Here is a 57,671-nt window from a genome sequence, read left to right on the forward strand (position 1 = left end):
GGTATCTTCGACCGGCATGGGCTTACGGAGCAAGTCCTTCACCCTCACCGGCGCACCTTCTCCCGAAGTTACGGTGCCATTTTGCCTAGTTCCTTCACCCGAGTTCTCTCAAGCGCCTTGGTATTCTCTACCCAACCACCTGTGTCGGTTTGGGGTACGGTTCCTAGTTATCTGAAGCTTAGAAGCTTTTCTTGGAAGCATGGCATCAACCACTTCGTCACCTAAAAGGTAACTCGTCATCAGCTCTCGGCCTTAGAACCCCGGATTTACCTAAGATTCCAGCCTACCACCTTAAACTTGGACAACCAACGCCAAGCTGGCCTAGCCTTCTCCGTCCCTCCATCGCAATAACTAGAAGTACAGGAATATTAACCTGTTTTCCATCGACTACGCTTTTCAGCCTCGCCTTAGGGACCGACTAACCCTGCGTCGATTAACGTTGCGCAGGAAACCTTGGTCTTTCGGCGTGGGTGTTTTTCACACCCATTGTCGTTACTCATGTCAGCATTCGCACTTCTGATACCTCCAGCAAGCTTCTCAACTCACCTTCACAGGCTTACAGAACGCTCCTCTACCGCATCACTTACGTGATACCCGTAGCTTCGGTGTATGGTTTGAGCCCCGTTACATCTTCCGCGCAGGCCGACTCGACTAGTGAGCTATTACGCTTTCTTTAAAGGGTGGCTGCTTCTAAGCCAACCTCCTAGCTGTCTAAGCCTTCCCACATCGTTTCCCACTTAACCATAACTTTGGGACCTTAGCTGACGGTCTGGGTTGTTTCCCTTTTCACGACGGACGTTAGCACCCGCCGTGTGTCTCCCATGCTCGGCACTTGTAGGTATTCGGAGTTTGCATCGGTTTGGTAAGTCGGGATGACCCCCTAGCCGAAACAGTGCTCTACCCCCTACAGTGATACATGAGGCGCTACCTAAATAGCTTTCGAGGAGAACCAGCTATCTCCGAGCTTGATTAGCCTTTCACTCCGATCCACAGGTCATCCGCTAACTTTTCAACGGTAGTCGGTTCGGTCCTCCAGTTAGTGTTACCCAACCTTCAACCTGCCCATGGATAGATCGCCCGGTTTCGGGTCTATACCCAGCGACTAAACGCGCTATTAACACTCGCTTTCGCTACGCCTCCCCTATTCGGTTAAGCTCGCCACTGAATATAAGTCGCTGACCCATTATACAAAAGGTACGCAGTCACAGAACAAAGTCTGCTCCCACTGCTTGTACGCATACGGTTTCAGGATCTATTTCACTCCCCTCTCCGGGGTTCTTTTCGCCTTTCCCTCACGGTACTAGTTCACTATCGGTCAGTCAGTAGTATTTAGCCTTGGAGGATGGTCCCCCCATATTCAGACAAAGTTTCTCGTGCTCCGTCCTACTCGATTTCATGACTAAGAGACTTTCGCGTACAGGGCTATCACCCACTATGGCCGCACTTTCCAGAGCGTTCCGCTAATCTCAAAGCCACTTAAGGGCTAGTCCCCGTTCGCTCGCCACTACTAAGGGAATCTCGGTTGATTTCTTTTCCTCAGGGTACTTAGATGTTTCAGTTCCCCTGGTTCGCCTCTTGCACCTATGTATTCAGTACAAGATAACCATCTTATGATGGCTGGGTTCCCCCATTCAGAGATCTCCGGATCAAAGTCTGTTTGCCGACTCCCCGAAGCTTATCGCAGGCTACCACGTCTTTCATCGCCTCTGACTGCCAAGGCATCCACCGTATGCGCTTCTTCACTTGACCATATAACCCCAAGCAATCTGGTTATACTATGAAGACGACATTCGCCGAAAATTTGCATTCTTAATTAAAAGAGAACTCACAAATTTTACCTTAGCCTGATCCGTTACCAGTGAAAGTAACGTTCAGTCTATCTTTCTATCACATACCCAAATTTTTAAAGAACGATCTAATCAAAAGACTAGAAATCAACATTCAATTTGAATGCTCATTTCTAAGCTTTCCGAAGCAGTTTATGGTGGAGCCAAGCGGGATCGAACCGCTGACCTCCTGCGTGCAAGGCAGGCGCTCTCCCAGCTGAGCTATGGCCCCATAACAAAATTGGTGGGTCTGGGCAGATTCGAACTGCCGACCTCACCCTTATCAGGGGTGCGCTCTAACCAACTGAGCTACAGACCCAATTTCGAGCTTGTAACTGTTAGCTTGGAGCTATCAGCTTGGAGCTTAAAGCTGCTTCTATCGTCTTCTTCAATGAATCAAGCAATTCGTGTGGGAGCTTATGAAGCAGCTGATGTCGTCGATTAAGGAGGTGATCCAGCCGCAGGTTCCCCTACGGCTACCTTGTTACGACTTCACCCCAGTCATGAATCACACCGTGGTAACCGTCCTCCCGAAGGTTAGACTAGCTACTTCTGGTGCAACCCACTCCCATGGTGTGACGGGCGGTGTGTACAAGGCCCGGGAACGTATTCACCGCGACATTCTGATTCGCGATTACTAGCGATTCCGACTTCACGCAGTCGAGTTGCAGACTGCGATCCGGACTACGATCGGTTTTATGGGATTAGCTCCACCTCGCGGCTTGGCAACCCTTTGTACCGACCATTGTAGCACGTGTGTAGCCCAGGCCGTAAGGGCCATGATGACTTGACGTCATCCCCACCTTCCTCCGGTTTGTCACCGGCAGTCTCCTTAGAGTGCCCACCATTACGTGCTGGTAACTAAGGACAAGGGTTGCGCTCGTTACGGGACTTAACCCAACATCTCACGACACGAGCTGACGACAGCCATGCAGCACCTGTCTCAATGTTCCCGAAGGCACCAATCTATCTCTAGAAAGTTCATTGGATGTCAAGGCCTGGTAAGGTTCTTCGCGTTGCTTCGAATTAAACCACATGCTCCACCGCTTGTGCGGGCCCCCGTCAATTCATTTGAGTTTTAACCTTGCGGCCGTACTCCCCAGGCGGTCAACTTAATGCGTTAGCTGCGCCACTAAGAGCTCAAGGCTCCCAACGGCTAGTTGACATCGTTTACGGCGTGGACTACCAGGGTATCTAATCCTGTTTGCTCCCCACGCTTTCGCACCTCAGTGTCAGTATCAGTCCAGGTGGTCGCCTTCGCCACTGGTGTTCCTTCCTATATCTACGCATTTCACCGCTACACAGGAAATTCCACCACCCTCTACCATACTCTAGCTCGCCAGTTTTGGATGCAGTTCCCAGGTTGAGCCCGGGGATTTCACATCCAACTTAACGAACCACCTACGCGCGCTTTACGCCCAGTAATTCCGATTAACGCTTGCACCCTCTGTATTACCGCGGCTGCTGGCACAGAGTTAGCCGGTGCTTATTCTGTCGGTAACGTCAAAATACTCACGTATTAGGTAAGTACCCTTCCTCCCAACTTAAAGTGCTTTACAATCCGAAGACCTTCTTCACACACGCGGCATGGCTGGATCAGGCTTTCGCCCATTGTCCAATATTCCCCACTGCTGCCTCCCGTAGGAGTCTGGACCGTGTCTCAGTTCCAGTGTGACTGATCATCCTCTCAGACCAGTTACGGATCGTCGCCTTGGTGAGCCATTACCTCACCAACTAGCTAATCCGACCTAGGCTCATCTGATAGCGCAAGGCCCGAAGGTCCCCTGCTTTCTCCCGTAGGACGTATGCGGTATTAGCGTCCGTTTCCGAACGTTATCCCCCACTACCAGGCAGATTCCTAGGCATTACTCACCCGTCCGCCGCTCTCAAGAGAAGCAAGCTTCTCTCTACCGCTCGACTTGCATGTGTTAGGCCTGCCGCCAGCGTTCAATCTGAGCCATGATCAAACTCTTCAGTTCAAACATCTTTGGGTTTTGAGAAAACCCTAAACTTGGCTCAGCAATCGTTGGTTACATCTTTGATTTCTCGCGGAGTAACTTGTGATGCTGATAATCTTTCTGACTATCAGTCTGACTCCACAAGCACCCACACGAATTGCTTGATTCAGTTGTTAAAGAGCGGTTGGTTAAGTCTTTCGTCTCAACCGAGGCGCGCATTCTACAGCAGCCTCATTTGCTGTCAAGTGATTATTTTCAGAAGTTTTTGAAGATTTCCTCAACAACTTCAACCACTTGCGCTTCCGATCTCTCGTCAGCGGGAGGCGAATTCTACAGCGTTACACACTGTTGTCAACACCTCTTTTTCTCCGCTTTCGACCGAGACGATCGAATCGTTAACAAGGCGAAAACTGACTGCCTTATCAACTCCTTCGGGCTTCGATGAACTGAAGCGCAACCGTTGTCGAAAACTGCGTAACTCGTTGAATCTCAAGGAGTTTTCCGTTTCGACTGCGCCGGAAGTGGGGCGAATTATAGACCTCTGGAATCTGCCGTCAACACTTAATTTGTCTTTTCTATCAATAACCTGCAAAACCAGATAAATCCGCTCCTATATATAGAAGCAAGGAAACGCCTTGAGCAATATATTGCTCAAGCGGTATTAGTTGAGCATCATGTCGGCGCACCGAACCTACCGCCCCCCCCTGATCCGGATGATGCCTTGCCATGAATGACCAGCCCCGCAGCCTTGCCTCGACCTTGTTCCCGGTTGGACTGCTGCTTATTGCCATGGCGTCGATCCAGTCCGGCGCATCCTTGGCCAAAAGCATGTTCCCCATCGTCGGGGCACAAGGCACCACCACACTGCGCCTGATCTTCGCCAGCATCATCATGCTGCTTCTACTGCGCCCCTGGCGCGCCAAGCTCACCGCAAAGTCCCTGCGTACCGTCATCGTCTACGGGATGGCGCTAGGCGGGATGAACTTCCTCTTCTATATGTCGCTGCGCAGCGTTCCCCTCGGAATCGCCGTAGCCCTGGAGTTCACCGGCCCACTGGCCGTGGCCATCTATGCTTCGCGCAAGGCCATCGACTTTCTCTGGATCGCCCTGGCAATCGTCGGCCTGCTGCTATTGATTCCAACCAGCGACACCAGCGCCGGCATCGATCTGATCGGTGCCGGCTACGCCCTAGGCGCGGGTGCCTGCTGGGCGCTGTACATTCTGTTCGGACAAAAGGCCGGAGCCGACAACGGCATCCAGACCGCAGCGCTGGGCGTCATGATCGCGGCCTTGTTCGTTGCGCCTATCGGTATCGTGCACGCAGGCGCGGCCTTGCTGACGCCGTCACTGATTCCCATCGCCCTTGGTGTGGCCGTTCTCTCCACCGCCCTTCCCTACAGCTTGGAAATGGTCGCCCTGACTCGAATGCCGGCGAGAACCTTCGGCACGCTGATGAGTATCGAACCGGCCTTCGGCGCCTTGTCCGGCCTGCTGTTCCTGCATGAATATCTGTCCCTTGCCCAGTGGTCGGCCATCGGCTGCATTATCTTGGCGTCGGTAGGCGCAACCATGACCATGCGCAGCGAATCAAAACCTCTGGTAGCAGCTGATTGATTCTCGGTTGTACATAGCTCTGGTATTTGCTGCTCAATTAGGCCATGTTTAGGCGCTGTAACTCAGCGCCAATCAAGGACTTTTCGGACAGGGACCGTACAGACGCTAACTAGTGACAGCCAACGCAGTCGAACTCGGGCAGCAGATCCGGGATCAGCAATAGGGACGGGAATGAAACGTTTTTTGATTCTGTTAGCCGTACTTGCCCTCGCAGGTTGCGCTGCGACTTCGAAAACCGAGGTCAAGCGCGGAAAGAAGGGCCTGCACATCAACTGCTCCGGCCTGTCCTCTTCCTGGGACAAATGCTACGCCAGCGCTGCTTCATCCTGTGGTCCCAAAGGCTACAAAGTGATCGCCAAGTCTGGCGATACGGTGGAAGACCCGGGTGATTACCCCTTTGGCCTTAACCCCGCCGGCTATACCAGCCGTAGCATGATCGTCATCTGCAAGTAGGCAGTGGCTGCCTACTGCACATCCTGCATCGGCAGTTGGCGGGCGATTTCGTCATGGTTCGACTTCAGCACCTGGCGCTGAATGTCCTGACTGACCAGCATCCGCGCCACCACCAACGCGCCGATACATTGCGACAGAATCGACCAGGCCAGGCTATCGCTGCCCAGGGTCTGCGCCCAACTCTGCTGCAAGCGGCAAATCCAGTATTCCGCCTGCTGCCGAATCGCTTCATCCGCTCGCGAAATCTCCGCCCCCAGGGTCGGCAGCACGCAACCTGTTTCAGGGCTCTCGACGTGGGCCATGCTCAAATAGCGCTTGAGACAGCGCTCCAGTCGCAGCCGACTTTGCTCGCCATCAGCCCCCAGGCGCTCAAGGCTCTGCCTCAACTCTCGCTCGACAATCGAACCAAACAGCTCATCCTTGGATGAGAAATGACTGTAGAACGCCCCTCCGCTGAGCCCGATCGCCTTCATCAAGCCATCGACCCCCACAGTCGAAAACCCTTCTTTCTTGGCCGACACCGCGCTGCTCTGCAGCAATCGCTCCCGAGTTTCCTGCTTGTGGTTGGCTGAATAACGCATGGCTTTCCTCTTCTTTACTTAGCTTGACGCTCGGCGAATCGTAGCATAACGTTCGTTTAGTTAACGATCGTTTACCCATAGAGCGAATCCAGCATGACTACAGCCATAGATAACAAGAAAGTCGTTTTGGTCGTCGGCGCCGGCGATGCCACAGGCAGCGCAATCGCCAAGCGTTTTGCCCAAGAAGGTTTCGTCGCCTGCGTTACCCGGCGCAGTGCAGAGAAGCTGCAACCACTGGTAGAGACGATCCAGCAATCGGGAGGCGAAGCCCACGGCTTTGCCTGCGACGCTCGAAAAGAGGAAGAAGTGATTGCCTTGATCGAACAGATCGAGAACGAGATCGGACCGATCGAAGCCCTGGTGTTCAACATCGGTGCCAACGTGCCGTGCAGCATCCTCGAAGAAACCGCGCGTAAGTATTTCAAGATCTGGGAAATGGCCTGTTTCTCAGGCTTCCTCAATGCACGAGAAGTGGCCAAACGCATGGTCACCCGTAAACGCGGGACCATTCTGTTTACCGGAGCCACCGCTGGCTTGCGTGGCGCTGCCGGGTTTGCCGCCTTCGCCGGGGCCAAGCATGGCATTCGCGCCCTCGCCCAGAGCATGGCGCGGGAGTTGGGGCCAATGAATATTCACGTGGCTCACGTGGTGGTCGACGGCGCCATCGACACCGACTTCATCCGCAGCAACTTCCCAGAAAAATACGCGCTCAAAGCTGAGGACGGCATCCTCAATCCCGAGCATATCGCCGACAACTATTGGCACCTGTACAGCCAGCCACGGGACGCCTGGACCTTCGAACTCGATCTGCGGCCCTGGAACGAACGCTGGTAAGCCCCTCCTCCTCTCCTTTCATAACAACAAAAAGGGAGCATCACCGATGAGTAAAACCGTCGAGTTCTTTTTCGACCTGGGCAGCCCGACCTCTTACCTGGCCTATACCCAACTGCCGAAGATCTGCGCCCAGACGGGCAGCCAACTGGTTTATCAACCCATGTTGCTCGGTGGGGTGTTCAAGGTTACTGGTAACGCCTCGCCGATCAGCATCCCCGCCAAGGGGCGCTACATGCTTCAAGACCTGGCACGTTATGCGAGACGTTATGAGGTGCCGCTGGCATTCAACCCGCACTTCCCGATCAACACCCTGTTGCTGATGCGTGCGGTGACCGGCATGCAGCTACGGCATCCACAGCGGTTTGTCGCCTTTATCGACTGCCTGTTCCGTGCGCTCTGGGTCGACAAACGCAACCTGAACGATCAAGCCACCGTTGCGGCGGTACTCAGTGAGGGGGGATTCGATCCGCTGGAGGTGTTGGCACTGACCAACGATGAAGAGGTCAAGAACACCCTCAAGGACAAAACCGAACAAGCCTTGCAACGCGGCGTATTCGGCGCGCCAAGCATGTTCGTCGATAACCAGTTGTTCTTCGGCCAGGATCGCCTGGACTTTGTCCTTGAAGCCTTGAGCTGAACCCAAGCGCAAGGCACGACAAGCAACGGCTCGCACCGCCAACACTGAGTTGGCGGCGCGAGTCGTGTTCAGAGGGCGGCAGTACGGGTGTTCAACCACTCCAGCGCCGCACCCTGCAACAGCGGCCCCAGGCGCCGACGCACTTCGGCGTGATAGGCGTTAAGCCACTCACGCTCCTCCTGAGTCAACAGCGACGGTTCCAGGCAACGGCTATCGATCGGGCACAGGGTCAGGGTTTCGAACTTGAGGAACTCGCCGAACTCGGTAGTGCCCGCTTCACGGTTCATGGCCAGGTTCTCAATACGCACGCCCCAACGCCCTGGACGATAGGTACCCGGCTCGATCGAAGTGATCATCCCTGGCTGCATGGCGGTTTGCGGCGCCGGCGCGGCCTGATAGGCGATGACTTGCGGACCTTCGTGGACATTGAGGAAATACCCCACGCCGTGGCCGGTGCCATGCCCATAGTCGACGCCGTCGCCCCAGATCGGCGCCCGGGCGATAGCGTCCAGCAGCGGCGACAGGATGCCCCGCGGGAACTGCGCCCGGGACAAGGCGATCACGCCCTTGAGCACCCGCGTGCAATCGCGCTTCTGTTCAGCGCTCGGAGTGCCGACCGGGACCATCCGGGTGATGTCCGTGGTGCCGCCCAGGTATTGGCCGCCAGAGTCGATCAGCAGCAGGCCGTCGCCCTCGATCACCGCGTGCTCTTCTTCGGTGGCGTGGTAATGCGGCATCGCGCCGTTGGCGTTGAACGCGGCGATGGTGTTGAAGCTCAGGGAGACATAACCAGGGCGCCGGGTCCGCGCCGCGGTCAGATGCTCGTCGATGGTCAACTCGGTAATGCGCTGCCGCCCCCAGGCCGACTCCAGCCAGGCAAAGAACTCGCAGAGCGCCGCACCGTCCTGCTCCATGGCCTGACGGATATGCTCGGCGTCGGCCAGGCTTTTCTGCGACTTGGCCAGGGTGGTCGGGTTCAGCCCTTCGAGCAGCTTCACGCCGCTGCCGAGGTTGTCCAGCAAACCGGCGGTGACCCGCGCCGGATCGACCAGCAGGCTGCTGCCGTCGGCGATTGCGCTCAGGGCCGTGGCCACTTCGCTGTAGTCGCGCAGGGTGACGCCGTCCTGTTCCAGTACCGCGCGCAATGCCGCATCGACCTTGCTCAGGGCCACGAACAGCGTCGCCTGTTGCTGGCTGATCAGGGCGAAGGAGACGAATACCGGATTGAACGAGACGTCGCCGCCACGCAGGTTGAACAGCCAGGCGATGTCGTCAAGGGTGGCGATGAAATGCCAGTCCGCGCCTCGCGCCTTCAGGGTTTCGCGCAGCGTGCCGAGTTTCTCGACCCGACTGACCGTGGCCTGGGGCGGCAAGTGCTGATAGATCGGCTGGTTCGGCAGGCTCGGGCGATCGCTCCAGACTTCGTTCAACAGATCGATATCGGTACGCAGGCGCGCGCCACGCTCCTGCAGCTTGTTGCCCAGGGTCCGTGCCGAAGCCACCGCCATCACCGCGCCGTCGACCGCGACCACGCCACCTTCCGGGGTCTGCTCGGCCAGCCAGTCCAGCGGTCCGGGCTGCCCCGGCAGCAGTTTGACCAACTCGATGCCGCTGCCGTGGAGTTCCTTCGTCGCCTGTTCCCAGTACCGGCTATCGGCCCAGACCCCGGCGAAATCCGCTGTGACGATCAGGGTACCGACCGAACCGTGAAAGCCCGACAGCCACTGCCGGCCTTGCCAGTAACCGGGCAAGTATTCCGATAAGTGCGGGTCGGCCGACGGCACCAGCAAGGCATGAATGCCCTCGCGGCTCATCCGTTCACGGGTGCGCGCCAGGCGCTGGGGGACCACTCCATTGGTCAAGGGCTGCATACTCATTGTGTCTCCTGCTAACCAGGTCAATCATTGTTATTGGATACCGAGGGCATCGGCCCTCAGGGTTGGGCAACCGCCCAGAACGCCGGTGCACTGGCGGATGAAGCCTTGATCAGCCGTACGGCTTGATCGATGTCCTGCTCGGTGGTGAAACGCCCCAGGCTCAGGCGAATGGTCCGGCCGGCCGCTCGGGCGTCCAGCCCCAGCGCCAGCAGCACATGGGACGGCGCGTTGCTCGCCGAGTTGCAGGCCGAGGTCTCGGAAAACGCGATGGAGGCGCTCAAGGCCGCCGGATTGAACTCACCCTCGGCGAACGTCAGGCTCAAGGTGTGAGGGATGCGCTGGGCCGGGCTGCCATTGAGGCGCAACCCCGGCACATCGGCCAATTGTTCGAGCAGGCGCTCGCGCAGACGCGCGATGGTCGCGGCCTCTTCATCGAAATGTTCGGCAGCCAGGGCAAAGGCGGCGCCCATGGCGGCGATCTGATGGGTCGCGAGCGTCCCGGAACGCAAGCCACCTTCATGGCCACCGCCGTGGATCTGCGCCAGCAGGCGTTGCTGCGCGCGCGGACCGACATACAGCGCACCGATACCCTTGGGGCCGTAGATCTTGTGGGCGGAAAAGGACATCAGGTCCACCGGCCAGTGCGCCAGGTCGATCGCTACCTTGCCCGCGCCCTGGGCCGCATCGACATGCAGCAACGCACCGCGCTCGCGCACCACGCGTCCGATGCCCGGAATGTCGTTGAGCGTACCCAGTTCGTTATTGACCAGCATCAGAGACACCAGGAAAGTATCGTCGCGCAGGGCTTCGCTAACCGCTTCGGGCGTGATCAGCCCAGCGCTGTCCGGCACCAGGTAAGTCACTGCCACGCCGGCCGCCTGCAGCTGGCTGGCGGTATCGAGAATGGCCTTGTGTTCGATCTGGCTGGTGATGATGTGTCCACCGGACACGCCCCGCGCCTGGGCCACGCCCTTGAGCGCCAGGTTGTTGGATTCGGTGGCGCCGGAGGTCCAGACGATCTGCTCGGGGGCCGCGCCCACCAGTTGCGCGACCTGCTGCCGCGCCAGCTCGACGCTACGTCGCGCCTCTTGGCCGAAGGCGTGGGAACTGGACGCCGGATTGCCGAAATTACCGTTGAACCCCAGGCATTCCACCATCACCTGGATGACTCGCTCATCCACCGGTGTGGTGGCGGCGTAGTCGAAATACAGAGGACGTTTATTCATCGCAAAAATACTCGCAGAGCCTGTTCCAGGATCAAGGTTCGCTCGGTGCCGAACGCCGGTGCGTGCCTGATGACGACGCAAGAACGGCAGACCGTCAGCAATACCCGATCGGATGCAGTTAAAGAAGGACAACTTCATTTAAAAGTGCGTAGGAACGCTCCCGCGAAGCAGCTTAACAGGCTCCGGGAGCCGGGTTAAGCAAGGTTCGGCCAAGCGGCCGAAGAACAACGGCCAAGGCTGGGAAAAACACCGCAAGGTTGTGCCGCCTGCGGCTTGCGGCCTCTCAGAGCTTGGGGACAAGCCTGTGGCGAATCAGCCGATCAACTGGCCCGGCCATGCAGGATCACGCTCTGTTCGGCATTCATTTCACCCTGCTGGTCGAAACCGAAAGCCCGTTGCGGAACCCCGAGCAACTCGGCCTTCTTCTGCTGGTATTCGTCGAAAGACAGCCCGCGCCGGTTCAGCGCTTCCATCGCCAACTCGTGGGTTTCTTCGGCGGTGTAGGGGCGCGATTCCGGACCCGGACGGCTGGCACAACCGGCCAGGACCGCAGTGGCGACAAGCATGGCGAGGACAATCGAACGGTGCATGGAAAGGCTCCTGGATCTGGGCTGCGAGGCAATGGACACAGGCTACCGACGCCCTTCCCAGGACAGAAATCATCACGCTCGATAGTGGCTATCGATTGTCCCTATCACGCCCCACGACCGCCCCTCATATTCCTTAAAGACCTATAAATATGGAAATAAAGTATTTTTTAGGAATATCTCCAAGCCTTTATAACAGGCCCATCGCCTCACCCGCTGTTGCCTGGGCAACTGTTCGCCAGGCAACAGTCGATCAACAAAACAGTGCCCCGGCAACAACAGCCGCCGCCCGCTAAAACGCCACAGGCCCCGTCGGCAAAGGCTTGGCGCAGCTGGTACAGCTCTTGCTCAAGCCCTGGGACTACTCACTGCTCGTTGAGCCCCGCTCAAGAAAGGAACTGATCATGTCGCGTCCGTTGAAAGTCGTTGCCCTGTCCGGTGGAACCTGGCGCCCGTCGCGCACCCTGGTGCTGACCCAGGCCCTGCTCGCCGAACTGAGCGAGCAATTGCCGATCGAGAGCAGGCTCATCGAGCTGGGTGACATCGCTCGCCCGCTCGGCGCGGCCCTATCCCGCCAGGAACTGCCCGCCCAGGTCGAGGCCGAGTTGCAGGCCATCGAAAGCGCCGACCTGCTGATCGTCGCGGCGCCCGTGTATCGCGGCTCCTACCCGGGCCTGCTCAAGCACCTGTTCGACCTGATCGACCTCAACGCGCTGATCGACACCCCGGTGCTACTGGCCGCCACCGGCGGCAGCGAGCGACACGCCCTGGTGCTGGATCACCAGTTGCGGCCGCTGTTCAGCTTCTTCCAGGCGATGACCCTGCCGATCGGCGTCTACGCCACCGAAGCCGACTTCGCCAACTACCAGATAACCAGCGAGCCCTTGAAGGCCCGCATTCAACTGGCGGCAGAACGTGCCGCGCCGCTGTTCGGCGCGCGCCCGACCAACCTGCTGAAAATCGCTTAAGGACCTGTCATGGATGTGTTCTGGTTTCTTCCGACCCACGGCGACGGCCATTACCTGGGCACCACCCAGGGCGCGCGCCCGGTCACCCTCAACTACCTCAAGCAAGTGGCCCAGGCCGCGGACAGCCTGGGTTACCACGGCGTACTGATCCCCACCGGGCGCTCGTGCGAAGACTCCTGGGTGATCGCCTCGGCGCTGGTACCACTGACCGAACGCCTGCGCTACCTGGTGGCGATCCGTCCGGGGATCATTTCGCCGACCGTCTCGGCGCGCATGGCCGCGACCCTCGACCGGCTGTCCAACGGCCGCTTGCTGATCAACGTGGTGACCGGCGGCGACCCCGACGAAAACCGCGGCGACGGCAGCTTCCTCAGCCACAGCGAGCGCTACGAAGTCACCGACGAGTTCCTGCGGATCTGGCGCCGGGTGCTGCAAGGCGAAGCCGTGGACTTCGCGGGCAAGCACTTGCAAGTACAGAACGCCAAGGCGCTGTACCCGCCGGTACAGAAGCCCTACCCGCCGCTGTATTTCGGCGGCTCGTCGGACGCTGCCCATGACCTCGCCGCCGAGCAGGTGGACGTCTACCTGACCTGGGGCGAGCCGCCGGCCGCGGTTGCCGCGAAACTCGCCGATGTACGCGAGCGCGCCGCCCGCCATGGCCGCACGGTGAAATTCGGTATCCGCCTGCATGTGATCGTGCGCGAAACCGCGGAAGAAGCCTGGAAGGCCGCGGACAAGCTGATCGAACACATCAGCGACGAAACCATCGCCGCCGCGCAGCAATCCTTCTCGCGTTTCGACTCCGAAGGCCAGCGCCGTATGGCGGCCTTGCACGACGGACGTCGCGACAACCTGGAAATCGCCCCCAACCTCTGGGCCGGCGTCGGCCTGGTGCGCGGCGGCGCCGGCACCGCGCTGGTGGGCAACCCCGAGCAAGTGGCGGCGCGGATCAAGGAGTACGCGGACCTGGGGATCGAGAGCTTCATTTTCTCCGGCTACCCGCATCTGGAAGAGGCCTATCGCTTCGCCGAACTGGTGTTCCCGCTGCTGCCGGAACCCTACGCCAGCCTGGCCGGGCGCGGCGTCACCAACCTCACCGGGCCGTTCGGCGAAATGATCGCCAACGACGTGCTGCCGGGCAAAAAAGCGGCGGGGGCTTGAGGGTTTGGTCGCCAGATAGCCCGCCATCGCGAGCACGCTCGCTCCTACAAAAAGCACCCAGTCCCTTGTAGGAGCGAGCTTGCTCGCGATCGAGCGCCCCGCGCTCGTCCAACCAGCCCCACCGATTTCACGGCCGCCAACCGGCCCCGAACGAGGAACACCGCGTGACCGCCAAGCCGCAAAGCGCCCTGCTGTCCCCCTTGCACACCGCCCGCCAACTGGCGGCCGAGTTTGCCCTGACCGCCGTCGAACGCGACGAACGCGGCGGCACCCCGAAAGCCCAGCGCGACGCCCTGCGCCAGAGCGGGCTATTGGCCTTGAGCATCCCCAGCCAGTACGGCGGCCTCGGCGCCAGTTGGAGCGAAACCCTGAACATCGTCCGCGAGTTCGCCAAGGTCGACAGCTCCATCGCCCACGTCTTCGGTTTCCATCACCTGATGCTGGCCACCGTGCGCCTGTTCGCCCGCCCCGAACAATGGCAGCCCTGGTTCGAGCAGACCGCGCGCAAGAACTGGTTCTGGGGCAACGCCCTCAACCCGCTGGACACCCGCACCGTGGTGAAGAACCTCGGCGGCTGGCGCGAGTTTTCCGGCAAGAAGAGTTTCTGCTCCGGCGCCAGCGATTCGGAAATGCTCATCGCCTCGGCGGTCGAAGAAAGCAACGGCGGCAAGCTGTTGATCGCCGCCATCCCCAGCGGCCGCAGCGGCATCACCCTGCACAACGACTGGAACAACATGGGCCAGCGCCAGACCGACAGCGGCAGCGCCAGCTTCGAACGGGTGCGGGTCGAGGAATCGGAACTGCTGCTCGACCCGGGCCCGCTGAGCACGCCGTTCGCCTGCCTGCGCCCGCTGATCGCCCAGCTGACCTTCACCCATATGTTCCTCGGCATCGCCGAAGGCGCCTTCGAAGAAGCCCGCCACTACACCCTCACCGAAACCCGGCCCTGGCATAAATCCAGCGCCCAGGAGGCGTATCAGGACCCTTATGTGCTGGGCCATTACGGCGATTTCTGGGTGGCCCTGGAAGGCATGCGGCTGTTGGTGGAAAGGGCCGCCGATCTGCTGGACAAGGCCTGGGCCAAGGGGCCGAACCTGAGCGCCGAGGAGCGCGGGCACCTGGCGACCGCCATCGCCACCGCCAAGGTCGCGACCACGCGCCAGGGCCTGGAGCTGTGCAGCCGTCTGTTCGAGGTCACCGGCGCCCGCTCGACCCACGCCTCGCTGCGCCTGGACCGGCACTGGCGCAACCTGCGCACGCAAACCCTGCACGACCCGGTGGATTACAAGCTCCACGAGCTGGGCGACTGGGCGCTGAACCAGTCCCTGCCGACCCCGACTTTCTATTCCTAGCCTTCCGTTCCCGGAGCCTGTCCATGCAGCTTTTGACCTTACCGCCCTCGCCCGCCCTGGCCACTTCGATCCGGGCCACCGCCCAGGTGTTCGAGGACCCGAAATCCCAGGCCCTGCTGGCGCATCTGCAGCAGGTCGCGCCGAGCGAAGCCAGCGTGCTGATCATCGGCGAGACCGGTACCGGCAAGGAGCTGGTGGCGCGCCATATCCACAACCTCAGCGCCCGGCGCAACCGGCCGTTCGTGGCGGTGAACTGCGGGGCGTTCTCCGAATCGCTGGTGGAGGCCGAGCTGTTCGGCCATGAAAAAGGCGCCTTCACCGGAGCCTTGAGCGCCAAAGCCGGCTGGTTCGAGGAGGCCAACGGCGGCACCCTATTCCTCGACGAGATCGGCGATTTGCCGATGGCGATCCAGGTGAAGTTGCTGCGGGTGCTACAGGAGCGCGAGGTGGTGCGCCTCGGCTCGCGCAAAAGCATCCCCATCGATGTCCGGGTGCTGGCCGCGACCAACGTGCAACTGGAGAAAGCCATCAACGCCGGGCATTTTCGCGAAGACCTGTATTACCGCCTCGACGTGGTCAGCCTGGAGCTGAGCCCGCTGCGCGAACGCCCCGGCGATATCCTGCCGCTGACCCGGCACTTCATCGAGGCCTACAGCCAGCGCTTAGGCTACGGCGCCATCACCATCAGCGCGGAGGCCGAGCACAAGCTCAAGAGCTACAGCTGGCCGGGCAATATCCGCGAGCTGGAAAACGTCATTCATCACACCCTGCTGATCTGCCGCAACGGGCTGATCGAGCGCGACGACCTGCGCCTGTCGAACATGCGCATCGAGCGCCAGGACGACAGCCACCCCAACCACGACGACTCAGCCGAAGCCTTGCTGGAGCGGGCCTTCCGCACCCTGTTCGAGGAACAGGCCGGCGCCCTGCATGAAAAGGTCGAGGATGCGCTGCTGCGCGCGGCCTATCGCTTCAGCCATTACAACCAGGTGCACACCGCCAACCTGCTGGGCCTGAGCCGTAACGTCACCCGCACCCGGCTGATCAAGATCGGCGAACTGGCGGTGAACAAACGCCGCGCGCAGGAAACCCCCAGCCAGCACGAGCGCACCCTGCAACTGTCGATCTAGCCGGCCAACCGGCAGTGCAGCGCATCGTCCGCGCTGCGCTCGATGCTGCGCAGCACCTGGAACGAACCGAACGTCACGGTCTTGGCCTGATGGGCGCGGATCAGTTTCCAGAAGTCCTGCTCGCCTTTCTCGAAACCCTGGAAGGCCGCCTCGCCTGCCTCTCGGTTGCGCCATTGCAGGTAGTTGAGCACCCGCCGGCCGTCGTCGCTGGCTTGCACGCTGGCACTGAGAAACCCCGGGTACCCCTGGGCCAGGCGCTCGGTCTGCTCGGCCAGCGCCGCCACCAGGCCGTGCTGTTGATGGGGGTCGATCTCGAATTCGATCAGTTGCGTGAAGCTGCGGTTTTGCTCAAGCGCGTGCATGGCGAGTCCCCACTGACGGATAAACGGAATCTTGCGATTCGAAGGCCTGCAGGGTAAAACCTCTAGTTAAGTAGAGGTCAAGCAACTTTTATTCGGAACGCGCCATGCTCAATCAACCCGCCGCGCACAAGGAACTCACCGTCGGCCAACTGGCCGCGCGCAGCGGCGTGGCGGTCACGGCCCTGCATTTCTACGAAAGCAAGGGCCTGATCAAGAGCAACCGCAACGCCGGCAACCAGCGCCGTTATCCGCGGGAAGTGTTGCGCCGGGTGGCGTTGATCAAGGTGGCGCAGCGCCTGGGTATTCCCCTGGCGGAAATCGGCGAGGCCCTGCGCACCCTGCCGGACCACCGGGCACCGAGCGCGGCCGACTGGAAGCGCCTTTCGGAGCAGTGGAGCCTTGAGCTGGACGAGCGGATCCAACAACTGACGCTGATGCGCGACCGCCTCAACGGCTGCATCGGCTGCGGCTGCCTGTCGATGGAAGCCTGCCCGCTGCGCAACCAGGGCGACGTCCTCGGCGAACGCGGCCCGGGCGCGCAACTGCTCTAACCCAGCGCCCTCCCTGGCACCCGCGCCGGCCACTGCCTAAAAGCCGGGGGCGATCTGGCCTTTGTAGCGCGTGAGGATGAACTGGCGCACCGCGTCGGAATTCAGGGCCTTGGCCAGTTTCTGGATACCCGGGTCGTTGAGGTTGTCCGGGCGTGCCACCAGGAACTCGATATACAGGTCCTTGCCCTTCTCCACGATCAGCGCGCTGTTGGTGTCGATCCCGGCTTCCAGGGCGTAGTTGGCGAAGACGAACGCCAGGTCCACCTGGCTCACCGAGCGGGCCAGCAAGGCGCCTTCCAGCTCACGGATTTTCAGGTGCTTGGGGTTGTCGACGATATCGCGCTGGGTGGCCAGGGTGTTGCTCGGGTCCTTGAGCGTGATCAACCCGGCTTCGTGCAGCAGCACCAGGGCGCGGCCAGTGTTCACCGGATCGTTGGGGATCGACACGCTGGCGCCTTCTTTCAGCTCGGCGATGCTCTTGATCCGCGTCGAGTAGGCGCCGAACGGCTCGATATGCACGCCCACCACCGGCACCAGGTCGGTGTGTCGGGTCTTGTTGAAGTCGTCGAGGAACGGCCGGTACTGGTAGTAGTTGGCGTCGAGGTTCTTCAACGCCAGTTGCTGGTTGGGCTGGATGAAATCGGTGAACACCTTGATGTCCAGGTCCACGCCTTCCTTGGCCAGTTCCGGCTTGACGAATTCGAGGATCTCGGCGTGAGGCACCGGCGTGGCGCCCACCACCAGTTTCTCGTTGGCGTGAACGCTCAAGGACAGTACGGCGGCCAACAGGGCCAGGGTCTTTTTCATGGGTTGCTCCTAAGGCAGATGCAGAGAGCCGTCGTGGGGCGCACGTGGGGCCGTGTTTTTTGCTTTTAAAAAAGGCCGGGCTCAACGCCGGCTGTAGCGCGCCACCAGGCGGTCGCCGGTCATTTGCAGGGCCTGTACCAGCACCAGCAGCAGGACCACGGTGACCACCATCACGTCGGTCTGGAAACGCTGGTAGCCGTAGCGGATCGCCAGGTCCCCCAGCCCGCCGCCGCCAATCACCCCGGCCATGGCGGTGTAGTCCACCAGCACGATGGCCGTCACCGTGACCGCCGCCAGCAGCCCGCCGCGGGCCTCGGGCAGCAGGGTGTGACGAATGATCTGCCAGGTGCTGCCGCCCATGGCCTGGGTCGCCTCCACCACCCCGCGGTCGACCTCGCGCAGCGCGGTCTCCACCAGCCGGGCGAAGAACGGTGTGCAACCCACCACCAGCGGCGGGATGGTGCCCGGCACCCCCAGCGAGGTGCCGACCAGAAAGGTCGTCAGCGGGATCAACACAATCAGCAAGATGATGAACGGCAGCGAACGCAGCATGTTCACCAGCACCGACAACACCCGGTACACGCCCAGCGATTCATGCAACTGGCGCTTGCCGGTGAGAAACAGCACCACCCCCAGCGGCAGCCCCAGCAGCACGGTAAAACCCAGCGCCGCGCCGAGCATGCTCAGGGTGTCGAGGCAGGCCTGGCCGATGTCGGCCCAGTAGATGTTCTTGAACAGTTCGGCCATGGCTCAGGACCAGTCGTGACGCGGCGGCTTGACCCCGTTGAGCAGCCAGTTGCCGACCACGTGGTACTTCCAGCGCACCGGGTCGTGCAGGGTGTGCACCCGGGCGTTGCGCCAGTGGCGGTCGAAGTTGTGCTGTTTCAGGGTCGAACGGGTGCCACCCAGCTCGAACAGCTTGTTGCTGGCCTCGATAGCGATTTCCGTGGTCAGCACCTTGGCCCTGGCCACCGCCAGCGAGGCCTGGGCGACGCTCTCTTCGTCCGGCGCCGCGCGCGCCGCGTCCAGCACCTGGCCGGCGCGTTCGAGCAGGGCTTCGGCGGCTTCCAGGCGAATGTCCAGGGCGCCGACCTGAATGATGGTCAGCGGGTCTTCGCTGGCCTTCTCCACCCCGGCGTCGATCCACGGTCGGGCGTGCTGTCGCACGAAGGCCACGGTATCGCGCAGGGCGGCGCGGGCGATGCCGGCATCGATGGCGGCGGTGGTCAACTGGGCAAAGGGCCCGGCCAGGGTCGGGCTTTCGTAGGAACGGTACGTGGGGAACAGATTGAACGCCGGGACCCGCAGGTCCTGCGCCAGCACCGTGCCGCTGGAGGTGGTGCGCTGGCCCATGCTGTCCCAGTCGTCGAGCACCGCCAGCCCCGGGGTGCCGCGCTCGACGAAAGCCAACTGGCCCTTCTGCTCTTCATCCAGGGCCAGCACCGCCAGCCAGTGGGCGTACAGCGAACCGGTGCAATAACCCTTGCGCCCGTTGATCAGGTAAGCGTCCCCCGAGCGGCGCACAGTGGCCTGGATGTCCTGGACGTTCTTGCCGCCGGTTTCCGACAGCGCATTGGCAAAACGATGGCCTTGCAACGCCAAGGCGAAAAAGTGCGCCCGCTGCTCGGCGGTGCCTTGCAGGCGGATGTCTTCCAGCAGGCAGTAATGGTTTTGCGGGATCTGCCCCAACGACGGGTCGGCCGCAGAAATGATCGCAATCACCCGGGCCAGCACCGCATAGGAGACCTGGGCGCCGCCGAACTCGCGGGGCACGCTGATGCCCCACAGGCCGCTGTTGGAATACAGGTCGACCACCTCGGCCGGCACCTGGCGCGTGCGATCGCGCTCGGCGTCGCGCTCCAGCAAGACCGCGGCCACCCGCTCGGCCGCCGCCAGGGCCTCGGCGGCGTCGCCGATCACATGGGCAACGGGGGAATGAAGGGGGTAAGCGGCAGATTCGGGCAAGGCAGGCATGTAACGCTCTCGGGCGAATGAAGGGTCGCCAAGTCCATTGCAGCTTCTGTGCCGGAAGATTCGCCCCGTCATTCAAGGGTTTGCGCACACCCGGCGCCTGCCACACCTCCGCCCTAGCGGGCAAATTGCTGGATTGCTGTTGGCAGGCGAACAGCCGCGACTGTTGCCAGGCCGACACCTCGTCGGCCTGGCCCGGCCCGTCGCCCCTGCGGGCCTATAGTGAACCGACGGAAAACCGCACAGGGTTCGCCACCGCGAACCCGACGACGACAAGGAGAACCGCGATGAGCGTTAAACCCATCCCCGAGGGCTACCCCGGCATCACGCCCTACCTGGGGATTGCCCAGGCTGCCCAGGCAATCGAGTTCTACAAGAAAGCCTTCGGCGCCATCCAGACCATGCGCCTGGAAATGCCCGACGGCAGCGTCGGGCATGCCGAACTGCGCATCGGCGACAGCCCGATCATGCTGGGAACGCCCTGCGACCAGGGCCCGCTGAGCAACCCCGACAAATCGCCTTCCGTCGGTCTGCACCTCTACGTCGAAGACGTCGACAAACAGTTCGCCCAAGCCATCGCCGCCGGCGCCCAGGTGGTGTCCGAGGTCAAGGACCAGTTCTACGGCGACCGCAGCGGCACCCTGAAAGACCCGTTCGGCCACCTGTGGTTTGTCGCTACCCGCAAGGAAGACCTGAGCGAGGAGCAGATCAGGCAGCGGGCCATGGAGATGTTTCAGCAGGGCTGAGTTTTCTGCCGGCAAACCGCTGATCGCGAGCACGCTCGCTCCTACAGAAGAGCCCGCACCCCCTGTAGGAGCGAGCGTGCTCGCGATAGCGTCCCCAGACCGTCCACACGCCATTGGTCGCATGGAAACATTTACTTTCATATCGCCTTTCGGGATTTACGATTCTCATTCGTCTTAATTAGATGCAGCAGGCCGCGTTGGCCAAAGCCATGCCGCGGGTTATTCCCGGGGCCGGCGATGCCCGCGACTCCACTCCTCGAATCAAGACGCGTGTTCAATGTCCAAGAAGTCCCGCTCGAAAATCTGGTTTCTCGTTCACAGCTGGCTGGCGCTGCCCATCTGGTTCTTTGTGCTGATCGTCTGCGTCACCGGCACCCTGGCCGTGGTCAGCCAGGAAATCGTCTGGCTGGCCAACCCGGACATCCGCGCCAGCAAACCCACAGACGACGCCGAGCCGCTGAGCTACGACCAGATCATTGCGGCCATCAAGCAGGCCGAGCCGCAGACCCTGGTCGAAAGCATCATCACCTCCGACGAAGCGCATTTCGCCCTGACCGTGGGTGTCAGCTACCCCGATGGCCGCTCTGTCTCGGTCTACGTCAACCCGTACACCGGGGTCATCCAGGGCGTCAGCCCGCAGTTCAACTTCCAGGCCTTCACCCGCGCCCTGCACGGCTGGTGGCTGGTGCCCTTCACCAATGGCTACAGCTGGGGCTGGTACCTGGTCTCGCTGCTCGGCCTGCCGATGCTGGCCTCCCTGGTCACGGGCCTGGTGGTCTACAAAAAGTTCTGGAAGGGCTTTCTCAAGCCGACCCTGCGCCTGCGCCACGGCGCACGGATCTTCTGGGGCGACTTCCATCGCCTGAGCGGCATCTGGTCGATCTGGTTCATCGCGGTGATCTCCGTCACCGGCACCTGGTTCCTGATCGAGGCGATCCTCAGCGACAACCAGATCACCATTTCCAGCGAACCCATCGTGCCGGTGATCGCCCGCGAAAGCGTACCGATCTCCGCCGACGGCAGCCCCGCGCCGATGATCGGCATCGATGAGGCCATCCGCATCGCCACGCAGAAGATCCAGGGCTTCGAAGTCGGTTTCGTCAGCCTGCCGAGCAACGCCTATAGCCATATGTTCATCGGCGGCCGCGGCTGGTATCCGCTGATGTACCAGACCGCCAACCTCAACCCCTATACCGGTTCCGTGGACACCGCCCACCTGCTGTCCCACCGGACGCCGCTGGAGTTCGTCACCGAGTCCATGCGCCCACTGCACACCGGGGATTTCGGCGGCATCTGGATCAAGCTGATCTGGTGCTTCTTCGGCCTGCTGCTGAGCATGATGGTGCTCAGCGGCCTGCTGATCTGGACCAAGCGCACCGCCCTGGCCACTGCCGCGGCGCTCAAGCGCAGCAACAAGGCCCCGCGCTCCAGCGCCGCCGCACACCCGGTCGCGGCCCTGCACACCGAAACGCCGGAGGGCAACCTGTGAGCCAGACCAACCAGGCAACGCCGGCTTCGCCCCTGGGCCAGCTTTGGCATAAATGGCGCTTCCACCTGAATATCCTGCTGTTGCTGATCCCCCTGGGGTTCATGCCCAAGTACTTTGCCGACGCGGCGCTGTTCCGCGGCGACAGCGGCCTGGGCGAGCGCGAAATCGGCGAGGTCCAGGTCGGCCCCTGGAGCCTGCGCCTGGCCGAGCTGCGCAACGAGTCGCCGCGGCTGCAGGGCCCGGCCGGCTACCAGAAAGACTTCAACGCCGCGCTGTGCGAGACCTGCATCGACCAGGTCAAGGCCACCTACCTGCGCATCGGCAAACCCCGCAGCCTGCGCGCCGCCGGGGTGATTTTCTTCGGTACCCCGTACCGCATGGGCGCCACCCTGACCGTGCCGGAAAAGACCAAGGCCGACGCCGAGCTGTGGATCACCATGGAAGGCTGGGACGGCAGCATGCATCAGGCCGCCATTCCCCTGAACCAGGCTTCCCCGGCCACCGTCGCCTGGCTGAACCAACAAGGAGTCAAACCATGATTGCTGTAGCCACCGCCCGCCTGCGCCTGCTCAGCGCCGGCGCGCTCTTGCTCGCCGGCGCCGCGTTCAGCGGCGGCGCCCTGGCCCACAACCCGATGTGCGAGTGCAAGCAGATCGACGGCGAGCAGATCCGCTGCACCGGCGGTTTCTCCGATGGCAGCGGCGCCCCGGGCGTGACCCTGGACGTGATCGGCTACGACGAAACCATCCTCGTGCCGGGCAAGCTCGGCGCCGACTCGACCCTGACCTTCAAGAAGCCCGACGCCGAGTTCTACGTGCTGTTCGACGCCGGCCCCGGCCATGTGGTCGAGATCGACCAAGCCGACATCGAGGCCCCATGAGCACCTCCACCACCCAAGTCGTGCGCCCGGCCGGCGCCGGCCATGAAACCCTGTACATCCTGCTGTTGTGCCTGCTGATCCTCGGCGTCGCCGGTTCCGTGGTGCTCTGGCGCGGCGAAACCACTGAAACCGCCAGCGTCGCCAGCCATCAGCTCGACGCCCGCCGCGACCTCAGCGCCAGCGAACAAGGCATTTATGCCGACCTGCGGGTGACCCTCGACGAAATCCGCCTGCTGCGCGAAGAAGCCCAGGCCCTGCCGACGCCCGAGCAACTGGCCGAGGAGGGTTTCGCCCCCTTCGCCCAGGACGCCAGTTCGGTGAGCCGCGGCGGGCATGCCTGGCAACTGCGCCAGCAGGCTTATATCGGCCTGAGCCAGGACAACGCGGTGGCCGGTTCGCTGCTGATGCGCATCGCCGCAGACCCGGACGCCGCGCCGGACATCTGGCTCAACCGCGCCCCGTCCCTCGCCGTCCCCGACGACCTCAGCGACGCCGCCCTGGCCAGTGCCGGCTGGCAGCAGGTAGTCGCGCAATTCGATGCCGGAGTGACCCGCCAGCATCGCCACTGAACCCACGCCTTCACCCGAGAGAAGACCGCTAGCCCATGCCTATTCCATCGCAACGCCGCCCGTTCCTGCGGGTGCTGCTGGTCAGCCTGTTCGCCCTGCTGCTCAGCCCTCTCGCCACGGCCGACCAGGCCAAGCGCCTGCGGATCGGCATCACCCTGCACCCGTACTACAGCTACGTGGCGAACATCGTCGGCGACAAGGCCGATGTCGTGCCGCTGATTCCCGCCGGCTTCAACCCCCACGCCTATGAACCGCGCGCCGAAGACATCAAGCGCATCGGCACCCTGGACGTGATCGTGCTCAACGGCGTCGGCCACGACGACTTCGCCGACCGCATGATCGAGGCCAGCGAGCGCCCGGACATCCCGGTGATCGAAGCCAACCAGAACGTGCCGCTGCTGGCCGCCACCGGCATCGCCGCGCGCGGCGCCGGCAAGGTGGTCAACCCGCACACCTTCCTGTCCATCAGCGCCTCCATCGCCCAGGTCAATAACATCGCCCGCGAGCTGGGCAAGATGGACCCGGCCAACGCCAAGACCTACACCCAGAACGCCCGCGCCTACGGCAAGCGCCTGCGGCAGATGCGCGCCGATGCCCTGGCCAAGCTGACCAAGGCGCCCAACGCCGACCTGCGGGTGGCCACGGTGCACGCCGCCTACGACTACCTGCTGCGCGAATTCGGTCTGGAAGTCACCGCCGTGGTCGAGCCGGCCCATGGCATCGAGCCGAGCCCGAGCCAGCTGAAAAAGACCATCGACCAACTGCGCGAACTGGACGTCAAGGTGATCTTCTCCGAGATGGATTTCCCGTCCACCTACGTCGACACCATCCAGCGCGAGTCCGGGGTCAAGCTGTACCCGCTGTCGCACATTTCCTACGGCGACTACAGCGCCGAGAAGTACGAGAAGGAAATGAAAGGCAACCTCGACACCGTGGTCCGGGCGATTCAGGAGGCCGGCGCATGACCGCCATCGAGACCCTGCTGCAGGGCCCGGCCATCGAGTTCGACCAGGTTGGCCTGACCCTGGGCCGCACCACCATCCTCGACAACGTCAGCTTCAAGGTGCAGCCCGGCACCGTGCACGCGCTGGTCGGCCCCAACGGCGGCGGCAAGAGCTCGCTGATCAAGACCCTGCTCGGACAAATGCCGCACCAGGGCCAGTTGCGCCTGCAATGGCCGGGCGAACCGGGGACAATCGGCTATGTGCCGCAAGCCCTGGAATTCGACCGCGGCCTGCCAATGACCGTCGACGACTTCATGGCCGCCATGTGCCAACGCCGCCCCGCCTTCCTCGGCCTGAGCCGGCATTACGCCGCGGCCATCGGCGAAGCCCTGGAACGGGTCGGCATGCAAGACAAGCGTAAACGGCGCATGGGCGCGCTGTCCGGCGGCGAACGCCAGCGCGTGCTGCTGGCCCAGGGCCTGATCCCGGCGCCGCAACTGCTGGTGCTCGACGAACCCATGTCGGCCCTCGACGAGGCCGGCATCCAGGTGTTCGAGCGCCTGCTCGGCGACTGGCGCCAGGCCGGCATCACCCTGTTGTGGATCGAACACGACCTGGAAGCGGTCGGCCGCCTGGCGGACCGGGTCACCGGCCTGCATCGCCAGGTGCTGTTCGACGCCCACCCGCAACAGGCCCTGACCCCGGACCGCCTGCTGACGCTGTTTTCCACCCACCCGCGCGCCGCGGACGTTGCCAGCGGGAGTGCCGCCTGATGAGTTACGAAGCCTTTCGCCTGATGGTCCAGGGCTGGGCCTCCTCCGGTTACCTGCCGGAAGCCCTGGCCTACGGATTCGTGGTCAACGCCCTGCTCGCCGGCCTGCTGATCGGCCCGGTGCTGGGCGGGCTGGGCACCCTGGTGGTGGTCAAGCGCTTCGCGTTCTTTTCCGAAGCGGTGGGCCACGCCGCGCTGACCGGGGTGGCCATCGGCATTCTGCTGGGCGAGCCCTACACCGGCCCGTACGGCAGCCTGTTCGGCTACTGCCTGCTGTTCGGCATCCTGCTCAACTACCTGCGCAACCGCACCGGCCTGGCCCCAGACACCCTGATCGGCGTATTCCTCTCGGTGTCCCTGGCCCTGGGCGCCAGCCTGCTGCTGATCCTCGCCGGCAAGATCAACGTGCACATCCTGGAAAACGTGCTGTTCGGCTCGGTGCTCACGGTCAACGGCAACGACCTGCTGGTGCTGCTGGTCGTCGGCGCCCTGGTGATGGGCCTGAGCCTGCCCCTGTACAACCGCATCATGCTGGCCAGCTTCAACCCGCAACTGGCGGCCGTGCGCGGCGTCGCGGTGAAAACCCTGGACTACCTGTTCGTGATCCTGGTGACCCTGATCACCGTGGCCGCGGTGAAGGTCATCGGCGCGATCCTGGTGGGCGCCCTGCTGGTGATTCCGGCCGCCGCCGCGCGCCTGTTGAGCCAGTCGCTCAAGGGCTTCTTTTGGATCTCGGTGCTGATCGCCACGGTCAGCACCCTGTGCGGCATCCTGCTGCCGATCCTCTTCGACCTGCCGGTCCCCTCCGGCGCCGCGATCATCCTGGTGGCCGGCGTCGCCTTCGCCCTGGCCGCCATCGCCCGCGGCATCGTCCCCAGCCTCAAAGGGAATATCGGATAAATGCACAGTTCATTGCGTCCCCTGGCTCTTGCCCTGGCCCTCAGCGGGCTGGTCAGTACCCCGGCACTGGCCGAACTCGACCGCTTCGAACCCATGCGCATGCTGGCTTCCAGCGGCATGGGCAACACCGCGCTGCACAGCGCCACGGCGAGCAAGCCAGTGACGGTCCTGGCCTCCCTGCCGGTGACCTTCGGCCTCGGCCAGATCCTGCTGCAAGGCACCGACGTGCGGCTCGAACGCGCCGCCCCGGACAACCTGCCGGGCTCGCGCCAGACCGCCTACTTCACCGGACGCGGCGCCCCGGCGCTGCACAAGCTGGCGCTCGACGCCGACGCGGTGATCGGCCTGCGCTCGATCTGGCCGGACGACCCGCTGTACCCCAACGCCCGGCGCAGCAACATCCGCGTGGTCGAAGTCGATGCCGCGCGCCCGGTGGACGGCGCCCTGCCCGGGGTAGCCCTGCAACCCGGCAAGAGCGACGGCCTGAACAGCCAGCCCTGGCAATCGAGCAACAACCTGGGGCGCATGGCCGACGTGCTGGCCGCCGACCTGGTACGTCTGGCCCCCGCCGCCAAGCCGAAGATCGACGCTAACCTGGCCAGCCTCAAGCAGCGCCTGCTCAAGCTCAGCGCCGACGCCGAGGCGCAGTTGGCCAACGCCGACAACCTCAGCGTCGTCAGCCTCAGCGATCACTTCGCCTATCTGGTCAGCGGGCTCAACCTGGAACTGCTGGAAACCGACGCCCGCGCCGACAACGAATGGACGCCCGAAGCCCTGCAACAGCTGCAAGCCAGGCTCAAGGACAACGACGTGGCGCTGGTCCTGCATCACCGCCAGCCCAGCGACGCGCTCAAGGCCGCCATCAGCGCCGCCGGCAGCCAACTGCTGGTGCTACCCACCGACAGCGCCGATCCGCTGGGGGAGCTGGAGAGCAATATCGGCCAGGTCACCAGCGCCCTGGCGCCGAAGAGCTGATCTACCACAATCTCTGGGGGAAAGGGCGCAGCTTACAAATTCCCCCAAGAATCGCCCGCCTCGCCGGTGCTAGCCTGCTGCTCCCCCACAGGACAGGAGGCCCCGCCATGAGTGACTACCTCAAGCTCAACCAGGCCAACTGGGACGAGCGCGCCCCGCTGCACGCGGCCTCGCCGGACTACCAGGCGCAGCTGTTCGTCGACGACCCGCGGCACCTGTCCGAGGTGGTGCGCTTCGACCTGCCGCTGCTGGGGGATATCGACGGCCTGCGCGGCGTGCATCTGCAATGCCATATCGGCACCGATACCCTGTCGCTGGCACGCCTCGGCGCGCGGATGACCGGACTCGACTTCTCCCCCGCCTCACTGGCCGAGGCCCGGGCCCTGGCAGCGCGTACGGGGACCGCCATCGACTTCGTCCAGTCCGACGTCTACAAGGCCAGCGAGGCATTGCCCAAGGGCGCGTTCGACCTGGTCTACACCGGCATCGGCGCCCTGTGCTGGCTGCCCAGCGTCGACACCTGGGCGCGCAACGTCAGCGAACTGCTCAAGCCCGGCGGCCGCCTGTTCATCCGCGAAGGCCACCCCATGCTCTGGACCCTGGACGAACGCCATGCCGACACCCTGGTCGTCAGCCTGCCGTACTTCGAGCACCGCGAACCGCTGGTCTGGGACGACGACAGCACCTACGTCAGCACCGACCGCCCGCTCACGGCCACGGTCACCCATTCGTGGAACCATGGCCTGGGGGAAATCGTCAGTGCGTTGCTCAAGTACGGCCTGGAGATCCGCGGCCTGGTGGAACACCAGAGCATCCCCTGGGAAGCCCTGCCCGGGCAGATGGACTGCGACGAGCACGGCGAATGGCATCTCAAGGAACAGCCCCTGCGCCTGCCGCTGAGCTACACCCTGCAAGCCGTCAAACGCTGAGCCTACGCCCACAAAAAAGCCCCGTCCTCTCACGAGGGCGGGGCTTTTCTTGTCTGAACCACTCACAGGCAGGCCGCCGCTATCTCTGTAGCCGCTGCCGAGCCTGCGAGGCTGCGATCGCCTGCGCAGCAGGCGCAAACCCCGGGCCTGCGGTGGGTCAGGATAATTACATTGCCCCGTTGCGGCCGCTTCGTCGGAATGCCGCCCAACCCATACGCCGCCTCGCCAAGGCTCGGCAGCGGCTACAGGCTGGCTGTAATCAGTTGGCGGCAGCCTGGGCATCCATCTTCTGGCGCAGGCTCAACGGACGCATGTCGGTCCAGACCTCTTCGATATAGGCCAGGCATTCCTTCTTCAGGCCGCTCTTGCCCACGGTGCGCCAGCCTTGCGGCACGGCCTTGTAGTCGGGCCAGATCGAATATTGCTCTTCGTGGTTGACCACTACCTGAAAGAGGATGTCCTCGCGGTCGAATACTGACGTCATTGCTTGTCTCCATCGCTGTAAGGCTCGCTGCGCCAGTCGCGCAGCGGTTGTGAATTAAGGAACGTTCCGGCCCCGCGGAAAATTAGAGGCTGTCCACCGCGGCGGCCAACGCCCGGCTGAAAATATCCGCCACCTGGTCGATCTGCGCCGCGGTGATCACCAACGGCGGCAGGAAACGCACCACGCTGCCGTGGCGCCCGCCCATTTCCAGGATCAACCCGCGCTTGAGGCATTCGCGCTGCACCAGCGGCGCCAGGCGGCTGAACTGCGGCGGATGGCCCAGGGCGTCTTTCTCGCCGCTCGGGTCCACCAGCTCGATCCCGAGCATCAGGCCGCGACCGCGGATATCGCCCATCTGCGGGTAATCGCGCTGCAGGATCCGCAAATGCTCGCCCAGGCGCTCGCCCATGGCCGCGGCGTGCTCGGCCACCTTGTGCTCCTTGAGGTAGCGCATCACCGCGGAACCGGTGGCCATGGCCATCTGGTTGCCGCGGAAAGTGCCGGCGTGGGCGCCCGGCAGCCAGGTGTCGAGCCAGTCGCGGTAGACCACCACCGCCATCGGCAGGCTGCCGCCGATGGCTTTGGACATCACCACCACATCGGGGATGATCCCCGCGTGTTCGAAGGCGAACATCTTGCCGGTGCGGCCGAAACCGCTCTGGATCTCGTCGACGATCAAGGCCACACCGGCCTTCTCGGTGAGCCGCCGCAAGCCGCGCAGCCAGTCGAGGTCGGCGGGAATCACCCCGCCCTCGCCCTGCACCGGCTCGACGATGATCGCCGCCGGCAGTTGCACGCCGGCTTCCGGGTCGCTGAGCAGGTTTTCCAGGTAGCTCAGGTTGGCTTTCACCCCCGCCTCGCCGCCCAGGCCGAACGGGCAGCGGTAGTCGTAGGGGAACGGCAGGATCTGTACGCCGTTGGTCAGCAGCGCGCCCAACGGCCGCTTCGGCCCCAGGCTGCCCATCAGGCTCAAGGCGCCCTGGGTCATGCCGTGGTAGGCGCCCTGGAACGACAGCACAGTGCTGCGGCCGGTGGCGGTCCGCGCCAGTTTCAGCGCCGCTTCCACGGCGTCGGTGCCGGTAGGGCCGCAGAACTGGATCTTCGCCTCGGCGGCCAACGCCTGCGGCAACAGGCCGAACAGGTCCTGGACGAACTGGTCCTTGACCGGCGTGGTCAGGTCCAGGGTCAGCAGCGGCAGTTCGTCGGCCAGCACCTGCTGGATCGCCTCGATCACCACCGGGTGGTTATGGCCCAGGGCCAGGGTGCCGGCACCGGCCAGGCAGTCGATGAAACGCCGGCCTTCGACGTCCTCGACGTGAATGCCGCTCGCGCGCTTGAGCGCCAACGGAATGCGTCGCGGGTAGCTGCGGGCATTGGATTCCTGCTGGTTCTGACGGGCCAGCAACGGCGATTCGGTGAACTGGTAAAGCGTCTCTTCCGGCGCGGGGCTGACCCGCGCGGGCTGATCGTCGACAAGGCTGGTAGCAACTGACATCTCTCGAATCCTCACGCTGATGAGTTGAGCGAAACCGCACACCACACAGGTACGCAGCCGGTTCAGCGCGCACTCGCAGGTTTTCCTGTTCTGGAAACGCATCAGCGGGGGGAGGATTTACACCCAAGGGAGGGTTTATTGCGTATCAACCGCAAAGGTGATGGCGAACATCAGAACGCCATCGTGAGCAAGCTCGCGCCTACAGGAGCGGGCTTGCTCGCGATAGGCCGTCAGGCCGATTGCAAAGGCATGGTCAACTCGACCCGCAAGCCATCGGGCCGGCTGTCGAAATGCAGCACGCACCCGCAGCGCTGGACGATCGCCTGGACAATCGCCAGGCCCAGGCCGCAGCCGGTGCTCTGGCCATTGCGCCAGAAGCGTTGGGTCAGGTGTTGCAGGTCCTCGTCGGGAATCCCGTCGCCGTGGTCGCGCACCTGGAAACGCACGCGGTTGCCGATGGTTTCCAGGTTCAACTCCACCGGCGCATCGCTCGGAGTATGGCGCAAGGCGTTGTCCAGCAGGTTGCGCAGCGCGGCGATGGCCAGCACCGAGGGCATTTCCAGCGGGGCGGCCGACAACCGTTCGTCGATATGCAGCCTGACCCGTTGGCGCGCGCCGCTGGCGGCATCCTGGATCGCGGTTTTCGCCACCTGCTCGGCATTGCACTGCACGCCGTCCTCGAACGACAGGCTGCCCTCGACCCGCGCCAGCAACAGCAGCTGCTCCAGGGTCCGGTGCAAGCGGTCGGCGCCCTCTTCGGCCCGGGCCAGGGATTGATCGCGGGCCGCGCCGTCGGTCATGCGCGCCACTTGCAGGTGAGTCTTGATCGCCGTCAGCGGGCTACGCAGTTCGTGGGCCGCATCGCCAGTCAGGCGGCGTTCGCGCTCGATGGTCTTGCCGATGCGCTGGAACAGCTGGTTCTGGGTTTCCAGGAGCGGCCGCAATTCGCTGGGCAGCGGGTGGATCTGCAAGGGTTCCAGGGAATCAGCGCTGCGCCGCATCAAGGCATCGCGCATGCGGTTCAGCGGCGCCAGGCCCTGGCCGATGCCCAGCCACAACAGCCACAGGCAGCCCAGCAACGCCACGCCGACCGGCACCGAAGCGGCCAGCAGCACCGACATGTTCAGGGCCTCGCGCTCGACCTGACGGTCGGCGGTGGTGATGCGCAAATCGCCCCGGGCCAGGGTGAAACTGCGCCAGCGCACGCCGTCGATCGTCTGGTCATGGAAACCCAGGCGCTCGGCCTCGAGCTTTTCGTCGGGATGGTTATGGCTGCGGGCCAGGATCTCGCCGCGCAGGGAGCTGACCTGGCAAGCCATGCCGCCAGGAATATTCAGTTGTTCGGCGCTGAAATGGGTGCCCTCGCCCTTGCTCGGCAGCGCCGGCAATTGCTCCAGGAGGCCGGCGACCATGCGCGCCGACGCCACCAGGCGCTGGTCCAGGGAAAACATCATCTGGTTGCGCAGGTCGCTGAACATCCAGGCCGCCGCCAGGGCCCAGATCAGCACGAACGCCGCGCCGATGGTCAGGCTCAGGCGCAAACGCAGGCTGATCACTTACGCCTCCTCCCCGCCGTCCGCCGGCCCCAGGCGATAGCCCAGGCCGCGCACGGTCTCGACGATGCCATTGCCGAGCTTGCGCCGCAGGTGGTGGATATGAACGTTGAGGGCATTGCTCTCCAGCTCGTCGTTGAAACCGTAGACGCTGTCCTTGAGCTGTTCGCTAGACAGCACCCGGCCGCGGTTGTGCAGCAGCGCCTGGAGCAGCGACTGCTCACGCCGCGACAGGTCTACCGGCTGGCCGCCGAGCAGGGTCTCGCGGGTGCTCGGGTCGTAGGTCAGGCGCCCGTGCTCGATCAGGTTGACGCTGCGCCCCGCCACCCGGCGCAACAGGGTATGCAGGCGTGCCGCCAGTTCGCGCAGGTCGAAGGGCTTGAGCAGGTAATCGTCGGCGCCGGCCTGCAGGCCGTCGACCCGGTCGGTGACCGAGTCCCGCGCAGTGAGGATCAGCACGGGGATTTCCAGGCCGTTGTGGCGCAGTTGCTTGAGCAGCTTAAGACCGTCCTCGTCGGGCAGGCCGAGGTCGAGCACCATCACGTCGAATTCCGCCACGCCGAGCATGGCCCGCGCCGCCGAGGCCGTGGCCACGTGCTCGACCGTCAGGCCCTGGGCGGTGAGGCCGGCCACGATTCCGCTGGCGATCAGTTCGTCATCTTCGCAGACCAATACGTGCATGGTGAAACCTGTAGGAAAAAGTGCATTAAAATGAGCGCCGATTAAGCCGACATTATGCCTGCACCGCCAGTGTCACAAGGCGTCCAGGGTTAATCATCGGTTAATCGCCATCGGCCATTGTGCCCGTCACTTGCACCGGTTTAAGGCTTTTCCATGCATCGTCTGTTCATCCTGCTGTTCATGCTGCTGTCGGGCCTGGCCCAGGCGGGTAACAACCCGTTCGAGGTCAAACCCGATTTTCTCCCGGTCGGCAAAGCCTTCGTTTTCACCTCCGAGCGCCTGGCGTCGGGAGAAACCCAGCTGTTCTGGCAGATCGCCGACGGCTATTACCTGTACCAGCAGCGCCTGCAATTCAACGGCCTGGCGGACGCGCAGAAACCGGTGTTACCCGAAGGCGAAGCCCACAGCGACGAATTCTTCGGCGCGCAGCAGGTGTACCGTCAGGGCCTGGAACTGAAAATCCCCGCGGGCGCCACCGGCAAGGTCAAGGTCGGCTGGCAGGGCTGCGCCGACGCTGGCCTGTGCTACCCGCCGCAATCGTTGGAAGTGGACCTGGGCGGCAGCCCGGCCGCCGCCGGCAACGCCAGCACCAGCAACGCCGGTACCGAAGCCACCGACCAGGCCCTGGCCAGCGGCCTGCAACAGCGCGCCCTGGGCTGGAGCCTGCTGGTGTTCTTCGGCCTCGGCCTGTTGCTGGCCTTCGCCCCCTGCTCGCTGCCGATGCTGCCGATCCTCGCCGGCCTGGTGGTGGGCAGCGGCGCCAGCCCGCGCCGCGGCTTCGCCCTGGCCGGCAGCTATGTGGTGTGCATGGCCCTGGTCTATGCCGCCATGGGTGTGCTCGCCGCGCTGCTCGGCGCCAACCTGCAAGCGCTGCTGCAACAGCCCTGGCTACTGGGCAGCTTTGCCGCAGTGTTCGTGATCCTGGCGCTGCCGATGTTCGGCTTCTTCGAGCTGCAACTGCCGGCGGCCCTGCGCGATCGCCTGGAGAACGCCAGCCGCTCGCGCCGCGGCGGCAGCCTGATCGGCGCCGGGGTGCTCGGCGCCCTGTCCGGCCTGCTGGTGGGCCCGTGCATGACCGCGCCGCTGGCCGGCGCCCTGCTGTACATCGCCCAGAGCGGCAACGCCCTGCACGGCGGCTTGATCCTGTTCGTCATGGGCCTGGGCATCGGCCTGCCGCTGTTGCTGCTGGTGACCGTGGGCAACCGTTTCCTGCCCAAGCCGGGACCGTGGATGAACCTGCTCAAGGGCGTATTCGGCTTCCTGTTCCTCGGCACCGCCATCGTGCTGTTGCGCCCGGTGCTTGACGAGTCGCTGTGGATCGGCCTGTGGGGCGTGCTGGCACTGCTCCTGGCCTACACCGCCTGGCAGCAGATGCGCGCCGCCGGGCGCGCCGGCCACCTGTTCGGCGCCGGCGCAGTGGTGTTCGGCCTGTGGGGCGGCCTGCTGCTGGTGGGCGCCGCCGGTGGGAGCGACGACCTGTGGCGACCGCTGAAGGTCTACACCGGCGGCACTAGTGTGGCGACAGTGAGCGCCCACGACGCCTTCACCACCGTCAAGGACCCGGCCGCCCTGCAGGACGCCCTCGACGCCGCCAAGGCCCAGGGCCAGTGGGTGCTGCTGGACTACTACGCCGACTGGTGTGTGTCGTGCAAGATCATGGAAAAGCAGGTGTTCGGCCAGGCCCAGGTCCTCGAGGCCCTGAAAGACGTGCGCCTGCTGCGCCTGGACGTGACCGCCGACAACGCCGCCAGCCGCGAACTGCTTGGCCGCTATAAAGTGCCGGGGCCGCCGAGCCTGCTATGGATCGGCCCCGAGGGCGAAGAACGACGCAGCCAGCGGATTACCGGCGAGGTAGACGCCGCGGGCTTCCTGCAACGCTGGACCGCCACCCGAGAAGCCCGTTGATGCTGACCTTTACCATCGGCACCTTTGCCATCGCGCTCAACCACCTGCTGCTGATCAGTGCCCTGGCGCTGGCTACCTTTGTCGGCTGGCGGGTGGCCAAGCGCGGCGGCGAGAACCCGGAGTCGGTGCTGTTCGGCCTGTTCCTGCTGGGCATGCTGGCCGCGCGCATCGGTTTCGTGGTCGCCTACTGGAAGCATTACCGCCACGACCTGTGGCAGATCGTCGACCTGCGCGACGGCGGTTTCCTCGCCTGGCCGGGGGCGATCGTCCTGCTGCTGGCCGCCCTCGCCTGGGGTTGGCGCCGCCCGGGGCTGCGCAAGCCGCTGGGCGCCGGGGTCGGCACCGGCCTGGCGTTCTGGTTGCTGACCAGCCTGTCCCTGAGCATTTTCGAGCAAGGCACGCGGCTGCCGGATATCGCCCTGCGCAACGCCGACGGCGCCACCGTGCAACTGGCCAGCTACCAGGGCAAACCCCTGGTGATCAACCTCTGGGCCACCTGGTGCCCGCCCTGCCGCCGGGAAATGCCGGTGCTGGAAAAAGCCCAGCAGCAACGCCCGGACCTGACCTTCCTGTTCGTCAACCAGGCCGAAAGCATGCAGAGCGTCACGACCTTCCTCGCCACCCAGGACCTGACCCTGAACAACGTGCTGTTCGACGCCAGCGGCCGCCTGGGCCAGGCCGTGGGCTCCATGGCGCTGCCAACCACGCTGTTCTACAGCGCCGACGGGCGCATGCTCGGCAGCCACCTCGGCGAGTTGTCCGAGGCCAGCCTGGCCCGCGCCCTGGAACATTTCGAGCCACCGCATTCGACCTCGGCCACGCCGGCCGCCCCCGCAAGGAAACTGCCATGCCCTTCATCCGCCACCTGCTGAGCCTGTCCCTGGGCGCAGCCCTGCTCCAGGCACCGCTGCTGCACGCCGAAGAACTGCCCGCCGCGATCAAGAAGATCGAAGCCAAGGGCGCCAAGATCATCGGCAGCTTCGATGCCCCGGACGGCCTCAAGGGCTACGCCGCGCAGTACCAGAACCGCGGCATGGCCCTGTACCTGACCCCGGACGGCAAGCATGTGCTGCTGGGCAACCTGTACGACGCCGACGGCAAGGACCTGAGCGCCGAACCGCTGCAAAAGCTGGTCTACGCGCCGATGGCCAAGGAAGTCTGGGCGAAGATGGAAAAGAGCAATTGGATCGCCGACGGCAAGGCCGACGCGCCGCGCGTGGTCTACCTGTTCAGCGACCCCAACTGCCCGTACTGCAACATGTTCTGGGAACAGGCGCGGCCCTGGGTGAAGGCCGGCAAGGTGCAGTTGCGGCACATCATGGTCGGCATCATCCGCGAAGACAGCCCGGGCAAATCCGCCGCCCTGCTGGCCGCCAAGGACCCGCAACAAGCCCTGCAAGACCACGAAAAAGCCGGCAAGGGCAGTTCGCTCAAACCGCTGGCGAAAATCCCCGCCGAGGTCCAGGCCAAGCTCGACGCCAACATGGCGCTGATGGACGAACTGGAGCTGTCCGCCACCCCGGCGATCTTCTACATGGACGACAAGGGCGAGCTGCAGCAGCAACAAGGCGCGCCCGCGCCGGACAAGCTGGTGAAGATTCTCGGGCCCAAGTAAGCCTTGAATCCGGCGGCGCTCATCACGCCGCCATCGCGAGCAAGCTCGCTCCTACAGAAAAACAACACGTCTTCTGTAGGAGCGAGGCTTGCCCGCGATGAGGCCCTCAAGTGCCCCGCAAATCAACGCCCCCCACGCCCATCCAACAACGCATCCACCACCGCCCTGGCCATCTCCACGGAATGCACCATCGACCAGATCAACCCACGCTCCAGGCCGCTGCCGCGCTCGGTGATCTCGTCGCTGACCTCTTCGGCGCATTTGAGCAAGAGCGAGACATGCACCAGGGCTTCTTCGGCGCTGATGCCTTCGCGGACGCTGAAAAGAGAATCCGGACTGACCGGCCCTGCCGCGGTTGCAGGAAGAGCATCGAATGATTCGGCAGGCGAACTGGCCAGAGACTGACGCAAGGTCTGATTGGCGGTTTTCAGTTCAGGGTAGCGATACACAGGAATTGGCTTTTTCATGGGTGCAGTCCTCAACACAGTGGATATGAACACCCAGCGATTACTTCTGGGTCTTCGTACGTTCCCGGCATGTTTTTCGGACTTGCACTTCCGGCCATCGATTTGGCGATGACCCACGCAGACTAGTATGTCAGGACAACCACCTTCAAGCCGCAAACGGCTTCTCGGAAGTACCTTACAAAAGAAAGCGAATTGGCCCCCTGTAGCCGCTGCCGAAGGCTGCGTTCGGGCGCGAAGCGGCCGTAAACCGGACCACCGTGTTGTACCTGACACACCGCGTTGGCTGGTTTGGCGACTGCTGCGCAGTCGTGCGCAGCCTTCGGCAGCGGCTACAGGGTTCGCGGAGTTACGTAGGTCGTTGGTGTTCCGGGGGATCGCATCGCGAGCAAGCTCGCTCCTACAGAAGAACGCGGTAGATCAAAAGAATGCGATCCCTGTAGGAGCAGCCGGTCGACGCTCGATTGCTCGCGATGACGTCAGCCCAGGCGCCGCATCCTTAGCAGGAATGCCGCTGCGCCAAGAACTTCAACAACGCCTCAGTGACGAATGCCGGGTTTTCCAGGTTGGAGATATGCCCCGCGTCGGGCACCAGCTGATAAGGACAGCCGATCAGTTCGGCCATTTCCTGGGTTTCCGCAGGCGGGCGCGGTTTGTCCTGGTCGCCGCACAGCAGCAAGGTGCTGGCCGGGTCCAGTTGGTTCAGGCGCGCCAGGATGTCCTCGCGGCTGAAGGTGATGCGGCCCATGGGCACCACGCTTTCGCGCAGGCGTTCGCTCGGCAGCGCGGCGAGGACGGCGCGGAAGTCCTGGTACAGCGCCGACTGCGGGTCGATGCCGGGGCGGAAGAAAATCGGCACCACAATGTCCAGCAGCGGCGCCGGGATGGTGCCCGCCTCTTCGATCTGCTGGAACAACGAGAAGTAATACTGGCGGGTCGGCTCCGGTTCGGCGCCGAGGTAGGTGTCCATCAACACCAGGCCGTTGATGCGCTGCGGTGCCGCCAGGGCCAGCCGTGCGCCCCACATGCCGCCGACCGACAGGCCGACCAGGGTAATGCGTTCGATCGCCAGGTGATCCAGCAGCGCCAGCACCTGGCGCGCCACGTCGTCCAGCGAAGCGGTGCCTTGCGGCAACGCGCCCGATTGGCCGTGGCCCCAGAGGTCGAGGGCGATCACCCGGTAATGCCTGGACAGCGCCTCGATCTGCGGCGCCCACATATTCAGGTCCCAGAGGTAGCTGCCGGCGAGCAATACCGCCGGGCCGCTGCCTTGGTCGAGGTAGTGAAGGGGTTGTCCATCAATGGTCGCGAAGGGCATCAACTGTCTCCTTGAGGGCTTGGAAAAAATCTCCGCTAGCCTGTGCCGGTGAAAAGGAGCCGTCAATCGGACGAGTCCTAAGGGCGGCTCCAGCCGGGAGATTTTTTCGCGAGCAAGCTCGCTCCTACAGAGGACTGCACCGTCCTTGTAGGAGCGAGCTTGCTCGCGATAGGACCAGGCCTGACAACGCCGGTTACAACCCCTCCAACTCCGCCATCAAGTCGCTCAGCCGATCGACCTTCTCCTCATTGATTTCACTGCCCGCGAGCCCATCGATGTAGTGCGCCAACTCCTCCACCGTGCTGCACTCGAACATCGCCCGCAGCGGCACGTTGCGTTGCAGGGTTTTCTGCACCCGCGAGGCGATCTGCGTGGCCAGCAGCGAATGCCCGCCCAGCTCGAAGAAGTTGTCGCGCACGCCAACCCGTTCGACCTTGAGCACCTCGGCCCAGATGTCGGCCAGGGTCTGCTCCAGCTCGCTGCGCGGCGCCAGGTAATCCTCGCTCTGCAACTGGCCGATCTCCAGGGCCGGCAAGGCCTTGCGGTCGAGCTTGCCATTGGCGTTGAGCGGCAGGCGCTCCAGCCATAGCCAGTGCAGCGGCACCATGTATTCCGGCAACTCGGCGCGCAGGCGTTGCTTGATGCGCTCCAGGCGTTCGCTCGGGTTCAGGGCCGAATCGCTGGCCACCAGATAACCGACCAGATGCTTGCCGTTGACCCCTTCCTGCACGCCCACCGCCCCGTCGCGGACTTCCGGCTGCTCGTGCAGGCGCGCTTCGATTTCCCCCAGTTCGATGCGGTAACCGCGGATCTTCACCTGATGGTCGACGCGGCCAACGTACTCCAGCACACCGTCGGCCCGGCGCCGGGCCAGGTCGCCGGTGCGGTACAGGCGTTCGCCCGGCGCGCCGAACGGGTTGGGCACGAATACCGGCGCAGTGCGCAGCGGGTCGCTGACATAACCGCGACCGACCCCGGTGCCGGCGACGCACAGCTCGCCCACCGCGCCCAGCGGCACCAACTCCAGCGCGCCATCCAGCAGGTACAGGCGGTTGTTGTCGGTCGGCGTGCCGATCGGCAGGTAACTGCCGCGGGTCGAGGCTAGGTCGACGCGGTAGAAGGCCACGTCGTCCGAGCACTCGGCCGGACCGTAGGCGTTGACCAGGCCGATCTGTGGATAACGCAACAGCCACTGGTGCGCCAGCTCCGGCGGCATTGCCTCGCCGGTCGGCAGCATCCAGCGCAGGCCGTCGAGGCTGACAGCGTCCTGGGCAAGCATGCCCTGGATCAGCGACGGCACGCTTTCCAGCACCGTGATGCCCTGTGCCTGCACATGGTCCAGCAAACCTTGCGGGTCGTGGGCGATGGTGTTCGGCACGATGTCCACCCGCGCGCCGAACAGCGGCGCGGCGAGGAACTGCCAGACCGAAATGTCGAAGCTCTGCGAGGCGGTCTGGGCGATCACGTCGGCCTCGCTCAATTGCAGGTACGGCACTTTGCTCAGCTGGTTGTTGAGCATGCCGCGCTGCTCGACCATCACGCCTTTGGGCAAGCCGGTGGAACCCGAGGTGTAGATCACATAGGCGAGGTTATCCGGGCCGCTGTAAATGCCCGGGTTGTCTTGCGAATGCCCGGCCGCCTGGACGTCTTCCCAGACCAGCAGGCGCGGTCGGTTGGCGCAGGCGAACTCGTCGAGCAGCGCTTGCGCCTGTTCGCGGCTGGCCTGGGTGCACACCAGCAACGGCGTGCGGCTCAAGGCGATGATGCTGCCCAGGCGCTGGCTCGGCAGGCCCGGGTCCAGCGGCAGGTAACCGGCGCCGGCCTTGAAGCTGCCGACGATCATGCCCAGCAGGTCCAGGCTGCGCTCGGCCAGCAGCGCCACCGGCTGGTCCAGGCCCACGCCGTTGGCGATCAGCGCATGGCCCAGGCGGTTGCCGCGCTGGTTGAGTTCGGCGTAGCTGTATTGCAGGTCCAGGCAACTGGCGGCGATGCGTTGCGGGTGCGCCGCCACCTGTGCCTCGAACAGCTCGGCGTAGCTGCGTTCCAGCGGGTACTCATGCTCGCTCTGGTTGCAGCCGGCCAGCAGGAAGTCCTGCTCCTCGTCGCCCAGCAACGGCAGGTCGGCCATGTCACCATGGAAGCCCTGGGCCAGTGCCAGCAACAGGCGCTTGAACTCGCCGAGCATGCGCTCGATGGTCTCGCGCTCGAAGTAACGCTGGTCGTAGGACAGGTGCAGCCCCAGGTCGTCCCCCGGGTAGCACACCGCTGTCAGCGGGAAGTTGGTGTGGGTACGGCCGGAATCCGAGGTGGCGTTCAGGCTTTGCGCCCGGTCCAGCACCGAGACTTCCACCGGCGCGTTCTCGAACACGAACAGGCTGTCGAACAGCGGTTGGCCCTTGGGCAGTTCGCTGTTTTCCTGGATCGCCACCAGTGGCAGGTACTCGTACTCGCGCAGTTGCATGTTGCTGTCCAGCAAGCCGTTGAGCCACTGGCGCACGCTGCAAGGCTGGCCGTCTTCCGGCAGTTTCACCCGCAGCGCGATGCTGTTGATGAACAGGCCGACGGTGCGCTGCATCTCCGGCATTTCCACCGGACGCCCGGCCACGGTGACGCCGAACAGCACGTCGCGGTCGCCGCTCAGGCGGCGCAATACCAGGGCCCAAGCCGCCTGGGCGAAGGTGTTGATGGTCAGTTGATGCTGCTGCGCCAACTCGCGCAGTTGCGCGCCGTCGCGGGCATCGAGGCGGGTGTAGCAGTCGCCGACCACCATGCCGCCGCTGTCGCCGGCGTGTTCGCGCAGGAACGGCCGGTCGCTCGGAATCGGCGTCGTACGCTCGAAGCCCCGCAGGTTGTCTTGCCACCACTGGCGCGCCTCGGCCAGGCTCTGGCGTTGCAACCAGCCGATGTAGTCGCGGTAGCGCGGCGGCACGCTGAGCTGGGCTTCGCGGCCTTCGCCCAGGGCGGTGTAGATCTCGAAGAAGTCGTTCATCAGCAGCGAACGGCACCAGGCATCGATCAGGATGTGGTGGTTGCTCATCATGAACCAGTAGCGCGCAGCACCGACGCGGATCAACCGCAGGTGGAACGGCGCCTGCTCGAGCAGATCGAAACCGGCCTCGCGTTCGCTTTTCAGCAGCGCTTGCAGTTTCGGCTCCTGCTCGGCGTCGGCCACCTGGCTCCAGTCGAGGAACTCGATCGGCGTACTGCCCGGCTTGTGGATAACTTGCAGCATGTCTTCGCCGACGTTCCAGCAGAAGGACGCGCGCAGGGCTTCGTGACGGGCGACCACCGCTTGCCAGGCCTGGGCGAAACGCTCGGGGTCCAGCTCGCTGTTGATACGGTAGCGGTCCTGCATGTAGTACAGGCCGGTGCCCGGTTCCAGCAGGGTGTGCAGCAGCATGCCCTCCTGCATCGGCGTCAGCGGGTAGACGTCCTCGATGGCGCTGGCCGGGACCGGCAACGCATCCAGTTGGGCCTGGGTCAGATGGGCCAGGGGGAAGTCGGACGGCGTCAGGCCGCCGGCATCGTCCTGCAGGCAATGGGCGACCAGGCTCTGCAGCTCGCCGAGGTAGGCCTGGGCCAGCTCGTCGATGGTCTGCACATCGAAGCGTTCGCCACTGAAGGTCCAGCGCAATACCAGCTCGCCGGCGTAGACCTGGCTGTCGATGCTCAACTCATTGGGCAGCGGCGCCTGCGGCGAATGGGCGGCGCCCACCGGCTCGTCCAGCGGCCGGAACAGCGCGTCGCTGGCAAAGCTCTGGTCGAACTGGCCCAGGTAGTTGAAGGTCACCGGCGCGTCCGGCAAGGCGGCCAGGGTCTGCCGGCCCAGGTCGTCGGCCAGGTAGCGCAGCACGCCGTAGCCCAGGCCCTTGTGCGGCACGGCCCGCAGTTGTTCCTTGATTGCCTTGATCGAGGCGCCCTGCCCGGCCGCTTCTTCGATATCCAGCGGGGTCAGGCGCAGCGGGTAAGCGCTGGTGAACCAGCCGACGGTGCGGGTCAGGTCGATGTCGTCGAACAGGGTTTCGCGGCCGTGGCCTTCCAGCTGGATCAGCGCCGACGCCTCGCCGGTCCAGCGGCACAGCACGCGAGCCAGGGCGGTCAGCAACAGGTCGTTGACCTGGGTGCGGTAAGCGCTCGGCGCCTGTTGCAGCAGTTGCCGGGTACGCTCGGCATCCAGCGTCACGCTGACCGTGCGCGCATGCCGGTTCTGCAACCCGCCGTCGGCGCGCTGCACCGGCAACGCGCTCGACGGCCCGGCCAGTTGGTCCTGCCACCAGCTCAACTCTTCGCGCAGCGACTCGCTGCCGGCATAGGCCTGCAGGCGTGCCGCCCAATCGCGCAAGGCGCTGGTTTTCGCCGGCAGGCGCGGCGCTTGCTGAACTTCAAGCTGGCGATAGACGTTTTGCACATCTTCCAGCAGCACCCGCCAGGACACGCCGTCGACCACCAGGTGGTGGATGGCGATGAACAGGCGTTGCTGGCCATCCGCAACGTCCACCAGCAACGCGCGCAACAACGGTCCGTTGGCCAGGTCCAGGCTACGCTGGGCTTCGGCGAACAGCGCCGTGCATTGCTCCAGCGAATCCACGCGCAGCGGCACCAGCAGCGGCGCCTCGGACAGCGGCTGGTGCTCGGCGCGCCATTGCCCGGCAACCTCGGTGAAGCGCAGGCGCAGGGCGTCGTGCTGGACCAGCACCGCTTGCAGCGCCTGTTCCAGCAGCTGCGCATCGAGCGCCTGGGTCGGCGCCAGCAGCAGCGCCTGGTTCCAGTGCTCGCGCTCCGGGATCGGGCTGGCGAAGAACCAGTGCTGGATCGGCGTCAGGCCCGACTCGCCGCTGAGCAAGCCTTGCTCGGCGACGATCTGCTCGCTGCGGCTGGCCACCGCGGCCAGGGTCTGCACGGTCTGGTGCTGGAACAGGTCGCGCGGGCTGAAATGAATGCCCAATTGACGGGCGCGGCTGACCACCTGGATCGACAGGATCGAGTCGCCGCCCAGTTCGAAGAAGTTATCGTGCAGGCCGACCTGTGGCAGGTTCAGCACGGCGCACCAGACCTGGGCCAGGGTTTGTTCCAGTTCGTTGCTCGGCGCCACGTACTGCTGGCGGTTGAGCTCCAGGTCCGGCGCTGGCAGCGCCCGGCGGTCGAGCTTGCCGTTGGCGGTCAGCGGCATGCTCGTCAGCAGGATCAGGTGCGTCGGCACCATGTAGTCCGGCAGGTGGATTTTCAGCTGCGCCTTGAGCGCATCGCGCAGCGCCGCCTGGGCCTCGTCGCCTTGCTCGGCGATGTCGGTGACCAGATAGCCGGCCAACTGCTTGCCGCCCGGCATGTCCAGGGCCAAAACCACCGCTTCGCGTACGGACTCGTGCTCCAGCAGGCAGTTTTCGATTTCCCCCAGCTCGATGCGGAAGCCGCGGATCTTCACCTGATGGTCGACCCGGCCGATGTATTCCACCTGGCCGTCGGCGCACTGGCGCACCAGGTCGCCGGTGCGATACAGGCGCCCGCCGTTGGCGGCGAACGGGTCGGCGACGAAACGTTCGGCGCTCATGCCCGGACGCTGGTGGTAACCCTGGGCCAGGCCGGCCCCGCCGACATACAGCTCGCCGGTGGCGCCTTGCGGCAGCAGGGCCAGGTCGGCGTCGAGGATATAGGCCACGCGGTCACCGATCACGGTGCCGATCGGCACACTGCCGGCGCCCTCTTCCAGTTGCTGCGGCGCCAGGCTGGCCAACGGCATGACCACGGTTTCGGTGGGGCCGTAGGCGTTGAAGAACAGGCTCGGCTTGAACGCCGCGCGAATCCGGCTCAGGTGCTCGCCGGTCAGGGCTTCGCCGCCGGTGATGCACATGCGCACCGGCAGGGTCTCGCCTTGGGTCGCCAGCCACTGCGCCAGCTGGCTGCCGTAGCTCGGGGTGAAACCGAGGATGTTGATGCGATGGTCGCGGATCAGCTGGCAAATCTCTTCGGCATCCCACTGCCCCTGGGCGCGCAGCACCACCTGGGCGCCGCTGAGCAGCGGCACCAGCAGGCGCTCGGTGGCGGCGTCGAAGTTGATGGAATAGAAGTGCAGCTCGCAGTCGTCCGCACGCATGCCGAACCGTTCGATCACCGCGCGGCAATGCATGGCGATCTCGCCGTGGGACACCACCACGCCCTTGGGCTTGCCGGTGGAGCCGGAGGTGTAGATCAGGTACGCCTGATGTTGCGGCAGGCTGATAAACGGCAACTCACCGGCCGGGTAGTCGGCCAGTTGCCCACCGTCTTCTTCCAGGCACCAGCGCGCCACGTTCGCCGGCAACTCGCCCAGGGCGTCGAACATCGCCGCGTCGCTGAGCAGCAGGCCGATGCCGCTGTCTTCGATCATGTAATGCAGGCGGTCCAGCGGGTATTCCGGGTCCAGCGGCACATAGGCGCCGCCGGCCTTGAGGATCGCCAGCAAGCCGACGACCATCTCCAGCGAACGCTCCAGGGCCAGGCCGACCCGCACCTGCGGGCCGACGCCGCGCTCGCGGAGCATCCAGGCCAGGCGGTTGGCGCGGCTGTCGAGTTCGCTGTAGCTCAGGGTCTGCCCGGCGAAGGTCAGGGCCGGCGCGTCCTGGCGAATCAGCGCCTGTTCGCTGAACAGGTGATGGATGCACTGGTCCAGGCGATGCTCGCCGGGCTCGACGCCCAGGCTGCCGAGCAGTTGCCGTTGCTCGGCACGGTCGAGCAGCGGCAATTCGCAGAGGGGTTGGCTCGGGTCGGCGATCAGCGCTTCCAGCAGGTTGCGCCAGTGCGCCGCCATGCGGGCGATCCGAGGTTCGTCGAACAGGTCGGTGCTGTAGGTCAGGCAGCAACCCAGGCGATGGTCGAGGTCGGTGACTTCCAGGTTGAGGTCGAACTTGGTGGCCCGCGCATCGTTGGCCAGGTATTCCACGGTCATGCCAGCGAGGCTGCGGCTCTGCTGGAACTCCCAGCGCTGCACGTTGCACATCACCTGGAACAGCGGGTTGTAGGCGGCGCTGCGCGGCGGTTGCAGGGCTTCCACCAGATGGTCGAACGGCAGGTCCTGGTGGGACTGGCCTTCGATCACGGTATGGCGCACCTGCTCGAACAGTTCACCGACGCTCATTTGCCCATCGAGCCGGCAACGCAGCACCTGGGTATTGAGGAAGGCGCCGATCAGCCCTTCGCTTTCCGGGCGGATGCGGTTGGCCACCGGCGCGCCGATGCGCAGGTCGGTCTGGCCGCTGTAGCGGTAGAGCAGCGCCGCCAGGGTGGCGGTCATGGTCATGAACAGGGTCAGGCCGTTGTCGGCGTTGAAGCGGCGCACCCGGGCCGCCAGCTCGTCGCTCAGATCGAAGCGGTACAGCTCGCCCTGGTGGCTTTGCACCGGCGGCCGCGGACGGTCGCTCGGCAGTTCCAGCAGCGGATGTTCGCGGCCCAGTTGCGCGGTCCAGTAGTCCAGCTGGCGCTGGCGCTCGCCGGATTCCAGCCACTGGCGTTGCCAGACGCTGTAGTCCAGGTACTGCACCGGCAGCGGCTCCAGCGGCGAGTCGCGGTCGTCGATAAAGGCTTCGTACAAGGCGCTCAATTCGCGGGCGAAAATGTCCATCGCCCAGCCTTCGGTGACGATGTGGTGCAGGGTCAGGACGAAGTAGTGCTCTTGCTCGCCGGCCTTGACCAGGCAGGCGCGCAGCAGCGGGCCGGCCTCCAGGTCGAACGGCTGGTGCGCTTCGCTGTCGGCCAGTTGTTGCAGGCGCTGTTCGCGGGCCGCCGCGTCCAGGGAGGAGAAGTCCTTCCAGGCCATGCGTACGCCGGTTTCTGCGTGCACCCGTTGCTGGGCCACGCCGTCGACGCTCGGGAAGGTGGTTCGCAGGGTTTCGTGGCGCAGGATCAGCGCTTGCAGCGCCGCTTCGAAACGCCCGACATCCAGCACGCCGGTAAAACGCGCCATGCCGCCGACGTTATAGGCCGGGCTGTCCGGCTCCATCTGCCAGAGGAACCACATGCGCTGCTGGGAATAGGACAACGGCACCGGTTGGCTACGGTCGACCTTGGCGATCGGCAGTTGCTGGTTGCGCTGGCCGGAGGCCTGGATCAGTCGCACCTGCTCGGCGAAGTCGCCCAGCTCGCTGGCCTCGAACAGCACCCGCAGCGGCAACTCGACGTCGCAGGCCTGGCGGGTGCGGGAAATGATCTGGGTGGCCAGCAGCGAGTGGCCGCCCAGGGCAAAGAAATCGTCGCGCAAACCAACGCGCTGCTGGCCCAGCACCTCGCGCCAGATTGCAGCGATCCGCTGTTGCAGCTCGGTGACCGGCTCGACATGTTCGCGCACCTGCCATTGCGGCTCGGGCAAGGCGCGGCGGTCGAGCTTGCCGCTCGGGCTCAGGGGCATGGCGTCCAGGCGCAGCAGTTGCGCCGGCACCATGTATTCCGGCAGTTCGGCGGCCAGGGCGGCTTTCAGGCGTGCGCTCTGTTCGTCCTCTTCTTCCTCGGCAGCCAGGGCCGTGTAGTAGCCGATCAGCTGCGCGCCGGCCGCGGTCTCGCGCACCAGCACCGCTGCCTGGGCCACGCCGTCCTGGGCCAGCAGGCGCGCTTCGATTTCCTGGGGCTCGACGCGAAAGCCGCGCAGCTTGACCTGCTGGTCGAGGCGCCCGAGGTATTCCAGGGCGCCGTCGGCGGCCCAGCGCACGCGGTCGCCGGTGCGGTACAGGCGCGCGCCTTCAGTGCTCAGCGGGTCGACGACAAACCGCTCGGCGCTCAGCCCCGGACGCCCGAGGTAGCCGCGGGCCAGGCCGATCCCGGCAATGCACAGCTCGCCCGGCACCCCCGCCGGCACCGGGTTGAGGTCGGCGTCCAGCACCCGGCAAACCACGTTGCCCAGCGGCCGGCCGATGGGCGAACGCTCGCCGTCGCGGGTCCGGCAGTGCCAGTGGGTGACGTTGATCGCGGTTTCGGTCGGGCCGTAGCGGTTATGCAGTTCGGCGTTGGGCAGTTGCTCCAGCAGGCGGTCGCGCAATTCGGCGGGCAAGGCTTCGCCGCCGGAGAACACCCGGCGCAGGCTGTGGCATTGGCCGGCCAGCGGCTCGTCGACGAACAGCTGCAACAGCGGCGGCACGAAGTGCAGCGTGGTCACGCCGTAGTGCTGCACCAGTTGGGCGATGCGGTGCGGGTCGCGGTGCTCGCCCGGCGCGGCCAGTACCAGGCGGCAACCGGTGATCAGCGGCCAGAAGCACTCCCACACCGAGACGTCGAAGCTGATCGGGGCCTTTTGCATCAGCACGTCGCTGGCGTCCAGGCGGTAAGCGTTCTGCATCCACTGCAAGCGTTCGCTCAGGGCCGCGTGGGTGTTGCCCACGCCCTTGGGCTGGCCGGTGGAGCCCGAGGTGTAGATCACATAGGCCAGGTTGTCGCCGTGCAGGTGCAGGCCCGGCGCGTGGCTCGGCCAGTTGTCGAGCTTGAGGCCGTCCATGGCGATGGCGCTGACGCCCTCGGCCTGGGGCAGGCGTTCCAGCAGCGCGGTCTGGGTCAGCAGCAACTCGACCCCGCTGTCGGTCAGCATGTAGGCCAGGCGCTCGGCCGGGTAGTCCGGGTCCAGCGGCACGTAGGCGCCGCCGGCCTTGACGATGGCCAGCAGGCCGATCAACAGCTGCGGCGAACGCTCGGCGGCGATGGCCACGCACACGTCCGGGCCGACGCCCTTGTCGCGCAGGTAATGGGCCAGGCGGTTGGCCTGGGTGTGCAGCTCGGCGAAACTCAGCTCGCCGCCCTCCCACGCCAGCGCGGTGCGCTGCGGGGTCTGTTGCAGTTGCGCCTCGAGCAGTTCCGGCAGCCATTGGCTGGCCGCCGGGCAAGGCGCTTCGCTCCACTGTTGCAATTGCGCCTGTTCGCACGGGTTAAGCAACGGCAGGTCGGCAATGGCGCTCTGCGGGCGCTCGCAGGCTTCGCGCAGCAGGCTGACGAAATGCTCGGCCAGGCGCTCGATGGTGGCGGCCTCGAACAGCTCGCTGGCGTAGTCGAACGACAGGCTCAGGCGGCCGTTGCGGTCTTCCTCGCTGTGCAGTTGCAGGTCGAACTTGGCTTCGCGGCTGTGCCACGGCAGCTCTTCGGCCAGCAGCCCGGGCAGACGGCGCAGGGCGCTGAGGTCGCGTTGCTGGTGGTTGAACATGACCTGGAACAGGCCCTGCTCGCGGGCCTGGGGGAAGGCTTCGAGCAGTTGCTCGAACGGCAGGTCCTGGTGGGCCTGGGCCTCTAGCGCGGCCTGCCGGGTCTGGGCCAACAGTTCGACAAACGGCTGGCGGCCGTCCACCTCGGCGCGCAGCACCAGGGTGTTGATAAAGAAGCCGATCAGGCCCTGGGTTTCCAGGCGCGGACGGTTGGCGTTGGGCACGCCGATGCGGATATCGCGCTGGCCGCTGTAGCGGTGCAGCAGGCTCTGGAAGGCCGCGAGCAACAGCATGAACGGCGTCGATTCATGGGCCTGGGCGGTCTGGCGCACGGCTTCGCTGAGGCTCGCCCCCAGGCGCAGGCTGTGGCGCGCGGCGCTGTGTTGCTGCTGCGCCGAACGCGGGCGATCGGTGGCCAGGCTCAGGCTCGGATGCTCCTCGCCCAGCTGGTTTTTCCAGTAAGCCAGTTGCCGCTCGCCTTCACCCTGGGCCAGCCACTGGCGTTGCCATCTGCCGTAGTCGGCGTATTGCAGCGGCAATGGCGCGAGGTTCGCCGCCTGGCCTTGGGACGCGGCGGCATACAGGCGCGAGAATTCGTCGATCAGCACATTCAGCGACCAGCCGTCGGCGATGATGTGGTGCAGGGTCACCAGCAGTTGGTGTTCTTCGTCGTCCAGGCGCACCAGGGTTACCCACAGCAGCGGGCCCTTTTCCAGGTCGAACTGGGTGCGCGCTTCGTCCTCACGGATCTGTTGCGCCCGCGCTTCGCGCTCGGCCAGCGGCAGGTCGCTGAGGTCGATCACTTGCAGGTTGAACTCGCCGGCCGGCAGCACCTGTTGCAACGCCTGGCCGTCGCGCTCGAAAAAGCGCGTGCGTAGGGATTCGTGGCGCTCGATCAGTTGCTGGAAGCTGGCGCGCAGGGCGTCTTCGTCCAGCTCGCCGCGCAGGCGCAGGCCGCCGGGAATGTTGTAGGCGCTGCTCTGCGGGTCGAGCTGCCAGGTGATCCACAGGCGGTTCTGCGCCAGGGACTGGGGCAAGGCTTCGCTGCGCGACAAGGCATTGATGGCGCCTTGGGCCAGGCCGCCGTCCTGTTGCAGTTGCGCGACCTGGGCGGCGAAGGCGCCGAGGGTCGGCGCCTCGAACAGCAGGCGCAGGTTCAGCTCCAGGCCCAGCTCTTCCCGCAGCCGCGCGACCACCTGGGTCGCGGCGATGGAGTTGCCGCCCAGCAGGAAGAAGTGGTCGTCGCTCGCCACCTGCTCGACCTGTAGCTGCTCGCGCCAGATGCGGCCGATCAGGCCTTGCAGCTCGCCGGTGGCTTCAGCGCTGGTCTCGCTGCTCGCGGCCTGGCGATCCGGGAAGACGGCATAGCTATCGAGGCTGCCGTCGGCCAGGCGATTGCGGCAGGCCGAACGTTGCAGCTTGCCGCTGGACGTCTTCGGCAACGCGCCGGGGTTGAGCAAAACCACCACGCTCGGCGCTTCCTGGTAAGCCTCGGCCACGGTCTGGCGGATCAGTTTGATCAGCGCGTCCGGGGTGAGGATCTTCTGCACGCTGCGGCTGATTTCCGCAGCGATGCCGATGCCGTCCTGGCCCTGCCCGGTCACGGCAAATGCCGCGACCCGGCCCTTGCGCACCACCTCGACCTCGCGCTCGATGGTCTGCTCGATGTCCTGTGGATACAGGTTGTGCCCGCGCACGATCAGCATGTCTTTCAGGCGGCCGGTGATAAACAGCTCGCCGCCCCGCATAAAGCCTAGGTCGCCGGTGCGCAGCCAGGTCCGGCCGGCGTGCTCGACGAAAGTCTTGGCCGTGGCTTCGGGGTTGCGCCAATAGCCATGGGCGATGCTCGGGCCGGCGGCCCAGACTTCGCCGACCCGGTTCTCTTCCAGCTCGACCAGGGTGTTCGGCTCGACGATCAGCACCGCGTGTTCCGGCTGGCTGGTGCCGCAGCTCATCATCGCTTGGCCGCTGCCCGGCTCGGCGCGGTTCTGCGCCAGGGCCTGCTCGTCCAGGCGCAGGGCCGGGATGCCCTGGCCGCGGGTGCCGCCGGCGACGAACAGGGTGGCTTCGGCCAGGCCATAAGAGGCGAAGAAATGATTCGGGGTGAAACCGCTGGCGGCGAACTTCTCGGCGAAGCGCTCCAGGGTATCCAGGCGGATCGGCTCGGACCCGGAATAGGCCACGCGCCAGCGGCTCAGGTCAAGGCGTTCCAGGGCCGATTCGCTGACCCGCTCGCTGCACAGGCGGTAGGCGAAGTCCGGGCCGCCGCTGATGGTGCCGCCGTATTCGCTGATCGCTTCCAGCCAGCGCAACGGCCGGCCGAGGAAGTAGGCCGGCGACATCAAGACACAGGGCACGCCGCTGAAGATCGGTTGCAGCAGGCCGCCGATCAGGCCCATGTCGTGGTACAGCGGCAGCCAGCTGACAATCACGTCGTCAGGGTTGAGGTCGATGCCGAAGCCGCGACGGATAAGCAGTTCGTTGGCCACCAGGTTGCCGTGGCTGACTTGCACGCCTTTGGGCAAGGCAGTGGAACCGGAGGTGTATTGCAGGAAGGCGATATCGTCGGCTTGCAGCTCGGTGGCGGTCCAGCGTTCGGCCAGGCTCGCCTCCAGGGTGTCCACGCACAGCAGTTGCGGCGCGCTGGCGCCTTGCAGTTCATCCATCTGCGCCAGGGAATCGCGCAATCCGCTGCTGGTCAGCAGCAGCCGCGGCTCGGCGTCGGCGATGATCGAAATCAAGCGCTCCTGGTGATGGCGGCGGCTCGACTCCGGCGGATAGGCCGGCACCGCGATGACCCCGGCGTACAGGCAGGCGAAAAACGCCGCGACATAGTCCGGGCCGCTGGGGAACAGCAGCACCGCGCGATCGCCCAATCCGGCATTGGCTTGCAGCGCCGCGGCGATGGTCCGGGCACGCCGATCCAGGTCGCGATAACTGAGGACCACGCTCTGATCCTGCTCTTCGGCAAGAAAGCGCAAGGCCACTTGATCGGGGGTCTGCGCCGCCCGGCGTTGGAGGGCTTGAGCCAGAGTGCTGGGGAGTTCGAACGCGTCCATCATGGGGTTTCCTGCGCGGATTGTGCTTGCACGTAGAGCCGCGGATCAGGGCCGCGACCGTTACATAAACCTTTGAAAAATAAAGGCCCCTGCCCTCAATTCGGGGCATCGGGAGACTCCTGCGAGGGCTTTTTCCGCCCGGAACCTTTCTCCAATGAGAACGGATGACATCCTGAAATAATTAGTCCGCACTCTGCTCTGGAACACCTTCATCCGATGCGACAACGAGCCGCAGTTCGCACTCTGCACCAAAGGGGATCATTAATTCTCTTTCTCAATTGACAATCATTATCATTCAACATAATTTGTCGCTCGATGTGTAAGACGAATCTGAAATCTCTGTCGTCCTACTAACCCTTTTGCAGCAAGGTGATTTCCATGACGGAACAAGTATCCACAAGCAGGTGCGATTCACCGCTACTCCAGGCTTTTGTCGATAATCGCCTGATTCTGGTCAAGATTGCGGCGCGCATTACCGGCTGCCGCTCTCGCGCCGAAGACGTGGTGCAAGACGCTTTCTTCCGGCTGCAATCGGCGCCGCAGATCACGTCGTCGTTCAAGGCCCAACTGAGCTATCTGTTCCAGATCGTGCGCAACCTGGCGATCGACCACTATCGCAAGCAGGCGCTGGAACAGAAGTATTCGGGCACTGAAGAAGAGGGCTTGAACGTGGTTGTGCAGGGTGCGTCGCCGGAAACCTCCCACATCAACTTCTCGACCCTGGAACACATCGCCGATGCGTTGACGGAGCTGCCGAGCCGCACCCGCTATGCCTTCGAGATGTATCGCCTGCATGGCGTGCCGCAAAAGGACATCGCCAAGGAACTCGGGGTTTCGCCCACGCTGGTGAACTTCATGATCCGCGATGCGCTGGTGCATTGCCGCAAGGTCTCCGGCAGCCGCGCCGACACCTACGCCCGCCACTGATTCCCCCGCTCGACGTTGTTCCGCACCTGCTCGCGCTAGCCATCCGGCCACGGCGCTACCGCGATCAGGATCGCCTGCGCCAGACCTCCCCCACCAGCCGACCACGCTCCGCGCCAGGCCCCTGCGCCAGAATCAGCAGGGCCGCACGCTTGTGGGAAAAATCGAAAGGTCGCTGGCAGTGCAGGCAACGCTCCTGCTGATCGCCCGCCTCCCCCGCGGCTTCAACGAGCAGCGGCTCATGGTCCAGGTACAACGAATGCACCAGCGCCGATAACCAACCGGCCATCCACTCGTCGCGCTGCCCGGCCTGCCCGCGCAGGGCTTGCAGCACGTCGCCGCCTCCCTGGGGCAGCGGCGCGACCCGCCCATGGACGACAGCGCCGGTTGCGCCGTCGTCCAGGCGCAAGGCTGGCGGGCCGACGGGGTCGGCGGCGCAACGGCAGGTATCGGCAATGGCCACAGCGGACAGCGGATCGAAAGAAGGCATGGCACGGGCTCGCGTCATCATCGGCGTTCAACCAAGTGACGTGGGCCGCGCAGAGAAATTTAGGCCGCCCGCAAGCGGACGGGCCGAGGAGGTCAGTGAGTGGCGGGAGGCATGACCACGATGCGGTAGGGATCGAAGATCTTCAGCAATTCGCCGTTGTTGCGCAGGCGTTCCAGCAGATGGGCGAAGTCTTCGCTGCCGATCGAGGCGTTGGGGCGAATCAGCGCGTAGTGATGGTAGACCTGGTCGATCCGCTCGGAGGGCAGCAACTGCTGCGCAGTGTCGGCATTGTGCGAGAGGAATTCGCTCAGGTAGGAACGGGTGATCAAGGCGATATCGGCACGCCCGCGCAGCACCATCAACAGGTTGCTGTCGTGGGAATACGTGAGGGTCGCGTTGTAGGTATCGGCCAGGTATTTAGGGTCGGCGTTGAAGTTGGCGAACGCGTAGTGGTAACCGCTGAACAGGGCCAGGCGCTTGCCCTTGAGGTCGGCGAAATACTCTTGGCCGCGGCCGGGCTCGCGCTGGGCGACGAAGATTTCCGCATCCTCCAGGCCCATGTCGACGCTGGTGTGGGGAATGTTCTGCCAGCCCCAGGCCGGGTTCTCGAAAATCGCCATGTCGATGCGACCTTGCTCGAAATCGCGGAAACGCCGGGGAATCGAAGTGGGCACCAACACGAATTGATAGTCGCTTTGCAGGGCGTTCAAGGCTTCCACCAGTTGCGGCAGCAAACCGGTGTCGGCGCCCTGCTCGGGACGCACGGTATAGGGCGGAAAATGCGCCGCCCCCACTCGCACCAGCTGCGCGGCACCAACCGGAGAAACCGCCAGGACGGCCAGGGCCAACACCAGCATTCGCAAAGCCATCCGCATTGGCGACCACATCAAGACAACTCACCTCAAGAAAAAGTACAGGGCAGTGCCGTTAAAGCTAGGCGGTTTCCCTCGCTTCGACAACTTTCCGCTGAATAATTAATTACTTGCGAAATGCCTACGGTTCCTTGAGGACCAGGGTCAGCGCCTCCTCGGCCAGTTGTTCGAGGGTCATGCTGCCTTCGGCGCGAAACCAGGTGGTGGTCCAGGACAGGGCCCCGGTGAGAAAACGCCGGGTAATGAATACATCGCCCTTGATAAAGCCGGCCTCCTTGGCCTCGCCCAGCACGTGCAGCCAGATCCGCTCATAGATGTCGCGCAGCGCCAGGACGTCGATCTGCGCCGGCTCCGACAACGAACGCCACTCGTAGACCAGCACCGCCATGGCCTCGCCGCTGCCGCCCATGATCGACTGCAATTCGCAGCGAATCAGCGCCAGCACGCGCTCGCGCACGCTGCCCGCCTCAGCCAGCTCGGCGCGCATCAGGGCGGTGTTGTAGTGGATGGTTTCCTCCATCACCGCGCGCAGGATGTCGTCCTTGCTCTTGAAGTGATGAAAGATGCTGCCCGACTGGATGCCCACCGCGCCGGCCAGGTCGCGCACCGTGGTGCGTTCGTAGCCTTTGTTGCGAAACAGGTGGGCCGCGGTTTGCAGTAGTTTGCCGCGGGCGCTGTCCGGATCGGTCAGCTGCCCGCTGGCGACCAGCTCACGCATCACCCGCAAGGCTTTTTGCTCATCCACGGCTTCTCTCCTACATTCGCTCGATCGGCATACGGCGCAGCCCTCTGAAACAGGGAGGTTGCGCGCGCAATTTAAGCCCGCGGGGACGACCAAGCAAGCGCTCGGGAGTAAGATATTTCCGACATTTACAAACCAAGCGCTTGCTTGGTAGTCTCGCCCACAGTTCTTTCGTCGCGTCGTTCACCGCCTCTTTCCAAGAGCGCCCCTGAAGAGAGCCCGTCATGACCAAGACCCTTCGCATCGGCTGTGCCAGCGCCTTCTGGGGCGACACCTCGAGCGCCGCCGCGCAACTGGTGCAAGGTGGCCGGCTGGACTACCTGGTGTTCGACTACCTGGCCGAGATCACCATGTCGATCATGGCTGGAGCGCGGATGAAGGACGCCAATGCCGGCTACGCCACGGATTTTGTCGAAGTACTGGCCCCACTGCTGGGCGAGATCGCCCGCCAGGGCATCCGGGTCGTCAGCAATGCCGGCGGGGTCAACCCGCAGGCCTGCGCCGCGGCGCTGCAAGCGGCGTGCGACCAGGCCGGGGTCGGCTTGAAGATCGCCGTGCTGCTGGGCGACGACCTGCAACCGCAGTTCAAGCGACTGAGCGCCGCCGGCCTGCATGAAATGTTCACCGGGGCGCCGCTGCCGCCCGTGTGCGTCTCCACCAACGCCTACTTGGGCGCCCCCGGGATAGTCGCGGCCCTGCAACGCGGCGCGGACATCGTCATCACCGGCCGCGTGGTCGACAGCGCGGTGGTCAGCGCCGCCCTGGTGCACGAGCTCGGCTGGTCCTGGCACGACTACGACAAGCTGGCCCAGGCCGCCCTCGCCGGGCACATCATCGAATGCGGCGCGCAGTGCACCGGCGGTAACTTCACCGACTGGCGCGACGTGCCGGACTACGAGCACATCGGCTTTCCCATTGTCGAAGTCGGCGCCGACGGCCGCTTCGTCGTCAGCAAGCCCGAAGGCTCCGGCGGGCTGGTCACGCCGCTGACCGTCGGCGAACAACTGCTGTACGAGATCGGCGACCCGCGGGCCTACCTGCTGCCCGACGTGGTCTGCGACTTCAGCCAGGTCACGCTGCGCCAGCAGGGCCAGAACGCGGTCAGCGTGCACGGTGCCAAGGGCCTGCCGCCGCCCGCCCAGTACAAGGTCAGCGCCACCTACCCGGACGGTTTCCGCTGTACGGCAAGCTGCCTGATCGCCGGTATCGACGCAGTGGCCAAGGCGCACCGGGTGAGCCAGGCGATCGTCGCCAAGACTGCGCAGATGTTCGCCCAGCGCGGCTGGGCGCCCTACAGCGAAGTCAACGTCGAACTGCTCGGCAGCGAAGCCACCTACGGCCCCCACGGCCAGCGCCAGGACAGCCGTGAAGTGGTGATCAAGCTCGCCGTGCGCCATCCGGACAAACGCGCGCTGTTGCTGTTTTCCCGGGAGATCGCCCAGGCCGCCACGGGCATGGCCCCAGGGCTGACCGGTATCGTCGGCGGCCGGCCGACGGTGTATCCGCTGATCCGCCTGTTCTCGTTCCTGATCGACAAAAGCGCCTGCACCCTGGAGGTCGAGATGGCCGGCCAGCGCCAGCAGGTCGAATTGCCCGAACTCGACGGCCTCGACTCCAGCGCCCTGCCCGCCCCCCACACGCTGGCCGCGCCGAGCGGCCGCGCCGACGCCAGCGTCGCCCTGGTCAAGCTGGCGGTGGCGCGCTCCGGCGACAAGGGCAACCACAGCAATATCGGGGTCATGGCCCGTTCGCCCGACTACCTGCCATGGATCGCCGAAGCGCTGACGCCCGAGGTCGTGGTGGACTGGATGAGCCATGTGCTCGACCCCGTGCACGGCCGCGTGCAGCGCTGGTACCTGCCGGGCAGCCACAGCCTGAATTTCCTGCTGGAGAACGCCCTGGGTGGCGGCGGCGTCGCCAGCCTGCGAATCGACCCGCAAGGCAAGGCCTTCGCCCAGCAGTTGCTGGAGATCCAGATCCCGGTGCCGCAGAGCATCGCCGACGCGGTCAGTTAAAGGAGACTTAACGTGGGCTACGACTCGATTTTCAAACCCGGCCTGTTCGCCGGCCAGACCCTGATCGTCACCGGCGGCGGCAGCGGTATCGGGCGCTGTACCGCCCATGAACTGGCGGCCCTGGGCGCCCATGTACTGCTGGTGGGGCGCAAGCTGGACAAGCTTGAGAAGGTCGCCGCCGAGATCGCCGAGGACGGCGGCCGGGCCAGCGGGTACGCCTGCGACATTCGCGACGAGGACGCGGTCAAGGCGCTGGTCGGCCAGTGGGTCCGCGAACACGGGCCGCTGCATGGCCTGGTCAACAATGCCGGCGGGCAATACCCCGCGCCGCTGGCCTCGATCAACCAGAAGGGTTTCGAAACCGTGCTGCGCACCAACCTGGTGGGCGGTTTTCTCATGGCCCGGGAAGTCTTCAACCAGTCCATGAGCAAGCACGGCGGCAGCATCGTCAACATGCTCGCCGACATGTGGGGCGGCATGCCCGGCATGGGCCACTCGGGCGCGGCGCGTTCGGGGATGGACAACTTCACCAAGACCGCCGCCTTCGAGTGGGGGCATGCCGGCGTGCGGGTCAACGCCGTGGCGCCGGGCTGGATCGCTTCCAGCGGCATGGACACCTACGAAGGCGCGTTCAAGGCGGTGATCCCGACCCTGCGCGAGCACGTGCCGCTCAAGCGCATCGGCACCGAATCGGAAGTCAGCGCGGCCATCGTCTTCCTGCTCAGCCCGGCGGCGGCCTTCGTCAGCGGCAGCACCTTGCGCATCGACGGCGCCGCCAGCCTCGGCAGCCGCGCCTGGCCACTGCACAAGGCTGCCCATAGCGAGTCCTACAACGGCTTCCACCGCGCCTACCTGCCCGACGTGCTGAAGGCCGATTCACTCAAGGACGGGGAGTAACCCATGCCGGTCATCCACTCCCAGCTCGACTCCCACAGCCCGGCGTTCCTGCAGAACCGCGACGCGCTGTTGGCCGGCATCGCGCAGATCCGCCAACTGGAGCAGAACCTGCTGGCCAAGGCCGCCGAGGCCAAGGCGAAATTCGACAAGCGCGGGCAACTGCTGCCGCGCGAGCGCCTCAACCTGCTGCTGGACCCCGGCGCGCCCTTTCTCGAACTGGCGGGCCTGGCCGGCTACAAGCTGCACGACGACAAGGACGGCAGCCAGGCCGGCGGTGGGCTGATCGCCGGCATCGGTTACGTCAGCGGCGTGCGGGTGCTGGTGGTGGCCAACAACAGCGCGATCAAGGGCGGCACCATTTCCCCCAGCGGCCTGAAAAAATCCCTGCGCCTGCAACAGATCGCCATGGAAAACAAACTGCCGGTGGTGACCCTGGCCGAGAGCGGCGGCGCCAACCTCAATTACGCGGCGGAGATTTTCGTCGAGGGCGCGCGCAGCTTCGCCAACCAGGCGCGCATGTCGGCCATGGGCCTGCCGCAAGTCACCGTGGTGCACGGTTCGGCCACCGCCGGCGGCGCCTACCAGCCGGGGCTCTCGGATTACGTGGTGGTGGTGCGCGGCAAGGCCAAGCTGTTTCTCGCCGGGCCGCCGCTGCTCAAGGCCGCCACCGGCGAGGTGGCCACGGACGAAGAACTGGGCGGCGCCGAGATGCATGCCCAGGTGGCCGGGACCGCGGAATACCTGGCGGAAAACGACGGCGACGGCGTGCGCATCGCCCGGGAAATTCTCGCCAGCCTGCCATGGAATGCCCGGCTGGCGCCGCAACCCGCGCGCGCCTACGCCGAACCGCTCTACCCGATCGACGAGCTGCTGGGGCTGATTCCCGACGATCCGAAAAAACCCTATGACG

Annotated in this window: 44 protein-coding genes, 2 tRNA genes and 2 rRNA genes (1 of these 48 running past the window's edge); 26 read left to right on the plus strand and 22 right to left on the minus strand. The window is 64.5% G+C overall.

What is annotated here, in order from left to right:
- From BTN82_RS20140 to BTN82_RS20155, 4 genes are all read right to left on the minus strand, one after another.
- Positions 1 to 1,749 (minus strand): 23S ribosomal RNA (locus tag BTN82_RS20140); the annotation flags it as partial.
- 233 nt (positions 1,750 to 1,982) lie between these two features.
- Positions 1,983 to 2,058: transfer RNA gene (locus BTN82_RS20145), tRNA-Ala, on the minus strand.
- 10 nt (positions 2,059 to 2,068) lie between these two features.
- Positions 2,069 to 2,145, minus strand: a tRNA-Ile gene (locus BTN82_RS20150).
- A gap of 123 nt (positions 2,146 to 2,268) precedes the next feature.
- Positions 2,269 to 3,805: ribosomal RNA gene (locus BTN82_RS20155) — 16S ribosomal RNA — on the minus strand.
- A 705-nt stretch (positions 3,806 to 4,510) separates the two neighbouring features.
- Between BTN82_RS20155 and rhtA the strand changes: the two genes are divergently transcribed.
- Both rhtA and BTN82_RS20170 read left to right on the plus strand, forming a co-directional pair.
- Positions 4,511 to 5,398 (plus strand): threonine/homoserine exporter RhtA, encoded by an 888-nt coding sequence (rhtA, locus tag BTN82_RS20165; protein WP_075120873.1) that lies wholly within the window; start codon positions 4,511 to 4,513, stop codon positions 5,396 to 5,398.
- 171 nt (positions 5,399 to 5,569) lie between these two features.
- Entirely contained in the window at positions 5,570 to 5,851 is a 282-nt protein-coding gene (locus tag BTN82_RS20170) for a hypothetical protein (RefSeq protein WP_075120874.1), read from the plus strand.
- An 11-nt stretch (positions 5,852 to 5,862) separates the two neighbouring features.
- Here the strand turns inward: BTN82_RS20170 and BTN82_RS20175 are convergent, their stop codons facing one another.
- Positions 5,863 to 6,432: a TetR/AcrR family transcriptional regulator gene (locus tag BTN82_RS20175; RefSeq protein WP_075120875.1), complete on the minus strand. Its 570-nt coding sequence runs from the start codon at positions 6,430 to 6,432 to the stop codon at positions 5,863 to 5,865.
- Between the two features lie 93 nt (positions 6,433 to 6,525).
- Here BTN82_RS20175 and BTN82_RS20180 point away from each other — a divergent pair, with 93 nt between their 5' ends.
- Positions 6,526 to 7,266 (plus strand): SDR family oxidoreductase, encoded by a 741-nt coding sequence (locus BTN82_RS20180; protein ID WP_075120876.1) that lies wholly within the window; start codon positions 6,526 to 6,528, stop codon positions 7,264 to 7,266.
- 46 nt (positions 7,267 to 7,312) lie between these two features.
- Complete coding sequence (locus BTN82_RS20185) at positions 7,313 to 7,903, plus strand: 2-hydroxychromene-2-carboxylate isomerase (RefSeq protein ID WP_075120877.1); 591 nt, start codon at positions 7,313 to 7,315, stop codon at positions 7,901 to 7,903.
- A 68-nt stretch (positions 7,904 to 7,971) separates the two neighbouring features.
- Here the strand turns inward: BTN82_RS20185 and BTN82_RS20190 are convergent, their stop codons facing one another.
- The 3 genes from BTN82_RS20190 to BTN82_RS20200 form a co-directional block, all read right to left on the minus strand.
- Positions 7,972 to 9,780: an aminopeptidase P family protein gene (locus BTN82_RS20190; protein WP_075120878.1), complete on the minus strand. Its 1,809-nt coding sequence runs from the start codon at positions 9,778 to 9,780 to the stop codon at positions 7,972 to 7,974.
- A 56-nt stretch (positions 9,781 to 9,836) separates the two neighbouring features.
- Positions 9,837 to 11,006, minus strand: a complete 1,170-nt coding sequence (locus tag BTN82_RS20195; protein ID WP_075120879.1) for an aminotransferase class V-fold PLP-dependent enzyme — start codon at positions 11,004 to 11,006, stop codon at positions 9,837 to 9,839.
- A gap of 320 nt (positions 11,007 to 11,326) precedes the next feature.
- On the minus strand, positions 11,327 to 11,596 hold the full coding sequence (locus tag BTN82_RS20200) for a hypothetical protein (protein ID WP_075120880.1): 270 nt from the start codon (positions 11,594 to 11,596) through the stop codon (positions 11,327 to 11,329).
- 401 nt (positions 11,597 to 11,997) lie between these two features.
- Between BTN82_RS20200 and msuE the strand changes: the two genes are divergently transcribed.
- From msuE to BTN82_RS20220, 4 genes are all read left to right on the plus strand, one after another.
- Positions 11,998 to 12,561, plus strand: coding sequence for an FMN reductase (msuE, locus tag BTN82_RS20205; RefSeq protein WP_075120881.1), 564 nt, complete (start codon positions 11,998 to 12,000; stop codon positions 12,559 to 12,561).
- Between the two features lie 9 nt (positions 12,562 to 12,570).
- Positions 12,571 to 13,722 (plus strand): FMNH2-dependent alkanesulfonate monooxygenase, encoded by a 1,152-nt coding sequence (gene ssuD / locus BTN82_RS20210; RefSeq protein WP_075120882.1) that lies wholly within the window; start codon positions 12,571 to 12,573, stop codon positions 13,720 to 13,722.
- Between the two features lie 164 nt (positions 13,723 to 13,886).
- Positions 13,887 to 15,074, plus strand: a complete 1,188-nt coding sequence (locus BTN82_RS20215; RefSeq protein WP_075120883.1) for an acyl-CoA dehydrogenase family protein — start codon at positions 13,887 to 13,889, stop codon at positions 15,072 to 15,074.
- Between the two features lie 23 nt (positions 15,075 to 15,097).
- Positions 15,098 to 16,204 (plus strand): sigma-54 interaction domain-containing protein, encoded by a 1,107-nt coding sequence (locus BTN82_RS20220; RefSeq protein ID WP_075120884.1) that lies wholly within the window; start codon positions 15,098 to 15,100, stop codon positions 16,202 to 16,204.
- On the opposite strand, the gene BTN82_RS20225 is transcribed toward BTN82_RS20220, so the two are convergent.
- The gene (locus tag BTN82_RS20225) at positions 16,201 to 16,566 is read right to left on the minus strand and encodes an antibiotic biosynthesis monooxygenase (protein ID WP_075120885.1); all 366 of its coding nucleotides are present in this window, start codon (positions 16,564 to 16,566) and stop codon (positions 16,201 to 16,203) included. The two genes, BTN82_RS20220 and BTN82_RS20225, sit on opposite strands and share 4 nt — an antisense overlap.
- A 104-nt stretch (positions 16,567 to 16,670) precedes the next feature.
- Here BTN82_RS20225 and soxR point away from each other — a divergent pair, with 104 nt between their 5' ends.
- Entirely contained in the window at positions 16,671 to 17,117 is a 447-nt protein-coding gene (soxR, locus tag BTN82_RS20230; protein ID WP_075120886.1) for a redox-sensitive transcriptional activator SoxR, read from the plus strand.
- A 36-nt stretch (positions 17,118 to 17,153) separates the two neighbouring features.
- Here soxR and BTN82_RS20235 read toward each other — a convergent pair whose 3' ends face one another.
- From BTN82_RS20235 to BTN82_RS20245, 3 genes are all read right to left on the minus strand, one after another.
- The gene (locus tag BTN82_RS20235; RefSeq protein ID WP_075120887.1) at positions 17,154 to 17,924 is read right to left on the minus strand and encodes a MetQ/NlpA family ABC transporter substrate-binding protein; all 771 of its coding nucleotides are present in this window, start codon (positions 17,922 to 17,924) and stop codon (positions 17,154 to 17,156) included.
- Positions 17,925 to 18,005: 81 nt separating this feature from the next.
- Positions 18,006 to 18,671 (minus strand): methionine ABC transporter permease, encoded by a 666-nt coding sequence (locus BTN82_RS20240; protein ID WP_075120888.1) that lies wholly within the window; start codon positions 18,669 to 18,671, stop codon positions 18,006 to 18,008.
- Positions 18,672 to 18,674: 3 nt separating this feature from the next.
- The gene (locus BTN82_RS20245) at positions 18,675 to 19,898 is read right to left on the minus strand and encodes an SfnB family sulfur acquisition oxidoreductase (protein WP_075120889.1); all 1,224 of its coding nucleotides are present in this window, start codon (positions 19,896 to 19,898) and stop codon (positions 18,675 to 18,677) included.
- 284 nt (positions 19,899 to 20,182) lie between these two features.
- Between BTN82_RS20245 and BTN82_RS20250 the strand changes: the two genes are divergently transcribed.
- From BTN82_RS20250 to BTN82_RS20295, 10 genes are all read left to right on the plus strand, one after another.
- Positions 20,183 to 20,641, plus strand: a complete 459-nt coding sequence (locus tag BTN82_RS20250; RefSeq protein ID WP_075120890.1) for a VOC family protein — start codon at positions 20,183 to 20,185, stop codon at positions 20,639 to 20,641.
- A 277-nt stretch (positions 20,642 to 20,918) separates the two neighbouring features.
- Positions 20,919 to 22,130: a PepSY-associated TM helix domain-containing protein gene (locus BTN82_RS20255; RefSeq protein WP_075120891.1), complete on the plus strand. Its 1,212-nt coding sequence runs from the start codon at positions 20,919 to 20,921 to the stop codon at positions 22,128 to 22,130.
- On the plus strand, positions 22,127 to 22,669 hold the full coding sequence (locus tag BTN82_RS20260; protein ID WP_075120892.1) for a thiamine pyrophosphate-binding protein: 543 nt from the start codon (positions 22,127 to 22,129) through the stop codon (positions 22,667 to 22,669). The genes BTN82_RS20255 and BTN82_RS20260 overlap by 4 nt, the downstream gene beginning before the upstream one ends.
- On the plus strand, positions 22,669 to 23,010 hold the full coding sequence (locus BTN82_RS20265) for a hypothetical protein (protein WP_410002837.1): 342 nt from the start codon (positions 22,669 to 22,671) through the stop codon (positions 23,008 to 23,010). Before BTN82_RS20260 ends, BTN82_RS20265 begins: the two co-directional genes overlap by 1 nt.
- The gene (locus BTN82_RS20270) at positions 23,007 to 23,579 is read left to right on the plus strand and encodes a DUF6162 family protein (protein ID WP_075120894.1); all 573 of its coding nucleotides are present in this window, start codon (positions 23,007 to 23,009) and stop codon (positions 23,577 to 23,579) included. The genes BTN82_RS20265 and BTN82_RS20270 overlap by 4 nt, the downstream gene beginning before the upstream one ends.
- Before the next feature lie 35 nt (positions 23,580 to 23,614).
- Entirely contained in the window at positions 23,615 to 24,544 is a 930-nt protein-coding gene (locus BTN82_RS20275; protein WP_075120895.1) for a metal ABC transporter substrate-binding protein, read from the plus strand.
- Positions 24,541 to 25,296 carry a metal ABC transporter ATP-binding protein gene (locus BTN82_RS20280; RefSeq protein WP_075120896.1) on the plus strand — a complete coding sequence of 252 codons (756 nt, stop codon included), beginning with the start codon at positions 24,541 to 24,543 and terminating at the stop codon, positions 25,294 to 25,296. The genes BTN82_RS20275 and BTN82_RS20280 overlap by 4 nt, the downstream gene beginning before the upstream one ends.
- Positions 25,296 to 26,195: a metal ABC transporter permease gene (locus BTN82_RS20285; protein ID WP_075120897.1), complete on the plus strand. Its 900-nt coding sequence runs from the start codon at positions 25,296 to 25,298 to the stop codon at positions 26,193 to 26,195. Before BTN82_RS20280 ends, BTN82_RS20285 begins: the two co-directional genes overlap by 1 nt.
- The gene (locus BTN82_RS20290; RefSeq protein WP_075120898.1) at positions 26,196 to 27,170 is read left to right on the plus strand and encodes a metal ABC transporter solute-binding protein, Zn/Mn family; all 975 of its coding nucleotides are present in this window, start codon (positions 26,196 to 26,198) and stop codon (positions 27,168 to 27,170) included. It begins immediately after the preceding gene.
- Between the two features lie 107 nt (positions 27,171 to 27,277).
- Entirely contained in the window at positions 27,278 to 28,099 is an 822-nt protein-coding gene (locus BTN82_RS20295; protein WP_075120899.1) for a class I SAM-dependent methyltransferase, read from the plus strand.
- Between the two features lie 259 nt (positions 28,100 to 28,358).
- Here BTN82_RS20295 and BTN82_RS20300 read toward each other — a convergent pair whose 3' ends face one another.
- The 4 genes from BTN82_RS20300 to BTN82_RS20315 form a co-directional block, all read right to left on the minus strand.
- The gene (locus BTN82_RS20300) at positions 28,359 to 28,583 is read right to left on the minus strand and encodes an MbtH family protein (protein ID WP_053280257.1); all 225 of its coding nucleotides are present in this window, start codon (positions 28,581 to 28,583) and stop codon (positions 28,359 to 28,361) included.
- A gap of 82 nt (positions 28,584 to 28,665) precedes the next feature.
- Entirely contained in the window at positions 28,666 to 30,078 is a 1,413-nt protein-coding gene (locus BTN82_RS20305; RefSeq protein WP_075120900.1) for an aspartate aminotransferase family protein, read from the minus strand.
- A gap of 230 nt (positions 30,079 to 30,308) precedes the next feature.
- Positions 30,309 to 31,634: an ATP-binding protein gene (locus BTN82_RS20310; RefSeq protein WP_075120901.1), complete on the minus strand. Its 1,326-nt coding sequence runs from the start codon at positions 31,632 to 31,634 to the stop codon at positions 30,309 to 30,311.
- Entirely contained in the window at positions 31,635 to 32,312 is a 678-nt protein-coding gene (locus BTN82_RS20315; RefSeq protein WP_075120902.1) for a response regulator, read from the minus strand. It lies immediately after the preceding gene.
- Positions 32,313 to 32,465: 153 nt separating this feature from the next.
- Between BTN82_RS20315 and dsbD the strand changes: the two genes are divergently transcribed.
- From dsbD to dsbG, 3 genes are read left to right on the plus strand one after another with little or no spacing between them, the layout of a single operon-like run.
- On the plus strand, positions 32,466 to 34,217 hold the full coding sequence (dsbD, locus tag BTN82_RS20320; RefSeq protein ID WP_075120903.1) for a protein-disulfide reductase DsbD: 1,752 nt from the start codon (positions 32,466 to 32,468) through the stop codon (positions 34,215 to 34,217).
- A complete protein-coding gene (locus BTN82_RS20325; protein ID WP_075120904.1) occupies positions 34,217 to 35,089 on the plus strand; it encodes a TlpA disulfide reductase family protein in 873 nt (290 codons plus the stop codon). The genes dsbD and BTN82_RS20325 overlap by 1 nt, the downstream gene beginning before the upstream one ends.
- Entirely contained in the window at positions 35,065 to 35,832 is a 768-nt protein-coding gene (gene dsbG / locus BTN82_RS20330) for a thiol:disulfide interchange protein DsbG (RefSeq protein ID WP_075120905.1), read from the plus strand. Before BTN82_RS20325 ends, dsbG begins: the two co-directional genes overlap by 25 nt.
- Before the next feature lie 122 nt (positions 35,833 to 35,954).
- Here dsbG and BTN82_RS20335 read toward each other — a convergent pair whose 3' ends face one another.
- From BTN82_RS20335 to BTN82_RS20345, 3 genes are all read right to left on the minus strand, one after another.
- Complete coding sequence (locus tag BTN82_RS20335; RefSeq protein ID WP_075120906.1) at positions 35,955 to 36,299, minus strand: DUF6124 family protein; 345 nt, start codon at positions 36,297 to 36,299, stop codon at positions 35,955 to 35,957.
- A gap of 496 nt (positions 36,300 to 36,795) precedes the next feature.
- A complete protein-coding gene (locus BTN82_RS20340) occupies positions 36,796 to 37,614 on the minus strand; it encodes an alpha/beta fold hydrolase (RefSeq protein ID WP_075120907.1) in 819 nt (272 codons plus the stop codon).
- Between the two features lie 193 nt (positions 37,615 to 37,807).
- Positions 37,808 to 50,824, minus strand: coding sequence for a non-ribosomal peptide synthetase (locus BTN82_RS20345; protein WP_075120908.1), 13,017 nt, complete (start codon positions 50,822 to 50,824; stop codon positions 37,808 to 37,810).
- Positions 50,825 to 51,199: 375 nt separating this feature from the next.
- On the opposite strand from BTN82_RS20345, the gene BTN82_RS20350 reads away from it, so the two are divergent.
- Positions 51,200 to 51,748, plus strand: coding sequence for an RNA polymerase factor sigma-70 (locus BTN82_RS20350; RefSeq protein WP_009050074.1), 549 nt, complete (start codon positions 51,200 to 51,202; stop codon positions 51,746 to 51,748).
- Between the two features lie 64 nt (positions 51,749 to 51,812).
- Here BTN82_RS20350 and BTN82_RS20355 read toward each other — a convergent pair whose 3' ends face one another.
- From BTN82_RS20355 to BTN82_RS20365, 3 genes are all read right to left on the minus strand, one after another.
- A complete protein-coding gene (locus BTN82_RS20355) occupies positions 51,813 to 52,235 on the minus strand; it encodes a pyoverdine biosynthesis protein (RefSeq protein ID WP_075120909.1) in 423 nt (140 codons plus the stop codon).
- Between the two features lie 92 nt (positions 52,236 to 52,327).
- A complete protein-coding gene (locus BTN82_RS20360; RefSeq protein ID WP_075120910.1) occupies positions 52,328 to 53,122 on the minus strand; it encodes a substrate-binding periplasmic protein in 795 nt (264 codons plus the stop codon).
- Positions 53,123 to 53,228: 106 nt separating this feature from the next.
- The gene (locus BTN82_RS20365; RefSeq protein ID WP_075120911.1) at positions 53,229 to 53,852 is read right to left on the minus strand and encodes a TetR/AcrR family transcriptional regulator; all 624 of its coding nucleotides are present in this window, start codon (positions 53,850 to 53,852) and stop codon (positions 53,229 to 53,231) included.
- 221 nt (positions 53,853 to 54,073) lie between these two features.
- On the opposite strand from BTN82_RS20365, the gene BTN82_RS20370 reads away from it, so the two are divergent.
- The 3 genes in view from BTN82_RS20370 to atuC are tightly spaced (at most 12 nt apart) and all read left to right on the plus strand, a layout consistent with a single transcriptional unit that may run on beyond the window.
- Positions 54,074 to 55,864, plus strand: coding sequence for an acyclic terpene utilization AtuA family protein (locus BTN82_RS20370; protein WP_075120912.1), 1,791 nt, complete (start codon positions 54,074 to 54,076; stop codon positions 55,862 to 55,864).
- 12 nt (positions 55,865 to 55,876) lie between these two features.
- Positions 55,877 to 56,761, plus strand: coding sequence for an SDR family oxidoreductase (locus BTN82_RS20375; RefSeq protein ID WP_075120913.1), 885 nt, complete (start codon positions 55,877 to 55,879; stop codon positions 56,759 to 56,761).
- Between the two features lie 3 nt (positions 56,762 to 56,764).
- A protein-coding gene (gene atuC / locus BTN82_RS20380) for a geranyl-CoA carboxylase subunit beta (RefSeq protein ID WP_075120914.1) crosses the window boundary here: on the plus strand, positions 56,765 to 57,671 show its 5' portion. The gene runs 710 nt beyond the window's last position; 907 of the gene's 1,617 nt are visible here — the first part of the coding sequence; it begins with the start codon at positions 56,765 to 56,767; the stop codon falls past the right edge of the window.

Source organism: Pseudomonas chlororaphis (assembly GCF_001921865.1).
Lineage (GTDB): Bacteria > Pseudomonadota > Gammaproteobacteria > Pseudomonadales > Pseudomonadaceae > Aquipseudomonas > Aquipseudomonas chlororaphis_D.

Bases quoted from the DNA above. Each gene is read 5' to 3' on its own strand.
- rhtA (WP_075120873.1), top strand. From the start codon at position 4,511: ATGAATGACCAGCCCCGCAGCCTTGCCTCGACCTTGTTCCCGGTTGGA.
- BTN82_RS20170 (WP_075120874.1), top strand. From the start codon at position 5,570: ATGAAACGTTTTTTGATTCTGTTAGCCGTACTTGCCCTCGCAGGTTGC.
- BTN82_RS20175 (WP_075120875.1), bottom strand. From the start codon at position 6,432: ATGCGTTATTCAGCCAACCACAAGCAGGAAACTCGGGAGCGATTGCTG.
- BTN82_RS20180 (WP_075120876.1), top strand. From the start codon at position 6,526: ATGACTACAGCCATAGATAACAAGAAAGTCGTTTTGGTCGTCGGCGCC.
- BTN82_RS20185 (WP_075120877.1), top strand. From the start codon at position 7,313: ATGAGTAAAACCGTCGAGTTCTTTTTCGACCTGGGCAGCCCGACCTCT.
- BTN82_RS20190 (WP_075120878.1), bottom strand. From the start codon at position 9,780: ATGAGTATGCAGCCCTTGACCAATGGAGTGGTCCCCCAGCGCCTGGCG.
- BTN82_RS20195 (WP_075120879.1), bottom strand. From the start codon at position 11,006: ATGAATAAACGTCCTCTGTATTTCGACTACGCCGCCACCACACCGGTG.
- BTN82_RS20200 (WP_075120880.1), bottom strand. From the start codon at position 11,596: ATGCACCGTTCGATTGTCCTCGCCATGCTTGTCGCCACTGCGGTCCTG.
- msuE (WP_075120881.1), top strand. From the start codon at position 11,998: ATGTCGCGTCCGTTGAAAGTCGTTGCCCTGTCCGGTGGAACCTGGCGC.
- ssuD (WP_075120882.1), top strand. From the start codon at position 12,571: ATGGATGTGTTCTGGTTTCTTCCGACCCACGGCGACGGCCATTACCTG.
- BTN82_RS20220 (WP_075120884.1), top strand. From the start codon at position 15,098: ATGCAGCTTTTGACCTTACCGCCCTCGCCCGCCCTGGCCACTTCGATC.
- BTN82_RS20225 (WP_075120885.1), bottom strand. From the start codon at position 16,566: ATGCACGCGCTTGAGCAAAACCGCAGCTTCACGCAACTGATCGAATTC.
- soxR (WP_075120886.1), top strand. From the start codon at position 16,671: ATGCTCAATCAACCCGCCGCGCACAAGGAACTCACCGTCGGCCAACTG.
- BTN82_RS20235 (WP_075120887.1), bottom strand. From the start codon at position 17,924: ATGAAAAAGACCCTGGCCCTGTTGGCCGCCGTACTGTCCTTGAGCGTT.
- BTN82_RS20240 (WP_075120888.1), bottom strand. From the start codon at position 18,671: ATGGCCGAACTGTTCAAGAACATCTACTGGGCCGACATCGGCCAGGCC.
- BTN82_RS20245 (WP_075120889.1), bottom strand. From the start codon at position 19,898: ATGCCTGCCTTGCCCGAATCTGCCGCTTACCCCCTTCATTCCCCCGTT.
- BTN82_RS20250 (WP_075120890.1), top strand. From the start codon at position 20,183: ATGAGCGTTAAACCCATCCCCGAGGGCTACCCCGGCATCACGCCCTAC.
- BTN82_RS20255 (WP_075120891.1), top strand. From the start codon at position 20,919: ATGTCCAAGAAGTCCCGCTCGAAAATCTGGTTTCTCGTTCACAGCTGG.
- BTN82_RS20270 (WP_075120894.1), top strand. From the start codon at position 23,007: ATGAGCACCTCCACCACCCAAGTCGTGCGCCCGGCCGGCGCCGGCCAT.
- BTN82_RS20275 (WP_075120895.1), top strand. From the start codon at position 23,615: ATGCCTATTCCATCGCAACGCCGCCCGTTCCTGCGGGTGCTGCTGGTC.
- BTN82_RS20280 (WP_075120896.1), top strand. From the start codon at position 24,541: ATGACCGCCATCGAGACCCTGCTGCAGGGCCCGGCCATCGAGTTCGAC.
- BTN82_RS20285 (WP_075120897.1), top strand. From the start codon at position 25,296: ATGAGTTACGAAGCCTTTCGCCTGATGGTCCAGGGCTGGGCCTCCTCC.
- BTN82_RS20290 (WP_075120898.1), top strand. From the start codon at position 26,196: ATGCACAGTTCATTGCGTCCCCTGGCTCTTGCCCTGGCCCTCAGCGGG.
- BTN82_RS20295 (WP_075120899.1), top strand. From the start codon at position 27,278: ATGAGTGACTACCTCAAGCTCAACCAGGCCAACTGGGACGAGCGCGCC.
- BTN82_RS20300 (WP_053280257.1), bottom strand. From the start codon at position 28,583: ATGACGTCAGTATTCGACCGCGAGGACATCCTCTTTCAGGTAGTGGTC.
- BTN82_RS20305 (WP_075120900.1), bottom strand. From the start codon at position 30,078: ATGTCAGTTGCTACCAGCCTTGTCGACGATCAGCCCGCGCGGGTCAGC.
- BTN82_RS20315 (WP_075120902.1), bottom strand. From the start codon at position 32,312: ATGCACGTATTGGTCTGCGAAGATGACGAACTGATCGCCAGCGGAATC.
- dsbD (WP_075120903.1), top strand. From the start codon at position 32,466: ATGCATCGTCTGTTCATCCTGCTGTTCATGCTGCTGTCGGGCCTGGCC.
- BTN82_RS20325 (WP_075120904.1), top strand. From the start codon at position 34,217: ATGCTGACCTTTACCATCGGCACCTTTGCCATCGCGCTCAACCACCTG.
- dsbG (WP_075120905.1), top strand. From the start codon at position 35,065: ATGCCCTTCATCCGCCACCTGCTGAGCCTGTCCCTGGGCGCAGCCCTG.
- BTN82_RS20335 (WP_075120906.1), bottom strand. From the start codon at position 36,299: ATGAAAAAGCCAATTCCTGTGTATCGCTACCCTGAACTGAAAACCGCC.
- BTN82_RS20340 (WP_075120907.1), bottom strand. From the start codon at position 37,614: ATGCCCTTCGCGACCATTGATGGACAACCCCTTCACTACCTCGACCAA.
- BTN82_RS20345 (WP_075120908.1), bottom strand. From the start codon at position 50,824: ATGATGGACGCGTTCGAACTCCCCAGCACTCTGGCTCAAGCCCTCCAA.
- BTN82_RS20350 (WP_009050074.1), top strand. From the start codon at position 51,200: ATGACGGAACAAGTATCCACAAGCAGGTGCGATTCACCGCTACTCCAG.
- BTN82_RS20355 (WP_075120909.1), bottom strand. From the start codon at position 52,235: ATGCCTTCTTTCGATCCGCTGTCCGCTGTGGCCATTGCCGATACCTGC.
- BTN82_RS20360 (WP_075120910.1), bottom strand. From the start codon at position 53,122: ATGTGGTCGCCAATGCGGATGGCTTTGCGAATGCTGGTGTTGGCCCTG.
- BTN82_RS20370 (WP_075120912.1), top strand. From the start codon at position 54,074: ATGACCAAGACCCTTCGCATCGGCTGTGCCAGCGCCTTCTGGGGCGAC.